Here is a 40926-nt window from a genome sequence, read left to right as displayed (position 1 = left end):
CCGGGCAATAGCGACACGATACGACAAGCTGAAGCGAAATTATGAAAGTATGGTAGCCATAGCGTGTGGATATCTGTGGCTACCTATGTGAAATGTCAACAGACCCTAGAGAAAAAATTGTTATTTTTTTATCCCGGCCAATAGCACCCAGCCTTCTTTTTTGCTAGCAATATTTATTTCAAACCATTGGCGATAAATATCTATGACCTGGTTAGCCTGCTCCTCAAGGATGCCAGAAAGTGCTAGAGAGCCACCTTTGCGCAAAGCATTCATCAATATGGGGGCTAGCATAATTATGGGGTTGGCCAGGATATTTGCGACCACCTTATCAACTTGCCTTTGTTCTTTTTTGTTGGTTTGGGATAAGTCTAATGTTGTGGAAAAGAGTATTCTTTCCGGCTCGCAACGATTGAGTGCAGCATTATCACGACTAGCTGCAATAGCATTGGCGTCAATATCAATGCCTAGCACATTACGTGCGCCGAGCTTTAGCGCAGCAATTGCCAGTATACCTGAACCACATCCGTAATCGAGTACAGTCTCACCAGATTGAATATTACTGTCTAGCCAGGAGAGGCAAAGTTGAGTAGTAGGGTGGCTGCCAGTACCAAATGCACGTCCGGGATCAAGAATCAAATTGATTGCGGTCGGGTCAGGGGGATGATGCCAGCTTGGAACAATCCATAACCGTGATGATATTTTGATTGGCTCGAACTGTGCTTGTGTCAATCTGACCCAATCTTGCTCTTCCAGGCGAGCTAAACGGTATTCAGGCTGGGTTGAAAGCTGCAGTGCCTGGGTAACCTTTTGCATGATGAGCGGAACATTTGCATTTTGTTCGAATAATGCAGTGACGGCCGCCTGTTCCCAGATTTCGCCTGTAACTTCGCCAGGTTCATCAAATAGAGGGTGCTCTTGTTCAGTACCGGCAGAAGCATCTTGAATATCAACGGATAAGGCACCTAGCTCGAATAGTTTATCACTTAAAATTTCAACATGTGCTGCATTGATTTCAACGGTAAGTGATACCCAGGACATTTTAACGACGGGTGACTTCAAGAGGATTGTTTAACCATTTTCCTTACCTGCTTTATTATGCAAAGCAAGTTTGTGCTCGAGATAATGAATTGAAACCCCTCCATTAAGAAAATGGGTATCGGATAACAGGTCAAGATGTAGAGGAATATTGGTTTTGATCCCATCCACCACCATTTCTGACAGCGCAATACGCATTCTGGCAATGGTTTGATCTCGATCATCTCCATATGCGATGATTTTGCCAATCATGGAATCATAATAAGGTGGCACCATATAGTTGTGGTAGACATGAGAATCTACCCGAATACCCGGACCACCGGGAGCATGGTATTGAGTAATCCGACCTGCCGAGGGGGTTAGTTTGTAGGGGTCTTCGGCGTTAATACGACATTCAATGGCGTGTCCTTTGATCACAATGTCTTTCTGCCGTAATGCGAGTTTTTCTCCTGCTGCGACCCAGATTTGCGCTTGAACGAGATCGATGCCGGTAACTGCCTCAGTCACCGGATGTTCTACCTGTAAACGCGTATTCATCTCAATGAAATAGAACTCATTGTTCTCATAAAGAAACTCAAAAGTTCCCACGCCCCGGTAATTGATACGACGACAGGCTTCCGTGCAGCGCTCGCCAATTTTGTCGCGCATTCGGGGGGGGATATTGGTTGCTGGAGCTTCTTCAATAATTTTTTGATGTCGACGCTGCACGGAACAGTCCCGTTCACCTAGATGAACGGCATTGCCATAGTCATCAACTAAAACTTGAAATTCAATATGACGAGGATTTTCCAGATATTTTTCAGCATATACGGTTGGATTGCCGAAGGCTGTTAGAGCTTCATTCCGTGTCGTGATAACTGCATTGGAGAGAGCGGCTTCCGTATGGACTACACGCATACCTCGCCCTCCGCCACCTCCAGCCGCTTTGATAATAATGGGATAGCCAATTGATTTGGCGATCTTCTTGATTTCCTCTATGGATTCCGGTAATGCATCATCTGAGCCAGGAACGCAGGGAACACCTGCTTGCCTCATGGCATTTTTTGCGCTGACTTTATCACCCATTAACCGTATGGTTTCTGGACGTGGGCCGATGAAGACAAAGCCACTTTTTTCTACTCTTTCAGCAAAATCAGCATTTTCTGAGAGGAAACCATAACCTGGATGAATGGCTTCAGCATCCGTTACTTCTGCTGCACTGATGATGGCCGGTACATTCAGATAGCTCTGGCTTGATGCAGCAGGGCCGATACATACGGATTCATCAGCCAGTTTGACATACTTGGCTTCAGCGTCTGCCTCAGAATGAACTGCCACGGTTTTAATGCCCATGGCACGGCATGCACGTTGAATACGCAAAGCAATTTCGCCACGATTGGCAATAAGTATTTTCTCAAACATATTTGAGGTGAAATCTGGAAGGGGCTAATTCAAAAGAATGGATATAAAAATTATCCAATCACAAATAAAGGCTCACCATATTCAACTGGCTGACCATTTTCAAGTAGAATGGCTTTGATCACACCAGCTTTGTCGGCTTCTATTTCATTAAGAAGCTTCATTGCTTCAATAATACATAAGGTATCACCCACTTTAACGGTCTGTCCTGTTTCTACAAAAGGTTTTGCTCCGGGTGCGGAAGCGCGATAAAAAGTACCTACCATCGGTGATTTAACAATATGTCCTTCCGGTAAACTGGGCTTAGCTTCTGTTCCGGTTGGAGCAATCTCAGTTGTACTGGCCGGCACATATGCTGTTGGGGCAGCACCAGCTTGGTAAAATTGAGGTATGGCTGCATAATTTTGTGAGGAGTAGCCGGATTTATTGATACGAACTTTCTCTTCACCTTCAGTAATTTCTAACTCAGCGATATTATATTCTTCAACTAATTCGATAAGTTTCTTTAGCTTTCTTAGATCCATATACAGCCTCCCGGAAACATTCCGTTTACGAGTAATCTAAAATCAAACCTGAGACACAATCCATGATCAAGGTTTGTAAGATTTGGTTTAAATATAAAATAGAACTTATGTGGTTCGCTAACAAAGGATGCATCGATGCATATCTGAATACGTGGCGGCGGCATATTACTACATATTATCAATTCGTTGTATGATTTATTATTCTTTATCGTTAGTCTTCTATATATTTTTAGTTTGATGCTTAAGCAAAGCACATACGAGTCATTAAAAGATTGGGTTGGAGACTATCGATCATTTAAAGCAAACAGTAATGCTAGTTCATAACCCTTTGCCCCTAGGCCGCTGATCACACCAATTGCAAGATCAGAAAAGTATGATTTATGACGAAATACTTCACGTGCATAAATATTAGAAAGATGTATTTCAATAAAAGGCACTCCTGTTGCGGCTAAAGCATCCCGTAAAGCTATACTGGTATGAGTTAATCCTGCTGGATTGATAATGATGAAATCAGTTTCATCATCCATTGCTTGCTGTACCCGGTTTATTAATTCACCCTCATTATTACTTTGAAAAGTATTTAGCTTTACTTCGGCCGCTCGTGATATTGCAGATAATTTTCTGTTAATATCATTCAAAGTGGTTTTGCCATAAATTTCTGGCTCCCGCTTACCCAGAAGATTCAAATTGGGCCCATGAATCACCAAAATATTTTTAGCTGATATATTTCTAAATGTCATTGTGAAATTATGGCTTTTTTTGCTGAAAATGTACAGATTTTTGGAGATAATCAGAGAATTTAGCTGAAATTATTGATAATTTATTTTGTTCAATTGTTTATGTTAATAATTTTTAAATTTTATTGTTAATATATCTGCTTATCAAAAGACTTATAATTGCTCACAGCCTCTTAAACCTCTATAATTTCGCCCTTGTCAGAAATTTAGAACGCTGTTGTAGCTCAGTTGGTAGAGCAACTGATTCGTAATCAGTAGGTCGGAGGTTCGACTCCTCTCAACAGCACCAAAAATCAACAAGTTAGCGCAACTACTGATTACTTCTTACTCCGATTGTGTCAAATTTGTGCTATTCAGCACGTTATCCACGACACGCGCATGCTGAGAAAATTGCTCAGGAGCAAGATGAGCGTAACGCCTTACCATCTCAGCCGATTCCCAAGCTCCCATTTCCTGGATGACATTGAGCGGCACGCCGTTTTGGGTCAACCAGCTCGCCCAGGTATGCCGCAAATCATGCCAGCGGAAATCCTCAATACCTGCACGTTTTAACGCTTTATACCAAGCTTTGGTATTAACCTGGGTGATCGGTCTTCCTTTGTAGCTGAATACTGACTTAGGATGCTTGTCGATCTGTTTGGTTAATACTGCTATAGCCGTCGCATTGAGCGTGACGTGAATCGGTTTTCCTGCTTTGGCTTGATCGCCGTGTATCCATGCCACATTGCGTTGCATGTCCACTTGCGACCATTCCAGTTTTGTCACATTTGACCGCCTCAAACCTGTTGCCAGCGAGAACTTGACGATATCCGCCAAATGTTCCGGCAATTCCTGCAAAAGCAGGTTTGCTTGCATTGGACTCAGGTAACGCACTCGCCGCTTTGCTTCACGGTATAGCTTGATGACAGGCGGTTTGTCGATCCACTCCCAATCAAGGGCAGATCGGCGCAGGATAGAGCGAATGAGCGCCAATAAACGATTAGCGGTAGCTGGACTCGTTTCCTTTAGCTTTAAATCACCTATCCTTGCAATAACATCCCGCGTGAGTTCATCCAGAAGTTTTCCTCTAAAGAACTGTTGGAGCCAGCTAATTTTTGCTACATCATCATGATGGGTCTTTTTATGCTGTGTTTCCATCAGCCATTTATAGGCTGCTTCATCCCAAGTGCGTTTCGGCTTTTCCCCCAGTTTGGTAATCCGCCACGATTCCGCTTTCAGCTTGTCGTGGAGTTCTTGCGCCTGGGTTCGGTCTTCTGTTGCAGCAGAGCGTCTAACACGCTCGCCGCTGGGTCTGGTGAAGCTGATCCACCACGTTTTTCCACGTTTAATGAGTGACATAATGTTTTCTCCCTATGTCCCACTTGCAACGCTTGCCGGGAAGTAGGATATAACGAGCGCATATAAGCAGCAAGATCATCGTCAATAAAAGCCCATCGTTTGCCCAATTTTGCTCCTGGGATGATGCCCGCTTTGGCGCGACGGCGTACTTCTTCAGGATGCAGCTTCAGGAAGAGGGCAGCTTCTTCCAGGTTGAGTGTTTTCATATGCCATCCGAAGCCTTCTGATAATCAGCAGCCGCTTTATTGACCTTCAACTGCTTTTGTTCTTCTTCGGAAACATTCAACAGCGTGTTGAATTCTCTTGCTCGTAAACGCACTTTTTCCAAAATGTACTCTAATGCAGATAAACCCATGAAAAAACCACGTTCATGGAAATACTTGAACAGGTCTAACACGTAATGATCCAAACCTTCATCAAAATCTTTCATGCCATGCTTGGCCATATAAGAAGCAATCGAACTTGCACCCAGGGAAAATATGCGATTATCGTCCGGTAATCGGGTTGCTTTGAATGATCGGGATAATGGCCAGGCATTGCTTTCCCAATCAATGGAGGAGATATAACCCCATAACGGATGAATCGGCCAGCGTGAACGTGTCTGATCGTCTGGATTAGGGATCGTCAAACGCAGCCATTCAGTGGAAGCATAGCTCCACAAGCCGTTTAGATTGGCTAATACGCTATCCAGGCTGATCAAGCCATGTTCATTCAATACATCCCGCATCATCTGAAATTCAACGCGCCAGATGGGTTCTCCTTCCTGCCAGCCAACTTCTCTCCATAATGGAGCAAGATCGGTTCTGCCTCTGGTTTGAATTTCCAGTAATTTGTTATATAGACGGCAGGTAATCTTGCCGCCTAAACCAATTGACCAGCCTGTAAATTCTTCACTGACTGCATGCGCATCTATCTTTTTGCCACGTGTAACCCATGCTTCTCGATGCCAGGATTCCATGTTTTCAGGGCAGACAAAATCAGCGCATAGGTTGATACGACTGACATGAGCTGATCCGTTTAAGCTACCTAATTCACCCAGAATATGACGCAGATGCTTTTCTGCCTCACCTGGCACGATACTGCATAGATAGCGAGAGGATAGTTTCACATAGGCCATCGGTGTTTTCCGGCTGGTTCTGGCTAGACTAATGCGAAAAGCGCCATCTTCCATCACATAAGGAAAAATGGACGAGCCTTTATCCTTGACCTCAAAGATATGACCCGCAATGGCATATTGTGCTTGCGCTTGCTGATCTATTTCTGAATGTTGTGCTAATTGCTTAAGCTGGGCTAAACGCTCTTTGACTTCTGGGAATAATTCACCTTGATAGGACAAATACAGGCTATCAACCCCAAACCTTAAAAGCTTGAAGTATTCCCTATTGCAGTTATAGGGTACTGTGTTACTAGGCGGCGTACCCTCTAATAATACATTTGACGATTGTGGAACTTCTATCGAAGTGTTTTCCATCTCGCCCCCGCAACGCGCCGCCTCGCATCCGCTCGTTGTGCGTTGCGTGTGCTCGGTGGATATATATTCTACTGATTTCATTCTGAGTCTCCTTAAAAGTTAAGAAGTCAGCAGAATGAGATTTGCTAATAAGTAAAAATAGGGGATAAAGAAAATTAATAAAAGATAAAAAGGGGTATGTAGGTATTTCTAATCGGCTTGCTGCAAGGCTTTACATAAAAAATAGCTAAGATTTATCTAGCTATTTTTATCCCTAATTTTACGGGGCCGGCCTCGTCGATTTTTTACTTCGAGTGGAGCGATTTCTCTGATCCATTCGTATACCGTATCAGCTTCATAGGAACCCGCCCCCCGTATTTCTGAATTAACTCATCTTCTACAATAGATGGTATCGTTCTATTTATATCATCCTTCCAAATAACGAAAGCAATTTGTTGACAGGCCACTTTGATACGCTGATTCATCCTAAGAGTTCTTTCTTTTTCTAGGGAGCTAGTAGAATTTTGAAATAAATCACTGTCAGCTTGATTAACTACATTAGTTTCATTCCGCTGGACTTCATCTTCATTTTTTGCTAGACCAATGCGATGATACTCAATACGAACGCTTCCTACTTCTTCTGGCTCTACATGCATCGCCCTTAATGCGAGTGTGCCAAATTCAGGCATTTCAAAATCAAGCTTCCATCCTAGAGGAAACCAGAATTCTGGCAAAGCAATACCACGCCTTTCACACCATTCATGAAAAGCTAATCTATCAAGGATAGCCCATCTGAGTAATTTACGGTTAAATCGTTTGCCAAAAACACAATCGTAAATGTCATCTCTATAGGTACGCACATAAAAACGAGGGTCAGCTTTTGAATCAGGCGGACGCTTGGCAAGCGTCAAATTCTCGCAGATGATTTCACCATGCAAGATGGCATGCATTAACAAGCGAACGTAATCTTTAACCTCTAAGGGAAGCCGAAACCAGAGCCGACTCGGATCATAACCGGCCCAGCGAAAAGAAATATCCCAGATAGTTAATTCATTAGCAATTAATGGCATATTTTTCTATGTAGCAGTGGCTTTCAGGAGGGGTGAAATCATTCAGTTTCATATAATTTATTAAACATTCAATTTCTGCTTTTCTAGTCAGCCTAGTCGAAATCGAACAAGCGGAAATATTTAGGTTTTTTAATAAATATTTTTAGATTTAGACTGCCATTATTTCAGTAGCGAATTATTCAGCAGCAAATTATTGAGATAAGTGAAGTGATGTTCGACTCGCATGGTATTTATTAAGAAACTCTAACAGCTTCAGGATAACGGCGTCAAAGTAGCATAATTTGCTAATGAACAAGCAAAGCGAAAATTGTTATTTAGAATCTTTCGACAGTATTTCGTCGAGCAGGGATTGAACTAGAGTAACTTTATCTTTAGCCCTCAATCCCTGAAACAAAGCCAGTGATTTTCTCCAGCAATCAACTGCCTGATCGGGGTGGCCTTGGTTTCGATACATCTGGCCCAGATTGGTGTAGTCAGTAGCCATGCTTTCCCTGCGGGCTAGCTCTTCGTTGATCGCTAAACTCTTTTGAAAAAAGCCGATAGCCTGATCGAGCTTGCCCTGTTTTTTGTACGCGATCCCCAGATTGCCGTAGGCATTGGCCATACCTTCCTTTCGGCCCAGTTTTTCGTATATCGCTAAACTCTTGTGATAAAAGTCGATAGCCTGATCGAGCTTGCCCTGGTTTTTGTATGCGATCCCCAGATTGCAATAGGCATCGGCCATACCTTTCTTTCGGCCCAGCTTTTTTTCTATATCAAATGACTTCTGATAAAAGTCGATAGCCTGATCGAGCTCGCCCTGGGTTTTGTACACGATGCCCAAATTACAGTATGCTACTGCCTGATTTATAGGGTCACTTGCAGAACAAGAAATTTTTAGGACAGTCATATAGGCATTTTCTGCTTTTTCAAGTTCACCGATTCTTAGATACAAATGGCCTAGTTCATTCCAACCGTTTATATTATTCGGGTCAAGCTCTGTACTACGCTTATAGGAGCTAAATGCTTTTTCCGTATCGTGCAGAAATGCTAGAGAACCCAAATGACGCAAAGCTTCAGCCTCCTTAATATTTGATTGTTTTCCTTTGCGCCTGGCTTCCGCTATAACCTCTTCGAAAATTGCTTCTGCTTTTGCCGTATCACCTTGCGCTAGCAGATCCAAGGCTTTACGAATATCGTACTGATCAGTGTTTTGTTGGGTAAGTGCCTGGATAGTTTCCTGTAATGATTTGATGATCTGGGCATCTTTTTCTCCTTTTTCAGCTGCCAACTTCTCAGCTAGCTTTAGGGCGTCTTCAACGCTTAATCCAATGTAATTATTCGTGCTTAGAGAAGAATAGGGCGGTGGGTGCGTTGTTGAAGGAACAGATTCCGGTTTGCGACTTTTTTCCAGACCCAGATACCACCAATGCCAGTTATGACGGAAAAAATTATTCCTTTAATTACATCTAGTGATTCGAAGGCTTCCTTATATTGAACTAACCAATCGAAGAATTGGGAGATATCCACTGAGTAAAATTTGTGTATATTGAATAAATGAATTTACCTATTGATAATTAACGTTTGTTTATTCAGTAGAACAATATCATTAATTAGCTAATTACGTGTAGAACTGGAGTTTAACGTATATTTAACGCGGATGTAATATATTTATCTTTACAAAATATGCATATTACATAACGAATGATCACAGCTTCTTCCCACCCACCCGTCAAAAATATAGAAACGTAACAAAACTGGTGACATTCAGTGAGTATTAGCGAGCACTGGCGATAATAATATCAATAAAAATAGTCAGTTATAACACCTGTTAATCCGCAGATCCCAGGTTCGAGTTCTGGTTGGAGAGTCAATTCGGTACAAATCTGGATACTTTATCAAGTGTGTCAGACTTTAATTAGGTTACTGTATGCGCAAGCACTGAATAACTTCCTCTAATCTCGGCGTAATTGCCGTTAATGCAAATTTCGCTGATCAACAGTTTCAAATATTCCTTGTCGAACCTGCTTGATCTATCCATCAGTTTGCCAGCCCTATATAGCAAAACCAGCTAGAAATGATTCAAAGAGTATTCTCATTGTCTCATCTAGCACAAATGAGCATACGCCAAAGTACGCGTAAACAACAAAACCAAACCGTTAAGATGCTCTTCAAATTCTATATATTCCGAATCATTCTTAACTGGTTACGCTATACATCGCAGGCTCACCACCAGTCATTAGTCATGACAGATTCATTCTTAATATCTTGCTGGGATAATCAAAAATCACTATATTGGGGAGTTAATTTTAATTGGATATATTCGTTATCTTTCATGTTGCTTGAGCGTGATTAGCTTTCGGATAGGTGAGTTTGGGTAATTACTTTGTAAAAAAATTACTACGTAAAAAATATTTTTTAATTAATGGCAAACTTAATGAAAATTAGCAATTCTTTGAATTTATTAAGAGACCCTATTTGGGCTTCTATAGCAGCTTTTGTTGCAATTATCGGCTCAATTATGAATTATGCTGATTCAAGTCCAGATAGACTATCAATTGTACCAAACCATGCCTTTTCCAAATTATCAGAGTTTTTGCCAAACACAAAAATCAAATTTAGTATTGAAGAAGAAACTATCGAGCTAAAAAATCTTTTTTATACATATCTATGGGTGCAAAATAATTCTTCATCAAACATAAAACCAGGTGATTTTCTAGAAAAAATAGGAATAAAGTCGATTAGTGAAGATTTAGAGATAATTTTAGTAACTTCTTGTAAAGATCTTGGAAATCTTAGTCTGACAAAAATTAATACTCCCTCATTTGTTTGGAGTAAAAATGATTTGATTTGGGAAGTAGAACCTGAATTGATTAATTCTGGGGAAGGAGGATGTAGTTTAATAATTGTGAAATCAAATCAAGTAGCTCCTATTAATATGAATGATTTTAAATGGTCAGGCAGAGTAATAGGAAATAGTATCAAGATTTATGACTCGAGAGACGATTATTATCAAGATAATAAAAAACTATCAGATTACTTGTTTATTTATATTTTTATGACCACAAGTGGATTAATCTGGTTTTTTATAATTCAAAGTGTTCTATCATTAATTTCAATTCTTTTGATAAATAAAGTATGGTTCTCAACTAAATTGACATTAACTGAGCTTAGTAAGATTTATTTTACATTTTTATTAACTATTACCACATCTGAAATTATTGTTTCTATTTTTATTAATTTAGATATTCAACACCCAATAGCTTGGTTGCTCTTACTGTTACATTTTTTAGTTTTATGTATCTTAGCCTATAAAGCATATTTAGCAAGTATTCAAGCAGTTAGAATCAATAATACTTAAATCATTTGATGAAATATTCTTTATTCAAGTCAAAAATAATTTGAATGAAGAATTTAAACAGAAAATTTAATATACCAGCTGCCAGTTTTATCCTATTTGGTGAGCTAAAGAGGTTACTGCAATGATTGTGTCAATTTTGTGTCAAACTACGCTAAGATCCCCAATGTTTGAGACTGTGTGACACTGATTTTATGCTAGGCAAGCATTGTAAGTGATTGATTTGTAAATATATGAAATTTTAGGTTACGTTTCGTAATCAGTAGGTCGGAGGTTCGACTCCTCTCAACAGCACCAATAAAATCAAATGGTTATTAAGTGAAATATTTGCTGTTCATATTTTGCTAACTTTAAATCCACGTCTTTAATTTAGTCCTAGCCATACGCTACGCACAGAAATTTACAGATTTTGTACTTGCCCCAGCGTGAAAAGCGTATTAAAGAAAACTAAATTTCATTTTCCCAGGGGTTGCCGCAACAAACGCCATGGTGCGCCACTACGTAAGATCGACAACTCTGCATTCTCGATAATATTTCTCAACGCTTCCGATATAAACTCGCTCTTGAAGCAGCAAGAGTCGATATGAAAACTCCTTTTGTTCATCGGTAAATTCTGTTCTGCTATTCATTAGCATAGAAAATGAATCAAATAAAATGAATCAAATTCTCATGGATTATTACGAAACGTCAACAGAGCCTAAAGATTTTAAAATTTTTGTAGAAATAACAAAATCAATATCAGGCTTTATTTTGATAACAGTAAGCTAGCGCAAAAACAACTCATTACTGCTGTTTAACCTCTTATTTCATTTATAAAAATAATTCCATTTCCAAACCAGGCATAATGAATGGAAACCGCGAATGCAATCGCAGGCAGTATACAAATACTACGGCAAAAGCTGGCAAAGTCAGGTTTGATTTAGAAATAGATTAAGGTTCGGAAACGACCTATTACCCTCTCGCCAAGCGAGCTGCCGGAGTTGAAATGCTAGCCGTTATTTCCTCAGACCATGTTACAGGAACCATGGGGTATAATCAGCTACTTTGTATTTAACGGAAAAATATCATTCCATCATGACTCATCTTCGCACTGCTTTATTGGAAAACTTGCTTACTCGTCGTATCCTACTTCTAGACGGCGCGATGGGCACAATGATCCAGAGTTACAAATTGAGCGAAACTGATTATCGAGGGAGCCGTTTTGCAGATTTTCCTCATGACCTCAAGGGCAATAATGATTTGCTAACGCTGACACAGCCTCAAATCATCCGTTCTATCCATGCGCAGTACCTGGAGGCTGGCGCTGATATCATTGAAACCAATACCTTCAACTCCAATGCTCCTTCGATGGCTGATTACCATATGCATGAGTTGGTCTATGAATTGAATTTTGCAGGAGCCAAATTAGCACGTGAAGAAGCACTTGCGATGGAGGCTAAAACACCGGATAAACCCCGTTTTGTTGCAGGGGTGATCGGACCCACGACCAAAACAGCTTCTATTTCACCGGATGTGAATGATCCCGGTTTTCGCTCCATCACCTTCAAACAGCTTGTGACGGATTACTCGCAATCCATACAGGGGTTAGTGGAAGGAGGTACCGATATTCTGCTAGTGGAAACCATTTTCGACACACTGAACGCTAAAGCAGCATTATTTGCAATTGAGCAGTACTTTGAGAAAAATAATATTCGCTTGCCTGTCATGATTTCAGTCACGATTACCGATGCTTCCGGTCGCAATCTGTCTGGACAAACACCAGAAGCATTCTGGAATTCGGTCAGACATGCCCAACCCTTGTCAGTGGGTATCAACTGTGCATTGGGTGCTGAATTAATGCGCCCTTACGTTGAAGAACTTTCCAGCGTGGCTGAGGTATATACCAGCACTCACCCCAACGCCGGCTTACCCAACCCATTGTCTGAAACAGGTTATGACGAATCACCCGAATATACTGCGAGCTTGATTAAGGAATTTGCCCAGTCGGGTTTCGTTAATATTGTGGGCGGCTGCTGTGGCACGACACCCGCTCACATAAAAGCTATCGCTGATGCAGTAGCGGATATTGCCCCACGAAGTATTCCGGATATCCCCAAGAAACTGCGCCTCTCCGGCTTGGAACCACTTAATATTGGTGAGGATTCGCTCTTTGTCAATGTGGGCGAACGTACCAACGTGACCGGATCAAAAGCCTTTGCCCGCCTGATACTCAATGACAATTATGCAGAAGCACTGAGCATTGCACGCAGCCAAGTCGAGAATGGGGCACAAATCATTGATATCAATATGGATGAAGCCATGCTCGATTCACAAAAAGCCATGGTTACCTTCCTCAACTTGATTGCATCAGAGCCGGATATCAGTCGCGTGCCTATTATGATTGATTCGAGCAAATGGTCAGTGATTGAAGCAGGCTTACAATGTATTCAGGGTAAAACCATCATCAATTCCATCAGCTTAAAGGAAGGTGAGGAAGAATTCATTTATCATGCCAGGCTTGCACGTCGCTATGGCGCAGCAGTCATCGTGATGGCATTTGATGAGAAAGGACAGGCCGATACATTAGCGCGCAAGGTTGAAATCTGTACGCGTTGTTATCGTGTTTTAGTCGACAAGGTTGGCTTCCCGCCAGAAGACATAATTTTCGATCCCAATATTTTTGCGGTAGCGACCGGTATCGAAGAACATAACAACTACGCGCTGGATTTCATTGAAGCTATCCGTATCATCAAACAGACTTTGCCTTATGTCAAAATCAGCGGCGGCGTCTCCAATGTGTCCTTTTCTTTTCGTGGCAACGAGCCGATCAGAGAAGCCATTCATACTGCATTTCTATACCACGCTATCCAGGCTGGTATGACCATGGGTATCGTCAATGCGGGTCAATTAGGTGTGTATTCGGATATCCCCAAAGATTTACTCGAACGAGTTGAAGATGTTCTGCTTAATCGCCGTCCAGATGCGACTGAGCGTTTGGTTGAATTTGCCGAAAGTTTCAAAGGACAGAAAAAGGAGCAGGTTGAAGATCTCAGCTGGCGTAATCAATCCGTCCGCCAACGATTAACGCATGCACTCGTCAAAGGGATCGGCACCTATATTGAAGAAGATACTGAAATCATCCGTCAGGAAATAGAAAGCAGAGGAGGACGACCCATAGAGGTCATCGAAGGTCCTCTGATGGATGGCATGAATGTAGTAGGCGACCTGTTTGGCGCTGGGAAAATGTTTCTGCCGCAGGTAGTTAAATCTGCGCGCGTCATGAAACTGGCAGTTGCCTATCTTCTCCCTTACATTGAGGCTGAGAAAAAAGTTTCCGGTGACGCTAAAGCGAAGGGAAAAATCGTTGTTGCCACAGTAAAAGGCGATGTCCATGACATCGGCAAGAACATCGTTGCAGTCGTCCTCCAGTGCAACAACTATGAAGTTATCAACATGGGAGTGATGGTGCCCAGCTCGCAAATCCTGGAAACCGCGCGTAACGAACAGGTTGACATTATCGGATTATCTGGCCTGATCACCCCTTCTCTCGAAGAAATGGCGCATGTAGCCAAAGAAATGGAGCGGGAGGGTTTTACTATTCCTCTTCTCATTGGGGGTGCCACGACCTCGCGCGTACATACCGCCGTTAAAATTGCGCCGCACTATAGTGGAGTTACAGTGTGGGTGCCTGATGCAAGCCGGGCTGTTGGCGTATGCAGCCAATTAATGTCTCAGGATCAGCACAGTACGTATATGCAGGAAATCAAGGCAGAACAAGAGAAAATCCGCACACAGCAAAAAAACAAAAAAGGTCCCTCACAATTATTACCTCTCACTGAAGCACGTGCAAATGCATTGAAAATAGATTGGCAGCACTATGCTCCCCCTGAATCTAGCTTTCTCGGTATTAGAACCCTGAATAACTACCCTTTAGAAGCACTGGTTCCTTATATTGATTGGACACCCTTCTTCCAGGCATGGGAACTATCTGGACGCTATCCGGCTATTCTAGAAGATGAAGTAGTAGGCGAAGCTGCCAGCAATCTATTCCGCGATGCACAAACAATGCTGAAGAAAATCATTGAGCAAAAATGGCTTACAGCCAATGCTGTCATCGGACTCTTTCCAGCCAATACAGTCAATCATGACGACATCGAAATTTATTCGGATAAATCCCGTACTAAAGTGCTGATGACCTATCACACCTTACGGCAGCAAACAGTCAAACCTGCCGGACGCCCCAACCTCTGTTTAGCAGATTTTATTGCACCCAAAGAAAGCGGCATCATGGATACGATTGGATTATTCGCAGTCAGTGCGGGTTTTGGCATCGATGAGCGAATAAAAGCTTTCGAAGCTGCCAATGATGACTATAGTGCCATTATATTGAAAGCATTGGCTGACCGCCTGGCTGAAGCATTTGCCGAACACATGCATGCGCGTGTGCGGCGAGAATTCTGGGGTTATGCCAAAGATGAAGCACTCAACAACGAGCAACTTATTAATGAGAAATATCAAGGAATTCGCCCCGCCCCAGGCTATCCAGCCTGTCCCGATCATACTGAAAAAGGACCTTTGTTTGCCTTACTCGAAGCTGAAAAACGAGCAGGTATCATTATCACCGAATCTTATGCTATGGTTCCTACCGCGGCGGTATCCGGCTTTTATTTCTCGCATCCGGAATCTACTTATTTCGCTGTAGGTAAAATTGGCAAAGATCAAGTAGAAGATTATGCCAGAAGAAAAGGCTGGACGATTGATGAAGCGGAAAGATGGCTCGCCCCCACATTGGCATATGAGCGCTGAGCGCTCAATAAATACCAATCGAGCCATGAATCAGGTATTTATAATACCCTGCCGTATTAAGCGAATAGAGACTATCAGAATCTGGTTCGCGCCAGGAGGATAGCAATAGCAATCATAGGGCAACTTCTATCTGTGATAATCCTGTGTTTTTTGCACGGAATAATGCTTCATCAACCCGCTTAATCACCGTATGCTGATGCTCATCAGTTTGGCGTAATGTCACTCCGCCACTAATAGTGATCGATACCGGTTGTTTATCTTTATTGAGTACAGGATTGCTAGCCAGCATGTGCTGTAATCGCTGTATGATACGTACCGCATCATTGATCTCTGTATCAGGCAATAAGATAATGAACTCCTCCCCACCATAACGGGCAACCACATCGGTTGGACGTAACGCATTCTTTATGGTTCTTGCCAAAGAGATCAGAACATTATCGCCGAATGGATAACCATAAATCTCATTAATTTCCTTAAAGTTATCCAGATCAATCAGGATAACGCATAACGGATTTTTGCTTCGGTCTGCACGGGCAGCTTCACGGATAAAATGCTCATCCAGTCCGCGCCGGTTAAACAAGCCAGTCATCTGATCGGTATGCACTAACTCTCTGATGAGTGCTAGCTCATGCTTCAGAGATTCAATTTTTTGCTCAGTATCAGAGATCTTGTGCCGTGAATTGGACATCTCATCACTTTGATGCAAATCCCTGGTTTCAGACAAAACAGCATCCAGAATTCTAATTATTTCATTCACATCATGAGTTTTTCTGATTTCGTGGGCATACTGCTCAGCGTGCTGATAATATTCATCAACGGTTAACAATGCTTTGCTGCTTTCCTCACTTGTTTCATTTTCCTCTCCAACCTCGGATGACTTGACCAGCTTTAACCGCATTTCACTCAAAGTTTGCATAATAATGTAACCTCTCATTGATAACACCAGGAATAAGATGATTATTCCAGTCAAACCCAAGCCAACACTGATTAATTAAAAAGGATAAGCCGCTGCAGGAATAATCTACCATTATCTGTAGACTAACAAACTCAGCATGATTTAATAAATGAAATTAAAATGGAAATCCAGCTTTATTCTAAATTCCCCTTAATCTTATTCCATTTCTCAATCAAAAATGACGCGAAGGCGAGCCGCAGACAGTATCAATCATGCGGCAAGTAAAGCCCACAAAGTCAGTTTTGATTGAGAAATGGAATGAACCATAAGCAGACACTTGTAGATCCTACAAGATAAACTCAGTCAAACACCGGGATAAGATAGAGATCCTAAAAAATATTGAATGTTTACCAAGTAATTGGTGGCGTAACTCAGATTAATCAACCAAGTGGTGTTTAATAGCGTAACGTACTAATTCAGAATTGTTCGTTAGTTTAAGTTTTTCCATAAGACGAGCACGATAAACACTGACTGTTTTTGGACTCAGACACAAGCTGGTAGAAATTTCCGAAAGGGACTTACCTGCCGCAATCAAGCATAATGTCTGATATTCCCGATCAGATAAACTATTATGTAATGGTTGATCAGTATCTAATGTAATTGCGTTAGCCAGCTCCTGTGCAAGGGATGGAGTAATGTACTTGCGCCCCGCTGCCACCTGACGAATCGCTGTCACCAGTTGCATAGGCGCACTTTGTTTACTTAGATAACCGGCTGCTCCTGCTTTAATTGCGCGGATCGCGAATTCACTTTCGTGATGCATGCTAAGCATTAAGATAGTGAAATTAGGCTGGTCTTTTTTAATCTGTTTGAGCACCTCAATACCGTTTCTGTCCGGTAGTGAGATATCCAGTAACATCACATCAAAAATTTGCTGGCGTGCGATGGTTATCGCCTCAAACCCGGTTTCTGCTTCACCAGCTACACTAATATCATCCGTCTCACTTAAAATCTGTTTCAAACCCTGGCGTACGATGGCATGATCATCAGCGATCATTACACGTATCATTCTACCCTCCCTCGCCTATTATTTTTCGATACATGATACAACCTACAAAGGTTACTATTCTTTAGCATTCACTGGAATCTGGATTATCACACAAGTTTCCTTTTCAGGTATTCCGTTAACATAAAGGTTTCCACCCAATTGTTGACAACGTTCACGCATTCCCCGTATTCCAAAAGATCCTGGTTTGTTCATATCTGATTCCCTAATTCCATGCCCATTATCAATCGCTTCCAAAAATACCCAACCGTCATTTTCAAATAGCTTGACTTTAACGTTCGAGGCGCCTGCATGTTTAGAAATATTAGTCAATATTTCCTGAAAAACACGGAAAATAGCGCTAGCTAAATCTGCATCTAACGGAATATCTTCACTGTCACAACAAAACACACAAGGAATTTCTGTACGTTTGCTAAATTCCTTTGCTTGCCACTGAATTGCCGCCACGATACCAAAATCCAGTATACCTGGCCGCAGGTCTAATGCTATTCGGCGCGTGCTGTCAATCACATTATCGACCAGCTCTTCAATCGAGGCTGCTTTCTGCTGGTAAAAATCAGGTTTCCTCGGTTTTGCGTCCATACAGAGCAATAGCTCACATTTAATTGCTGTCAAGGTTCCGCCAATATCATCGTGAATTTCTCGGGCGATCTTTGCGCGCTCATGCTCCTTAACTTTCTGTAGATAAGAAGTAAGTTCAGCCAGTCGCGCATGCGAGCGAGCAATTTCAATTTCTGCCAGCTTATTGCGTGAAATATTCATGACGATACCGTCCCATAGCACCCCATCATTGGGTGAGCGGCGTGGTGTTGCACGTAAACTGACCCACTTAATATCTGGATCACCTTTAACTTGAATGCGCCCCTCCCAGTTCCAAGTAGAAAAATGCTTGGCCGATGCTTGCATGAGTTGATCATAAGAAGCCCTATCTTCAGGCAAAATCAGGTTAGTAAATAAATCCGGCTGCTCTATTAAATGGGTGGGTGAAATTCCTAAGAGCATCACAGAGCCTTCACTTACATAAGAAAAGCTTTTAGAACCATCTTGATTCAATAAAAATTGAAATACCAACCCGGGCAGATTCGAAGCAATTGCACGAAAGTGCGCTTCACTTTTCTGCAACGCAAGCTGTGCTTCTCGAATATGCTGAAGCGTTTCCATTTGCTTCAGACTACGCTGTATTGCTTGCACCAATCTTGCCGTACAGCAAGCTATTGAAATAAAATCCTGAGCGCCTACTTTCATCAAATGAGCTGCAGATTCATCATTTCTACGGCTGGACACGACGATAACAGGGATACCTAAATGATGCGTAGCAAGATGAGATAATACCTGTTCAGCGCCTAGTTCAGGCATTGTATCATCAGATAAAATTATATCCCATGAAGATGCAATGAATGTCTTCGGAAAAGCTTCAATAGTATCGACACATTCTGAATTAAAACACAAATCACTTGCCCTGAGTGCCTGACAGATATGCTCAGCATTTCTGGCCGAATATCCTACCAGCAGTATATTGAGCGTTCTGGTCATCCTTAATATTCATCCAAATAAAAGAATTTTACATATTATAAAGCTATCATACAAAGAAGGCGGCATAGAAGCCACTCAAAAAGTGGCACTAAAAACTAAGCTATTGACTAAGCTCTCCTTAAATCAACTAATAAGCAAGTGATTACGAGTGCGGAAGAAATGGCAAAAATGTCTCAAGCCAAGCACAAAGACTCGACAGATATCACAGAGCATGTTGAAATAATTAAAATAATGTAGAAAGCAAACACTATTTCCAATCCCAACAAAACTATGATAATAGAATGGCTGGACAAGAGGCATTTAGCAGCAGACAAAAAGTATAGTTATAAAAAAAATCGCTGCATCAGCATACTACTTGCAATAGCAGTAATGAGTATCTCTATTCCCATCAGTTATGCGGCCGCAATAACAAACGAAAGAGTTACTACCTCTCAAGATCAGAAGAACATCATTGTTACTATTTATAATGGGAACTTGGCATTAATAAAAGATTCACGCAGCGTTATACTGGATCAAGCTTTCAATAAACTGGCTTGGCAGGAAGTCTCTGCGCAGATACGCCCTGAAACCGCGCTATTACGCAACCTTGCTTATTCTTCAGGATTTCGCTTACTGGAGCAATCTTTTGATTTCGATGTGCTCACTCCGAAAAAACTACTGGAAAAGTACTCAGGTAAAGAAGTAATCGTTATACGGACGAACCCAGCAACCGGTTCTGAAGCTAGCGAAGTGGCTACAATCCTTTCGACTAACGAAGGAATTATTCTAAAATTTATTGACCGAGTTGAAAGCAGTGTACCTGGACGAATCGTGTTTCCTGGTTTACCAGAAAATCTGCGTGACAGGCCTACCCTACTCATTTCACTGATTAGCCCATCCCAAGGCAAACATGATCTTGAGCTTTCCTACCTTACATCCGGCTTATCCTGGCGTGCCGATTATGTAGCTGATCTGAATGCAGATGATAATTGGCTTGATCTCAATGGCCTGATAACATTTACCAATCAAAGTGGCATAGCCTACCATAATGCCAGGTTGCAACTAGTGGCAGGTGATATTCATCAAATTTACCCTGAACAGCCCACCTCCCAAAAAATGATGACATTTGCGCGAGAAGTAGCTGATAGTGCGCCAATGAAAAAAGAAGCACTTTTTGAATATCATCTTTATACATCACCGCACCCTATTACACTTGCTGAAAACCAGACTAAACAGGTTGCCCTCATGTCTGCAACTCATATTCCAGTCAGCAAGGAATTTATTCTGCAAGGTACGGATCATTATTACTCTGGACAATACCCTATCATCAGCCATAAATTAAAAACTAACGTATCCATCAGTTTTGCTAATAAGGGTGAAGGCTTGGGAATACCGCTTCCAAAAGGAATTATCCGAGTCTACAAAAAAGATACCGAGGGAAATCATCTCTTTATCGGTGAAGATCAGATCGATCATATACCTCAAAATGAGTTGGTTCGTCTCAGCCTGGGGAGTACCTTTGATATTACCGCTGATAAGTTACAAACCGATTTTCAACAAATCTCTGGCGCGCTAGGTCATAGCAGTATGGTGGAAACGGCTTATCAAATTACACTAAGAAACGTCAAGAAAGAGGCAGTCATAGTAAAAGTACAGGAACCCATTCCAGGAGATTGGACTATGCTATCTGAATCATTGCCTCATATTAAGTTATCCTCTGGCATGGCGGAATGGAGAATACCTGTTCCAGCTGAGGATGAGGTCACGCTAACCTATCGGGTACGCGTCAAATACTAGAAAGTAGCTGCTTTTATTTAATAAACTAGCGAATCAGATTTGCCCGCATTCTTCCATTGCTGCTTCCAGCTCCAGCCAGCTTTCTTCGAGTTCAGCAATTTTTCTTTCTAATTCAGTACGGATATGATTGAGCTGGCTGATTTCCTCGCGTGTACAGTTCGTATAAGTAGCCGGATCAGCTAACTGGTGATGGATTGCAGCTAACTCAGTTTGCGCAATGGACAGTGTTCCCTCGAGTTTAGTTTGCTTAGAAATAAGTGCTTTTCTATTCGGTTTAGGCGTCTTTGGCTGAGTAACTTTCTCTGGCTTAGGCTTAATCGCTTTATAGGTACGCTGATTCTCAATCCAGTTTTTATAATCTTCCAAATCACCATCAAATAGCTGGGCCTGGCCATCTGCAACCAGCCAAAATTCATCCGCCACGGCACGAATCAAACTACGATCATGTGACACCAGGATTACACTACCGGTATATTCTTCCAGCGCCAGTATGAGCGCATCACGCATGTCCAAATCAAGGTGGTTGGTAGGTTCATCGAGCAACAGTAAATGGGGTCGTTGCCAAGCGAGTAAAGCCAGCACCAAACGGCTTTTCTCACCACCGGAAAAAGTCATCACCGGACGATCTTCACTGTCCGCAGCTAATCCAAACCGCCCCAGGAAAGTGCGTAATGTCAACGTTGTTTCCTTCGGGGCGAGTTGCTGAAGATGCTGTAATGGTGTCATTGATCCATCCAATTTCTCGAGCTGATGCTGAGCAAAATAACCAATACGGATATCTGACGCGATCTCTATTCGCCCAGCGCTCGGTTTGAGCTCATCAATCAACAATTTGATTAACGTGGATTTGCCCGCACCGTTCGGTCCCATAAGCGCAATACGCATCCCTGCTCGCAAGAATAAATTAACATGTTGAAAGAGCATTTCTCTACCATAACCAAAACCCATGCCTTCCACTTTCAGCAAAACATCCGGGCCTCGCTCGGGCGCATCGAGCTGTAACCGATAATGACCATCATCTACATGGAGAGGTACGATCCGCGCCAACCGCTCGAGCGCCTTAATTCGGCTTTGTGCTTGTTTAGCCTTGGTAGCCTTTGCTCGAAAACGCCGCACAAAATCTTCCATATGGGCTATATACCTTTGCTGCTGCTGGAAAGCTTGGCCCTCTTGAGCGATACGTTCAGCACGAGTGCGTTCAAAATCATCGTAATTCCCACCATAACTATCAATGATCTGGTTATGAATGTGTGCAATACGATTCACACATGTATTAAGGAATTCACGGTCATGTGAAACGACAATTAAGCTACCGGGATAACGAGCCAGGTACTGTTCCAGCCAAAGAATAGCTTCCAGATCAAGATGATTGGTTGGTTCATCCAAGAGGAGTAAATCAGCTCGATGCATCAATGCGCGCGCTAAATTCAAGCGCATTCGCCAGCCACCTGAAAATTGGCTAACGGGATGCTCCAATGCATCATTTGCAAAACCTAATCCATTCAGCAATTGGGCTGCGCGCGCACGCGCTCCGTAGCCATCGATTGCTTCATAGCGTTGCTGTGCCTCGAACCAGTGGGCATCATGTGTTTCACGCATCAGGATTTGCTCTAATTGTCTCAATTCAACATCGCCATCAAGCACAAACTCCAATGCAGATTGATGAGAATTGATAATTTCCTGTTCAACAAAAGCAACCGTTTTGCCAGCTTGAAGAATAATTTCACCCTTATCCGGATGGATTTCCCCCCGTATCAAACGAAATAGAGTAGATTTTCCGCAGCCATTTTTACCGACCAAACCCACACGCTGATTGGCAAATACCTGTAAATTAACATCCTGCAGAAGTGGCAGTCCATTTTGTAAATAAGTAAGGTTCTGAATATTCAGCATGAATGATGACTAATAATTTTTATCCACTTCCTTCACATATAAACTGTGATATGAAATGCATCTCTTTATTGAAGAATCCAAAGTAATGATTAGTATTTTAATTATTTATTTTCAATATGTTAAATAAGGAATTCTCCTCATAAATTATCAATACTCTTGACATCTAAAACAATTCACATTTTCTTTTTAAAATAATTTATTTCAATTTAAATTTGCATCAATATTTATTAAAATTACAACTATTTGATTAAAAATGATTGTTTCATGTACAAAAATTAATCAAATAATAAAATACTGTTATAGGCAATTATCTTAATACTATTTACAACTTACTCACAAAGTTATCCACAAAAATTGTGAATAACTCATCCTGAAAAACGATTTCATTGATTTTGATAATGAACATTCCTCAACGAAACGTATGCTTGAATACCTTAAGCTTCAAACGTAACAAAACAGAAACTGGGTTACTTCCTTGCTCTGTTTATCAATGTGTATTTAAAGTGACTACTTGCTCTGATAAGTTTTGATCATCTGTTCTTTTATTTGAATACTCAGGAACCCATTTTGTTAAGGCCCACCTGACCTCCTCATCCTTTAGCACAGGTTGTTTGGTAAACCAATCCATAAATGACGCAAGCCATTGCTCATCAACTTGGTAAGACAGCGTAATACTAAGTTTTTTATGTTGGGTTGGCAAAGTATTTTCATTTTCTGTAGCGAGTTCTTCATATAACTTCTCACCTGGACGCAACCCAGTATAGATAATCTTGATATCTTCTTCGGTCAGGCCAAGCAAACGGATCATATCTTTGGCCAAATCTACGATTCTGACGGGATCGCCCATGTCCATAACAAAAATTTCTCCTCCACCTTTCACACCACCCATCAAGCCCGCTTGTAAAACCAATTGTGCTGCTTCCTGAATAGACATGAAATAACGCGAAATCTCAGGATGTGTCACAGTAATGGGTCCACCTTTTGCGATTTGTTCCCTGAATTTAGGGATCACACTACCTGTACTTCCTAAAACATTACCGAACCGCACGATGACAAAACAAGTTTTGGATGGTGCAGTATACTTATTCTCAGCATGTAACACTGATTGCTGTAGTGCCTGACAAACCATTTCAGCCAATCGCTTGCTGGCCCCCATTACATTGGTAGGGTTCACCGCTTTGTCAGTGGAAATTAGCACAAATTTTTCTACCGCATGTTCAATCGCTACTTCTGCCAGCACATATGTTCCCATGACATTATTCAACATAGCCTGCCAGGCATTTTCATTTTCCATTAAAGGTACATGTTTATAGGCCGCAGCATGGAATACCACCGTAGGTTGATATTTATCAAATACTTGTGAGAGTCTTGCGCGATCTTTGACATCTCCGATCACAAACGCCATAGAGACAGCCGGAAATTTGAGGAGGAATTCTTCTTGAATGGCATAGAGCGCAAATTCATTCAATTCAAACAAGACAAGCTGCCTAGGATTAAATGCCATGATTTGCCGGCACAGTTCAGAACCTATCGAACCACCCGCACCTGTAATAAGTATCGTTTTTCCGGTCAGCAGATCATGCAAACCTTTCGTATCGAGCACCACAGGCGCCCGGCCAAGTAAATCATCCAGCTCAACATTGCGGATTTGTGATACAGTCATTTTCCCGCTGACAAGGTCAGCATAGGATGGAATGGTCAATGCCTTAACACCTAGCTCTGCGCACATTTCGAGCGCTTGACGCCGCTCGTTCTGAGAAGCAGATGGCATAGCAATAATAACATGGCCCACACCTAATTTTGCTACCCATGCAGGTAATTGACTGATCATACCTAAAACCCGAACGCCATGAAGACGAGCTCCTAATTTTTTGGGACTCCCTCCCAGTAATCCCACTACCTGCCAATCAGGGCTACGATCCAGCTCTTTTACCAGATTAATTGCAGTATTTCCTGTCCCCAGCACAATGACTGGTTTACGTTCTGAATTTTTTAAGCTGTAAAACCGCCCTTCTTTCCATGACCGATATAAAATGCGGCTTCCTCCCATGATTAGCAGCAAGAGTAATGGGGTAAGGAATATCACTGCTCGTGGCAGCAAGACAGGCAGTTTCAGCATAAATATTACAAACGGGACAATTACTGCACCGCAAGTAACGGTTAGCAGAATTCTTTTTAAATCTGGCAAGCTGGCATAGCGCCATAATCCGCGATATAAGCCAAAGGAATAAAAGATAGCCGCTTGAGTTGGTGCAATCCAGACTAAATTTTCCTTGAGTGAATCTTGAAAATCAGCAGGAATTTCAAAATTGAAGCGGAATAAATAAGCGAACCACCACGCTATGATCACTGCAATAAAATCATGAATGAAAGCAATGAGAGAGCGTTTATGAATTTTACTTGCAATCATTCTGTATTTTAGTGTAGCGATAGCGTTGATAACAATCAAAAGCCCGCATTATAATTAAATAAATACTTCCCCACATCACCGCCAGCCAGCTCTGGGTGATAAAGTCATAACTGTTTGCCCATACTGCACTCCCGCCGACCATCAGCATCAGTAGATATTCCAATAAGGCTGTATTGCGGTGCCCAACCCCACTCTGCACAACCCTCTGGTAATAATGTTCACGGTGTGCTTGCCAAACCCTTTCACCACGGAAGAATCGCTTAATCAGCGTCATACTCGCATCGACTATAAAAGGTGAAAATATCAGTAAAGGCAGCCAAAAAGACCACAAACCTTTAACCCAACCTAAAATACCGAACGCCGCCGCTAAAAAACCCAATGGCACTGCCCCCACATCTCCCAGAAATATTTTGGCGGGATGAAAATTGAAGCGTAAGAAAGCCCCAGCGGAAGCCATAATACAAAAGTTAATCATGGCAAATTCCATATCGCCTGCAAGCAACGCTGTTACACCATAATAACCAAAACCGATGAACGCCATACCACCCGCTAGCCCATCAGAACCATCCATAAAATTATATAGGTTGGACATCCAGGCAATGGCCAGTCCCATTCCTATCACCATAACCCAATTGTAACCATCTAGTAAAAGCATCGCAGAAAAGCTGATGGCAACAAGAATATGAGCCAGTAAACGCACCAGTACAGATACACCCTTCACATCATCAGCCAAAGAAACAAGCGCAAGTACGCTAAATCCTACCCACAATGAAATAGGCAATGAAGCAGAAAACAGCAGCCATACCAACAATATCGAGAGAATCAGACCGATACCACCAGTCCGAGGAACAGGAGTGCTATGTAACGAACGTTTATTTGGAAAATCCAATATTTTGAGTGCATTGCCTTTCACCAGCCAGAAAATAAGTAAATAGGCCACTAGGAAAGATAGCAAAGGAGCTGCAACAAGTTGAAAAGAAAATTCCGAATTCATGAAGCAGAATTATGCTGGAAAAAACAGGCGATAGGCGAGCAAGGCGTTGAATAAAGATCCAACCAGTTCTCCTAACTCGTCAAATTCAAAAATGAGAATAGTAATTCCATTTCCAAATCAAACGCAGCTGTGCCGGCTTCTCTTTGTCGTATTATTTATATTACCTGCGGCTCGCCTTGGCGTCATGTTTGATTTGGAAATGGAATAATACTTTTCTCTTACTTTACTGCCCCTTTGCAACTACTTCCTATCCAGCAAAAAGAAAGCAGTTGCATAGTCATAGTTTATGAGTTTCGTTTCAATCAAAACTTATACTGTCATAGTATTAGCTGCATAGGTTTGATAAGCGGCCACTTCTGCAGCACCACGCTCTACCTTCATACCCACATTGGATAAAACCGTTTCCAAGGCGTTAAGACAGAAAATAACATTTTCAACTCGACTTGAATTACCCATTAAACCGAAGCGCCAAACTTTCCCAGCAAAATCTCCTAAGCCAGCTCCGATTTCCAAATTGAAATCAGCCAGCAACCTACGGCGTACTTCCTTATCATCTACGCCTACTGGTATATGTACGGCATTCAGCTGGGGCAAGCGATAGGGCTCGGCGACCACATATTCGATACCCATCGTCTGCAAGCCGGCTTTTAGCGCCTTGTGATTACGCTGATGCCGTGCCCAGGAATGTTCCAGCCCTTCTTCGTATAGCATCAATAACGCTTCATGCAATCCAACCAATGAATTGGTAGGTGCCGTATGATGATAGGTTCGTGAAGAGCCCCAGTAACCCAATAGCAAGTTAATATCCATGAACCAGCTTTGTACCTTATGTTTTCGGTTTTTAACCAGATTCACCACGCGCTCAGAGAAACTTACTGGAGAAAGACCAGGAGGGCAGGACAAACATTTCTGGCTGCCGGAATAGACTGCGTCAATTCCCCATCCGTCGATATAAATGGGTGTCCCACCTAGCGACGTGACCGTATCCATGATCGTTAAGCAGTTATAGCGCTTAGCTAGATCACTAAGAGTTTTAGCATCTGACTGTACACCGGTAGAGGTTTCAGCATGAACAAACGCCAGAATTTTCGTGTCTGGATTATTTTTTAAGGCATCTTCCACTTTCTGAGGATCAACAGGCTCTCCCCATTTGTCATCCACTACCACAGCCACTCCCCCATGGCGTTCGACATTCTCAATCATACGCCCACCGAACACGCCATTGCGACAAACAATTACCTTATCTCCCGGCTCAATCATGTTCACAAAGCACATTTCCATACCGACTGAACCAGGGCCTGATACAGGAAAGGTGAGCAAATTATTCGTCTGAAAAGCATAACGCATCAAACTTTTCAGCTCCTCCATCATATCCACAAATACTGGATCCAGATGGCCCAAGGTGGGACGCGCCATTGCGGACAAAACTCGCGAATGGGTATCCGATGGCCCGGGGCCCATCAAAACACGTTGAGGTGGATAAAAGATCGAAATTTTCTTCTCTGGGCGAAAGTCTTGGGTGGCCATTGATATTCCTAAAATATAAAAATAAACAAACAGTATGCTTGAAAATATAAAGATGGCGATTCTATCAAGTGATCAGGCATTTGACTATACTCAATTCCAGAAAACGACTTTAGAATCAAATAAGTGTTATTTCTGGAAAAGCTTTGTTAGCATTTGATTAATAGGACAAAAGATGCCAACTTGAGCTTACGAAAAAGTAAATTGCAGAAAAAAGATTAGATTTGAGCCAAGAAACCCCGCACTTCCTGAACCAGTTTAGCCAACTTTGCTACATCAAGTATGTGCAGATCACGGCCTCGCTGCTCAATCAAATTGATCTTAGCAAGACTGGCCAACTCCCGGCTCACTGCTTCACGGTGGGTACTCACAAAACAGGCTAATTCGGCATGAGTAGGAGCAGGTGAGATAATAGCAGTATTTTGAGATACCATACGTTCCTTCGCCAAGCGCCATAATTCAGTATGGATACGGTTCCGCACAGCCAGTGTGCTAAAGTCAAAAATCCGTTCAGTTAAGCGACGAACCTGGCCAGTTAGCCGCTTCAAAATAGCTTTGCAGAATGGAGGGTAGGTATGAATCAATTCCCAGAAAACCTTGTCAGGTATAGAAGCTAACAAGCTATCCGTTTTGGCTATGGCTGTTGCAGAGCGTGACAAACCATCAATAGCTGTCAACTCTCCAAACATCTCCCCTGCGGGCAAATCACATAGAATAACCTCATCGCCTGATAATGAATAATAGTGAACTCGGATAATACCTTTCAGAATAACAAAAACACTGTTGGTGTGATCCTGATAACGCACAATTTCTTCACCAGCAGCATAATGCTGCTGATGGAAAGATTGTGTAAACATTTCAAGATCGCCCGATGAGAGACCATCAAATCCCTTGATACTCGAAAAAAAAGTGAGGAAAGATTGATCAATTAAATTCATAGTAATCCGTGAAACGAAAGAACTCAGAGCTCTAATGAACAGTTCGATAAGAATCAGTTTCAACTATTACTCAAACTGAAAGAGCAGATTTCTCTCATGAACTATGTTAATAGTATCGCAAATAACAATGGAAAGCGGCTCAAAAATTAATAGGAACGAAGCAAAGCTAAACCTGTTGGAACATAGATGATGCTTCCTCCGCTCGTTTTTTGTGTGGCGTTATAAAGGCAAAACTGGTCATTACTCTCTTTTTTAATATAAAAAATCTGACCTGTGTATGCAGAGTTTTTTCCTGTGTATCTAAACCAGTCATTGCAAAGACAAGGACTTGACCATGTCGGACTGTTGTTTTGAGATTCTACAAGAGTACCGCCAGATGAATTTTTATTAAGTACATAGGTATAGCTCATATTGCAATCTCCTTTAGAAATTTAAAGTTAATCTCACAAAAAAAGTGCGCTCAGGCACATATCGAGTGGGTATTGCTTCAGCTGTATTAAAGCCAATATTTCTATAAAAGAATTTATCGTTTAGTAAGTTCCTCCCTTCCAAAGTGAATATGCCTCTCCGATTAGGAAATCGATATCCAATAATAGAATCAAGCAGGAAGAATGTATCTATCCCGGAGCCAGCAGCGATTGGGTTTTCTGGATTTCTTTTTTGATTATCATTAAAATCATGCTTACGTCGCAAATTCTGCTTAACTGTGTTTATAGAAGCGTTGAAAAAAAAACCATGTGGATTAAAATAATTGATAGTTATTGGCAAGCTTAGTGTTTGGATCCGATCTGGATCATTGCTAAACATTGCAATATCCTGATGATTTCTATTAAATTTTTCAAACTGCATTTCACCCTTAATCGCCCAATTTGAATTGAATATCCAATACAAATATGCTCGATATAGCTGTTCATTTTGTTTTTGCAAATGTTCCACAGTCGGATCTAGGCGAATGGGTACTTCTAACTTACGCTCAGATATTTCGATTCCGCTATATAATCGATTAGTAAAATGAGTATCCAGCCCAACTCCCATTCGCCTGGATCTGGTACCATTAATATCATCAAAAAATTGATTGAAACCAGCCACTTGTGTTGGCTCCAATGATTGTTGCGCTATGAGATGGGACTTGGTTGCCTCAAGCCATGTAGCTCTTAATCTGACAGAATTTGTGATATTCCACTGCAGCCCAAATTTAGGGTTAAATTTATCAACTTTTTCGGTAAAAAGCGTATTTGAGAATGAGTCGTAGCTTAGCGCTAATGTTGCATTTATATTTGGGAGAAAGTTGGTATTTGTGTAGATATAAGCACTTTCACGCTCTAGCTCATTAGACGGTTTTTCTATACCATTTTCTAACGAATTGTTATCAAACCGGTAACCACTTCCACCAATTATAGAATTGAAGTTTTTTGCCCTAAGTATGTGCTGAGCTTCAATTTGAAAACCCTTATTTTCAAGATCAGTATAAAAATTGCCAAAGTTTTGGATTTCAGAACGATCAATATATTTGCCGGAGAAAATTAGGTCCTGATTGGGTGATAGCGCATATCGCGCGCCTATTCTTGCTATCTCCTCACTCAGCTTTCGTCGATGACTTGAGTCATAATTTTTAGGATTGAAGTCCAGCGTCAAATCTCCCTGTTCTGTCGCCCGAGTACGTAATTCAACCTGCACATTGAATTTGGGATTGAATGCATACTGCATGAACGCATTGTAAATATTGTGGGTCTGATCATTGTTGTTAGCTTCTCCAGGCTTGTTTCTTTTAAACCCATTAGTATCGAAATGAAATTGCCCTAAACTTACTGAGGCACGATCATAAACAGCTGACGCCACAACCTCATCCCCAAGCGTACTGTTGCTGCCAAAAATGCCAGATGCAACCAGTTGCGGTCTATTACGCTCCATGAGTGGGGCAAATTCATTGAACCCTGGAATCACTGGTCCTGAAGTCGTGATGATATTGAGATCAGCAACGGCCAGATGGGGCTGCACTGGGTTAATGTTGACTGGTTGCAATAGTTGTGCCTGCAACAATTCACTGACACGGGCAATCTCATAGCGTGGAATGTTGACATATGCATCCGAGAGGAAGCGATGCGCAGAATGGTTTGCTGGATCGAGACTCAGGGATCTAGCGGTTTCCATCAATGCACGCTTTTCAAAACCCAAGTTGTCGTAAATCCTTGCCAAACTCGAACCTCGAGCAGCTTGATCCTGATCTAGTAGCAATTTAGAACGATAGACCGCACGGTTATCATTCAGCTGAATTGATTTCTGAATATCACGTAGCGCCTCCACCGGCTGGTTCTGCGTCTGTTGCTGGATAGCATCATAAAACCAAGGGGTGGGATCATTTGGGTCACGCTCCTTCGCCAGATCAAATTGGGTACTTGCAAGGGGATAACGCTTTTCTTCGAAGTATGCCTTACCAAGATAACTTCGTAATAGTGAGTTGGCTGGATCAAGGCTTGCCGCAATTTCGATTTCTATGCGCCCCGCTTCCAATTTACCTTCGCGGATTAAGGCCAATCCCAATCCCAGTCGAGGTAAGGGATCAGCTTGATCGAGTTGAATTGCTTGGGTAAAGACTACTTTGGCTTTTTCCGTGTCGGTTGTTAATAAATGGACAAATCCAAGCACAGTTTGTGTTTTACCTAGATTTGGATTTAGACTCACCGCTACCTGGGCAGCTTCCAGTGCTCGATCGAGATATCCGGTGGACAGGTGAAGTTCAGAAAGACGTGCCCACACTAGTGCATTCTTTGCATCCAATCGGATTGCTTCTTCCACAGCGCTAAGCGCCTCTTCAATCTTAAAATGTGCCTGCTTTGCATAGGAGAGAGCCAATCTTGCGGTAGGTGAAGTACGATCGAGCTCAATAGCCTGGTTGGCTAGACTCAATGCACTTTCTTTGTCGTTCTGCACTACAGCGATCACCGCTTGCAAGGCATAACCATCATTGTTACCTGGCTGAAGCTGTATTGCTTGCTCAATGTTTGCTTTAGCTTCATCGACTCGTCCAACAGAAAGGAGCAGCTCTGCACGATAAATCAATAGTGGTGTAGTAAGTTGTTGTGGGTCGATCTGATCCAGAACTGACAATGCTTCAATCAGTCTACCCCGACGGTAGTGCTCTACGGAAGTGCGCCAGATTAGCTGCAGGGATTTAGCAACAATTTTTTCATCCGGTCGATAATCGATGATGGTTGGGTAGTACAATGCCCACTGAACCGCGTCGATAGGGCGAATAACACCTTCTTTGCGCGGCGCCTGATCTTTAAGGATACTTGCAGCTTCATGATCTGCTAGAACAAGACTGCCTTGGTCATTACTAACTGCCACTTTGCCTTCATACACTAAGACGTTAGCCTCATCTTCTTCTACCCCAATGTAAAATTCTGTTCCATCTACCCCCGCATTAAAGAAGGGAGTTCTGATCTTAAAAGGCTGAGGGGTGCGGGTGATGATGTGCAGTTTACCTTTGACTAAGTCCAGCCATGTGTTTTTTTTATCTTCTGGCTCGGCAAAGGTAATAGTCGTTTTCTGGTCAAGCCTAAGCATGCTGTCATTACTCAACCTGATAGAAGCTCTGCTGTGAGAGCGCACCCTGAGCATATCTCCTAAACATAACTCTTCATTAGATTCCACGCGCTGCCAGCGCTGTTCCCCTACTCTGCTTAGTTCTACGATGCCTTCGAATGAAACAATACGTGCCGCTTTTACAGGACATAATGCCGTTGAGGCTGTAGCACGCATACTATATACGCTGCAATAGGTGATTAAGGTAATTAGAAAAACTTGCCATACAAACTTCCATGAAGCATAAAATTTTCGTCTCTCTCTGTGGCAAACCTCCAACATTGCACACTGATAAATAAATCACCTCTTCATATTTATGAGACTCATGCATAATTATGTTTTCAGAGTTCTTCTATGTACGTATAACTTGTAATATCAATTACTTATAAAGATAAAACTATCCGGAAAGCCAGTTATGCAGAGATTTCTTTCTTATTATCCTAAATTGTCATTATGTACCAAAATCAAACCGGAAAACCGCCGGATGCCTAGAAACCTTATTAGCGACAAGGATTTTGATGAGTGTGAATCTTAGCACTGTTTTATGTTAAAAATGTTAAATTTTTATGCCATTACGTTATGCAGCGTTAATAAAATACTAAATTAATAAACCATCAGAATCATACAACAAGAGAATTGGAACATTAAATAACTATTTATTTTTAAATAATATTTTAAATTGCAAGCGTATTATATATACGCATAACTAATTATCTTTATCTGGATTTTGGTGAATCCTGGCCAAGAAATTATATTGATTGGGAATCTTTGCGAGGCTTTCGGCGAGTTGCTGAATAATTTACAAAATCAAATACGCGGTAGTGTTTGGGTATGGTACAGCCAACATTTGAAAATTTCTCCAAAACGCTGATATCAGAAGCAGTTATTACTCTAATTACCTGCTCAATACTAGGGAATAGAGATTAAACTAAATTCCTCAAGGTCTTTATTATATTATTTCCCTGGCATGCGAGTAATCCCATCCCAAGATAGGGGGGGATTCAAGCGATAATTCTGACAAAGATTCAGGAAAAAGTGGGATGGTCCATCGTCAGGAAAAATTTGTAGAATTTCGGAGAAATAATTACAGGCACTTGCCCAGTTTTGAGATTCATATGCTCGTAAGCCATTAGCGAAACCTTCACATAACCAAATTTGATCATCATTGATCTCCTTCTTGCAGGCTATCAGTTCTGCTAGATCGATCGGAACTGTTTTACCAGAAAGCAAAATCTTCCCCATAGGACGCACAAGAAAATCATCCAAGTCCTCAAGGACTGCTTTTGACAATAACAAACGAGTTTTAAAATATTTGTTTGCACCCTGAATACGATTGGCGGTATTAACGATATCTCCGACAGCACGATATTCATAATGATGAATAGCGCCGACGTTTCCCAATGTCATCTCATCAGCATGCAGACCAATTCTGGTAGGCAGCTGAAATTCTCGGTTAGTCAAATTAAAATGCTCAACAGCCTTGATAATCTCAAGTGCGGCAAAGCATGCCTGTCTACGCTGAGAGGATAACGCAGCTGATGCTGCCCATAAAGCTAGCATGGCATCACCTTTTATATCAGATACGATACCACCATACTGTTTTACTGGCCTGAACAAGGTTGCGTAATAATCATTCATGAACAACCTGAGCTCTGTTGGGCTCAATCTTCCACCGAGCTCTGTATACTTATCAGCGTCTGTATCCATGCAAATCCCATAAAGCAACTGGTTGCCTGCTGTTTCTTTTCCCGCATTGTTTACAAAATCATTAACTACCTGCTCCGGTACATATTTACCGAATGCTTCTCTGAGAATGTGGCGCTCTTTAACAGATTCAGCATATTTCAACAATATCGCCGTACCGAAAGCCAAAAGCGCCTGAACCAAAGGCATGACTACAGGCAACCATAAATTATCTGTTTTAAAAAAATAATAAGCAGCATAGCCGTATAAAAGCACTAATATGATACCCACCAGCATTGCACTTCGATCCGGTAAAACTAGAAAAACAAAGCACAGCGTGAAACCAGACAGAAAAAGAATTAAGTACGTACTGATCAAAGGTAACGGACGTATGTGACTATCATCCAGTAAGTTAATAAAAGCTGTTGCAGCAATCTCGACACCACTAATCTGCAAACCATCTGATCGGTTAAATACCGTGGCATAATCATCTCTTAACTCATCCTGCTCGCTAAAACTACCAGCAGACACACCGATAAAGACGATTTTTCCTTTTATATTCATCATTTTATTACCAGCACCGTCAGACTGCAAAACCTGATGATATGGTATTGTTTTTATGGTGCGGGGTGGCCCATAAAAATTAAGATACCGTGTTTCGCTTCCGGAATACAGATTGAGCAATGCATGGATGATCTTTTTATTATCATGGGTAATAAACTGACTCCGATCCAGTTCATGCTGCATCACATCAATCAGTTTTTCATTGTTGACAAATGCATTTCGCAATGTAAATATTAGATCCTCGATGTCGAAATCATACGCACTGGTTGGTATTTGGGTGACCAATAAACGCTCCACAGAGTGGAGTAGATGAACAAAATCATCATAAGCTTTGAGCGCGAAAATCTGTAACATAACCGATGGCAACGAAGGGATATCACCTGCACTGGCATTGAATGCCCAATACTGTGTCACAGGACCTCTGGGTAAAATGAATGGAGCAGCGCCTCTCGCAGCTTCGGCAATAATAGGCAAAATTGGCAAGCGCCAAACACCAACTAGCCCTGGATAATCCCGAAAGAAAAGCTCTTCTTTTCTTTTCGTATCATCCAATTCAGAACCAATTACATAGTCAGTTTGACAATCATCGATTTTTTTTTCTGTCCGGTATGGAAAGTAATCTGTATCACGGGAATCGATTAATCTTTCTACCAAAACTACATTGCTAGCCTTTTTTATCGAATGCGCTAGCTTTTCATTACTTTCAGGACTACTACCGCAAGTACTGAATCTCAGATCGAATGCAATGATTTCAGCACCACCATCCCCGAGCTTATCAATTAAATCAGCATGCAGATCACGTGGCCATTCCTTAGGATTAAGCGGTAAATCTAACTCAGAAGCAGATGATTGGTCGAGTGCAATGACGATAACATCAGTCGGCGCAGGTATTGCGCCTCGGAAATGAAATAGCCAGCTTAATCCATATTTTTCCTCTACAATTGCTCCCAGTGGCATCAAATACACTATAACCCCGACCAAACCAATCAATAAGGCCAAAATAGAGCGTATGAACCAATTGATCATATTTATATATGTATATTAATTACTCATCCCCAAGCTCCTTCCCACTTCATCCACTAATTGCGGTCTTAAAAATTAGTATCAATTTCGCATACTTCGTAAAGATACTAAATCTCACCATCTGATTGGGATCGATTGGAAATTCATACCAAATATATTCTTCCCTAGAGAAGTAGTGTTATAAGGATCTCTCCACCCAGCATTACTTTACCGTCTCATCCGTTTCGTTGAAAGCTTGCTTCAGGTAGTGCAGGCCTCCTATCAGACAGCTCGAAATACGAGGATGATCTCCTCTGAATACATTGAGCTTACCTGGGAATTATAAATGATTGTTTTTATTAACTAATGTCATAAAACCCCTATTTAAGTGCAAGATTTTTGAAGAAATCATGTAGAAACCCTTGCATTTGATTTGAATGCAAGCTCACCTATGTTCGATCATTTTTTATTAAACCGCATGTTATCGTGAATAATATATCTTATAGACAAGAGGTTATGAGTCATAAATCTTAAATGGCTATGAAAAATACTTTTTGAGTAGACTCTACATATATTCAAGTCGCTCGTTCTATAGACCAGCCAATCTTCCAGCCAGACCATACAGCTGAAGACTCTTGTCGAAAATCTGTTCCAGTTTAATGCGAAAAATATCATCACAAGAATTACATTCTTACTACTTTGGTTTCATCAAAATCACCAAAACAGCGAGCAAAGAGACTCAATTCAACCCAATCTTATGTTTTTTCAATCTCCCTAGACAGCAATATTTATACAAATAAGAGTAAGGAATTATTAATGACTAGCTAATTCTGCTTTCAGTATTACCAGCCAAAAGGATTAGCTAGCAAGATTAATCGGCAATTAAAGCATACATATTATGTAGTGTGATTTTCCTCACAGACGATTCGATTCATATCAATTATCTTGTAATCGTCATCACTCACTTGGTGTCTATAGCGCACAAGCTGGACTAAATAAAAATAGCAACATATTTCTAATCCACTACAAGCGTTTGGTTTAAAAATTATGACTTTTATATTAATGAAAAACTTACGAATTACGAAAGGAGCAAAAAAATGACTATTCTAACTCACAACAAAGCTGAAGCAGCTGCTACTAGTGCAAGCGCCATGTTAATCCCTTTAACTGGTACAGCAAATAAAAATCATAGTACAAACCCTGAATCGTTGGCAATAACGCCACCTGCACCAGAAATCTGTTCTGCATGCGCTACAGCCGAAATGGTAGAGCTACTGTACTGGATGGCTCTTCTACGTGGCATACCTCTTCCTGATTTTGCTGGTGTCAACGCGAATATATCAACAGTTATCGAAGAAGTCACTTGTGCATGCACCTGGGCACAACAGAATCATTTGCCAGCTGATTATTCAGTAAACTTTAGGTCAGAGGATTAAAGAAGTTAACTTGATATCCTTTAGCAAAACACTCTGTAAATAAGCCAAATTGTAAACAGGAAATAGATTATGATTTTGAAGTGGCTCCCCTAAACTTTACAGCCTGAGAATAGGATTAGGCTCTGACAAATAGAGTTAGTAAGCACTGATTGCTTGGTAAATTATTGTGTATTGATAATAGACCTCGTCCGGTATCTGGCTATCAAGATTTTAGTCAAAGCATTCCTGATTGCACCAGTCAAACCACTGGGCGAGACTCTGCCTTACATCCTTTAAGTCAGTTGGTGTATAGGAGTTCATACTTTACTGTAAGCCATAACCGCTCAACAAAAATTTTGTCATGGTAGCAACCTGTCATCAATGCTCAACTTTGTAATAGAGCGACCATTCGTCTTATCGAAAAAAGGGTAAAAAATGTTGCTCCACATAACATCGACGAGAAAAGTAATCTCAAAAGAGAAGAATTTATACCGATTACACTAGCACTCATGACATGATTGGCAGAATAGGCAAAGCCATGATCAGATAACTCCATCTTTTTTAGCTGATCATTATTAAAGATCAATTTTTAGATGGGATCGCTGCTATAAACAGCTTCCATAAGAGTGGGGGCAAAGCACCACACACAAAGTTAGAATGGTTGGCTGCAATCTTGCTGTTCTTAGCATCAACGATTGGTAATTTGGCAAAATAGTGAGTATCCATATGAGAAAAATAATTACAATCACGGATACATACAAAAATGTTTGCAGCAAAGAATTTCAAAGGCCCACTCCAAGAGTCGCGTCTTTCGTAAAAAAAATTGCTCAATATTTACTTGGTTCTACTTACCTGGCCCTGCGAAATAAAGGCCATATATCGATCAAAAGATCGGAAGGTGGATGATACTGACCGATCAGCAAGTTAATCACAAAAGCCTTTAAACCATCGTCATATTGTAACGAGCCGTGCATGCTTGGTGGGAAGACGCCTTTTACCGTGACACCACAGGCTGGACAGTATTTAATTTCAGCATCCACATGATCAATGGCTTTCTCGACTACCATCTCGATTCCACTTCGCCTTTCATGATCGATACAGGGAACCTCACTCAGATCTTGAGCGCAAACCTCGCAAGTGAGGGCCAGAGAAATTGTAACGGTTTCGTTAACGCGGCTATTGCTGGCTTGGTCTTTGTTCTCACTTTTGCCTTTGCCATTATTTCCAGGATGACTTAACACGGATTCATCTTTCGATGTTTGCGAAGAAGGTTTGCTGGAATTGTTACTGTCTTTTTTGGTGTTGCGCTCAAGAAAAATAGCCAGGATCAGCTCGACAATCATAAATAGGCTGTTCATGATTGCTTGGCTTTCAGAAGAGAGTTTCCCTTCAGCGCCAAGACGATCAAAATCTGCTTTTAAACGGCTGACTTCGTCTCTAACTGAGATTTTATCCAGGCTCGCCACGTTGATGTCAATGAGTTATTATCAATAACTTCATCATAACATGGTTTTTTTGGGGCGCCTGGTAAGCCAATCAGTGAGGATAAAATAGACTCGCCTAAAAAAACAGCAAAACCACGCTAAAATGGCTCATCACTCGATCTAAGGTGACTACCATGGAAAGTTATCAGTGCGGCACAAAATTGAATTTTTCTCGCCCAAAAAGCTGTAAAATTTTTTTGAATATTTTTAGGGAGCGAGTAGTTACAAATTATTTATCTCCATAAGCAATTATAAATTAATACTTTTTAATCATCGATCATCCTTCACTAATACAATTCATTTATTCAAATAATCCAATTAGCATGGAATTCTATGACAAAGTATTTTTATATTTTATGTTTCATATTTTTACATCATATAAAAATATGAAACCTCATATGAGCATATTAAAAATATGTAGTCGACCCTAAAAAACCTCATTAATCGCCATTTTGTATCAGTAGTTTCAAAAGATAGCGTATTAATAAAGTAAAATCGCGGTTTAATCTTCATTTATCAAAGAGTCTGTGAAACTTGTAATCTTCGCCATGGGAAGAAAAACAAAAAAATGGCCGACAGTCATTGTTTCAGATTCCAGGCGGCAGCGGCCATCAGCAAGTTGATGCGATCACCCACAGACCCACAGCACCTTTCAAATAGTTTCGCGCCAATCGGTAATCCGATTTCAGGTGACCGATAATCGGTTCAATGGCTGCGCGCCTTCTGCATTGTTTTCGCTTCTTATCTTTCTGGTAATGCGTATCTCGTTTGAGCGCTTTCCCCGGCAGAATGATTCTCGTGCCGTTGACTTCGCGTTGCCCACGATAGCCGCGATCGCATACGGCTTGCTTGGCGGCTTTCCTGCGCGATTATCTCACATGACGCAATATTTCCGGTAACGTATGACTGTCATGCAAGTTCTGTTCGTGGCTGACAACGCCAACGATCAAATTTCTTTTCGCAGTACCGGCTATCGATGCTTTAGTGCCGTATTCGTATTGTTTGTGATTTTTTCCCTTGGCCACACAGTACACTTGCGATTCATGCAGCGAGTAGATCTTGTTTATATCTTTCGGTTGTTGCGCTAGAATCTGTTCATACAAGAGAAAATCTCGTTGATAGCACTCGAACAAGCAGTGTTGCGGTAATTGCCTCCTCAGCTCCCGCATCAAAATTCCAACAATGGTTCTCAGCCGCTTCAGGGCGCGTTTGGCTTTCGCTCGTTTGGCCACATGACAGAAATGCGGATCGCCAGACGCAATGATTTGACTTCCTTAACGAAGGTCGCCTTGTGTAACACCATGTATTCGCCAATCTTGTTCAGGCGATTGATGATCTTAATTGCAAGCTTGCTATCGGTCGGATATGTGATGCTCTTCTCTTGGACTGTCGTCTCCACATGAATGACATCTTCCAATGCCCAATCTCCATGCAGACCAATGCTCATCTGAAAAATTCGCTCTACGCTTTCAGCGCCAATGCGCTTACGAAAGTGAACCAGTTCCTTGCTATGGCAAGGCAGTTTTCGCTGGAATTCTTTCAGCCCGCAAAAAGCCTGGTAGTATGAATTGCGCTTCCATTGCAATACTACCGATTCGTCACTCAAATTTTCTAACTGTTTCAGTATCAATAGCCCAACATCAGCCGGATCGGCTTATTGGGCGCTCCTATCGATGCCGTGTAATGCGTCGAGAATAATTCTTCAAACACTTCCCATGGTGTTACCGATGCAAGCTTCAGCAATAGATCGGTAGGATCAAGCTGCATCAATAAATCTGTTCCAAACAAATTCGCTTGATGAATCGTACTGCTGCGTCTTAGTATTCTTAATCACCATTTCGACTAGAAAATAACTGCCATTTTAACATTCCCGGTCGTTATGACCATCGCAAACAATACAATCTATCTATAATATCAATCACTTGCTGTTATTTCAGGAGCAACTATGTAGCAATATCAAATAACCTTAAACGATTACAAGGTAACTTACACAGACTGAATTATCTGTGAGAAAAATCACAGTGAGTGATATATGGCCAGCCTGCCAATTAAATAAGATTTTCCATCAGTAAGTCTCCCTGGCTTAGCGTTAATTCCATTTTTTGAGACAATGGAGTTATGAATAAATCATCAAGATGCTTACCTGAAGTTCACAAAATGCGGCCAGGGTAACCGCTTAGATCAGAATATGTACCTCCAATAGAAGATAGTTCAAATCTCTGAAGCGCGAAGAAAAATTCGCTAATAGGAAATATGAATTGAAAACTAAAGCCTAATCAAAAAAGGATGATTCCGGACTTTCCTAGTTTAGCATCAAAAAAGATGACGCATCCCTACCGTCCAGGTACTACGATCGCGATCAACTGGGCTATTTTTATCTATTACATTAACTTGTTGATAACCGCCAAATAGATTGGTACGCCTGCTCAAGTGATAAAGTGCGCCAATAGTAAAACTTTTTGCTTTACGGCTTTCTAAAATATCAGTGTT

The 40926-nt window shown here is 41.5% G+C and carries 29 protein-coding genes, 1 tRNA gene and 1 pseudogene; 6 read left to right on the top strand and 25 right to left on the bottom strand.

Annotated elements, in window-relative coordinates; translation table 11 throughout:
• Positions 1–91, top strand: a pseudogene (locus tag BM283_RS18100) (IS5/IS1182 family transposase); the annotation flags it as partial.
• A 29-nt stretch (positions 92–120) separates the two neighbouring features.
• On the opposite strand, the gene prmA reads toward BM283_RS18100, so the two are convergent.
• The 4 genes from prmA to aroQ form a co-directional block, all read right to left on the bottom strand.
• Complete coding sequence (gene prmA / locus BM283_RS10960) at positions 121–1038, bottom strand: 50S ribosomal protein L11 methyltransferase (RefSeq protein ID WP_090693005.1); 918 nt, start codon at positions 1036–1038, stop codon at positions 121–123.
• 30 nt (positions 1039–1068) lie between these two features.
• The gene (accC, locus tag BM283_RS10955; protein WP_090693002.1) at positions 1069–2436 is read right to left on the bottom strand and encodes an acetyl-CoA carboxylase biotin carboxylase subunit; all 1368 of its coding nucleotides are present in this window, start codon (positions 2434–2436) and stop codon (positions 1069–1071) included.
• A gap of 50 nt (positions 2437–2486) precedes the next feature.
• The gene (accB, locus tag BM283_RS10950; protein WP_090693000.1) at positions 2487–2957 is read right to left on the bottom strand and encodes an acetyl-CoA carboxylase biotin carboxyl carrier protein; all 471 of its coding nucleotides are present in this window, start codon (positions 2955–2957) and stop codon (positions 2487–2489) included.
• A gap of 284 nt (positions 2958–3241) precedes the next feature.
• Positions 3242–3697, bottom strand: a complete 456-nt coding sequence (gene aroQ, locus BM283_RS10945; RefSeq protein WP_090692998.1) for a type II 3-dehydroquinate dehydratase — start codon at positions 3695–3697, stop codon at positions 3242–3244.
• Between the two features lie 210 nt (positions 3698–3907).
• Here aroQ and BM283_RS10940 point away from each other — a divergent pair.
• Positions 3908–3983, top strand: a tRNA-Thr gene (locus BM283_RS10940).
• Between the two features lie 35 nt (positions 3984–4018).
• Here the strand turns inward: BM283_RS10940 and BM283_RS10935 are convergent.
• From BM283_RS10935 to BM283_RS10915, 5 genes are all read right to left on the bottom strand, one after another.
• Positions 4019–5023 carry a tyrosine-type recombinase/integrase gene (locus BM283_RS10935; RefSeq protein WP_254776337.1) on the bottom strand — a complete coding sequence of 335 codons (1005 nt, stop codon included), beginning with the start codon at positions 5021–5023 and terminating at the stop codon, positions 4019–4021.
• Entirely contained in the window at positions 4909–5238 is a 330-nt protein-coding gene (locus BM283_RS20020; protein ID WP_139225255.1) for a helix-turn-helix domain-containing protein, read from the bottom strand. The genes BM283_RS10935 and BM283_RS20020 overlap by 115 nt, the downstream gene beginning before the upstream one ends.
• Positions 5235–6584 carry a replication initiation factor gene (locus BM283_RS10925; protein ID WP_090692992.1) on the bottom strand — a complete coding sequence of 450 codons (1350 nt, stop codon included), beginning with the start codon at positions 6582–6584 and terminating at the stop codon, positions 5235–5237. Before BM283_RS10925 ends, BM283_RS20020 begins: the two co-directional genes overlap by 4 nt.
• Before the next feature lie 203 nt (positions 6585–6787).
• Positions 6788–7552: a hypothetical protein gene (locus BM283_RS10920; protein WP_254776336.1), complete on the bottom strand. Its 765-nt coding sequence runs from the start codon at positions 7550–7552 to the stop codon at positions 6788–6790.
• A gap of 310 nt (positions 7553–7862) precedes the next feature.
• Entirely contained in the window at positions 7863–8822 is a 960-nt protein-coding gene (locus tag BM283_RS10915; protein ID WP_090692990.1) for a tetratricopeptide repeat protein, read from the bottom strand.
• Positions 8823–9968: 1146 nt separating this feature from the next.
• Here BM283_RS10915 and BM283_RS10910 point away from each other — a divergent pair.
• Together BM283_RS10910 and metH are read left to right on the top strand one after the other, a co-directional pair.
• Positions 9969–10892 (top strand): hypothetical protein, encoded by a 924-nt coding sequence (locus tag BM283_RS10910; RefSeq protein ID WP_090692988.1) that lies wholly within the window; start codon positions 9969–9971, stop codon positions 10890–10892.
• Positions 10893–11963: 1071 nt separating this feature from the next.
• On the top strand, positions 11964–15674 hold the full coding sequence (gene metH, locus BM283_RS10905) for a methionine synthase (RefSeq protein WP_090692985.1): 3711 nt from the start codon (positions 11964–11966) through the stop codon (positions 15672–15674).
• Between the two features lie 112 nt (positions 15675–15786).
• On the opposite strand, the gene BM283_RS10900 is transcribed toward metH, so the two are convergent.
• From BM283_RS10900 to BM283_RS10890, 3 genes are all read right to left on the bottom strand, one after another.
• Entirely contained in the window at positions 15787–16608 is an 822-nt protein-coding gene (locus tag BM283_RS10900) for a GGDEF domain-containing protein (RefSeq protein WP_254776335.1), read from the bottom strand.
• Between the two features lie 397 nt (positions 16609–17005).
• On the bottom strand, positions 17006–17638 hold the full coding sequence (locus BM283_RS10895) for a response regulator (protein ID WP_090692980.1): 633 nt from the start codon (positions 17636–17638) through the stop codon (positions 17006–17008).
• 54 nt (positions 17639–17692) lie between these two features.
• The gene (locus BM283_RS10890) at positions 17693–19168 is read right to left on the bottom strand and encodes a hybrid sensor histidine kinase/response regulator (protein ID WP_090692979.1); all 1476 of its coding nucleotides are present in this window, start codon (positions 19166–19168) and stop codon (positions 17693–17695) included.
• Between the two features lie 369 nt (positions 19169–19537).
• Between BM283_RS10890 and BM283_RS10885 the strand changes: the two genes are divergently transcribed.
• On the top strand, positions 19538–20944 hold the full coding sequence (locus BM283_RS10885; protein ID WP_090693009.1) for a DUF4139 domain-containing protein: 1407 nt from the start codon (positions 19538–19540) through the stop codon (positions 20942–20944).
• A gap of 33 nt (positions 20945–20977) precedes the next feature.
• On the opposite strand, the gene BM283_RS10880 is transcribed toward BM283_RS10885, so the two are convergent.
• The 8 genes from BM283_RS10880 to BM283_RS10850 form a co-directional block, all read right to left on the bottom strand.
• On the bottom strand, positions 20978–22837 hold the full coding sequence (locus BM283_RS10880; protein ID WP_090692976.1) for an ABC-F family ATP-binding cassette domain-containing protein: 1860 nt from the start codon (positions 22835–22837) through the stop codon (positions 20978–20980).
• A 487-nt stretch (positions 22838–23324) separates the two neighbouring features.
• Entirely contained in the window at positions 23325–25247 is a 1923-nt protein-coding gene (locus tag BM283_RS10875) for a polysaccharide biosynthesis protein (RefSeq protein WP_090692975.1), read from the bottom strand.
• Entirely contained in the window at positions 25234–26241 is a 1008-nt protein-coding gene (locus BM283_RS10870; RefSeq protein WP_090692972.1) for an MraY family glycosyltransferase, read from the bottom strand. Before BM283_RS10870 ends, BM283_RS10875 begins: the two co-directional genes overlap by 14 nt.
• Before the next feature lie 309 nt (positions 26242–26550).
• A complete protein-coding gene (locus BM283_RS10865) occupies positions 26551–27768 on the bottom strand; it encodes a pyridoxal-phosphate-dependent aminotransferase family protein (RefSeq protein WP_090692971.1) in 1218 nt (405 codons plus the stop codon).
• Between the two features lie 215 nt (positions 27769–27983).
• Complete coding sequence (locus tag BM283_RS10860) at positions 27984–28622, bottom strand: Crp/Fnr family transcriptional regulator (protein WP_254776334.1); 639 nt, start codon at positions 28620–28622, stop codon at positions 27984–27986.
• Between the two features lie 227 nt (positions 28623–28849).
• On the bottom strand, positions 28850–29113 hold the full coding sequence (locus BM283_RS18090) for a hypothetical protein (RefSeq protein WP_139225253.1): 264 nt from the start codon (positions 29111–29113) through the stop codon (positions 28850–28852).
• Between the two features lie 13 nt (positions 29114–29126).
• Positions 29127–32465 (bottom strand): TonB-dependent receptor domain-containing protein, encoded by a 3339-nt coding sequence (locus BM283_RS10855; protein ID WP_254776333.1) that lies wholly within the window; start codon positions 32463–32465, stop codon positions 29127–29129.
• 777 nt (positions 32466–33242) lie between these two features.
• The gene (locus BM283_RS10850; protein WP_090692967.1) at positions 33243–35561 is read right to left on the bottom strand and encodes a CHASE2 domain-containing protein; all 2319 of its coding nucleotides are present in this window, start codon (positions 35559–35561) and stop codon (positions 33243–33245) included.
• Between the two features lie 1073 nt (positions 35562–36634).
• On the opposite strand from BM283_RS10850, the gene BM283_RS10845 reads away from it, so the two are divergent.
• Positions 36635–36973: a hypothetical protein gene (locus BM283_RS10845; RefSeq protein WP_090692964.1), complete on the top strand. Its 339-nt coding sequence runs from the start codon at positions 36635–36637 to the stop codon at positions 36971–36973.
• Positions 36974–37534: 561 nt separating this feature from the next.
• Here the strand turns inward: BM283_RS10845 and BM283_RS10840 are convergent.
• The 5 genes from BM283_RS10840 to BM283_RS20005 form a co-directional block, all read right to left on the bottom strand.
• Positions 37535–37738 (bottom strand): hypothetical protein, encoded by a 204-nt coding sequence (locus tag BM283_RS10840; protein ID WP_090692962.1) that lies wholly within the window; start codon positions 37736–37738, stop codon positions 37535–37537.
• A 62-nt stretch (positions 37739–37800) separates the two neighbouring features.
• The gene (locus BM283_RS10835) at positions 37801–38418 is read right to left on the bottom strand and encodes a hypothetical protein (protein ID WP_090692960.1); all 618 of its coding nucleotides are present in this window, start codon (positions 38416–38418) and stop codon (positions 37801–37803) included.
• A gap of 887 nt (positions 38419–39305) precedes the next feature.
• Positions 39306–39605, bottom strand: coding sequence for a hypothetical protein (locus BM283_RS20015; protein ID WP_254776332.1), 300 nt, complete (start codon positions 39603–39605; stop codon positions 39306–39308).
• Positions 39606–39634: 29 nt separating this feature from the next.
• The gene (locus tag BM283_RS20010) at positions 39635–40042 is read right to left on the bottom strand and encodes a transposase (protein WP_254776331.1); all 408 of its coding nucleotides are present in this window, start codon (positions 40040–40042) and stop codon (positions 39635–39637) included.
• A 20-nt stretch (positions 40043–40062) separates the two neighbouring features.
• The gene (locus BM283_RS20005) at positions 40063–40224 is read right to left on the bottom strand and encodes a hypothetical protein (RefSeq protein ID WP_254776330.1); all 162 of its coding nucleotides are present in this window, start codon (positions 40222–40224) and stop codon (positions 40063–40065) included.
• Positions 40225–40926: the final 702 nt, after the last annotated feature.

The organism is Nitrosomonas sp. Nm34 (assembly GCF_900113925.1).
Classification (GTDB): Bacteria; Pseudomonadota; Gammaproteobacteria; order Burkholderiales; family Nitrosomonadaceae; genus Nitrosomonas.
This window is presented reverse-complemented; position numbering and strand designations above follow the sequence as displayed.

Coding starts and splice junctions, on each gene's coding strand:
- prmA (WP_090693005.1), bottom strand. CDS start 1,038: ATGTCCTGGGTATCACTTACCGTTGAAATCAATGCAGCACATGTTGAA.
- accC (WP_090693002.1), bottom strand. CDS start 2,436: ATGTTTGAGAAAATACTTATTGCCAATCGTGGCGAAATTGCTTTGCGT.
- accB (WP_090693000.1), bottom strand. CDS start 2,957: ATGGATCTAAGAAAGCTAAAGAAACTTATCGAATTAGTTGAAGAATAT.
- aroQ (WP_090692998.1), bottom strand. CDS start 3,697: ATGACATTTAGAAATATATCAGCTAAAAATATTTTGGTGATTCATGGG.
- BM283_RS20020 (WP_139225255.1), bottom strand. CDS start 5,238: ATGAAAACACTCAACCTGGAAGAAGCTGCCCTCTTCCTGAAGCTGCAT.
- BM283_RS10925 (WP_090692992.1), bottom strand. CDS start 6,584: ATGAAATCAGTAGAATATATATCCACCGAGCACACGCAACGCACAACG.
- BM283_RS10920 (WP_254776336.1), bottom strand. CDS start 7,552: ATGCCATTAATTGCTAATGAATTAACTATCTGGGATATTTCTTTTCGC.
- BM283_RS10910 (WP_090692988.1), top strand. CDS start 9,969: ATGAAAATTAGCAATTCTTTGAATTTATTAAGAGACCCTATTTGGGCT.
- metH (WP_090692985.1), top strand. CDS start 11,964: ATGACTCATCTTCGCACTGCTTTATTGGAAAACTTGCTTACTCGTCGT.
- BM283_RS10900 (WP_254776335.1), bottom strand. CDS start 16,608: ATGAGAGGTTACATTATTATGCAAACTTTGAGTGAAATGCGGTTAAAG.
- BM283_RS10895 (WP_090692980.1), bottom strand. CDS start 17,638: ATGATACGTGTAATGATCGCTGATGATCATGCCATCGTACGCCAGGGT.
- BM283_RS10890 (WP_090692979.1), bottom strand. CDS start 19,168: ATGACCAGAACGCTCAATATACTGCTGGTAGGATATTCGGCCAGAAAT.
- BM283_RS10885 (WP_090693009.1), top strand. CDS start 19,538: ATGAGTATCTCTATTCCCATCAGTTATGCGGCCGCAATAACAAACGAA.
- BM283_RS10880 (WP_090692976.1), bottom strand. CDS start 22,837: ATGCTGAATATTCAGAACCTTACTTATTTACAAAATGGACTGCCACTT.
- BM283_RS10875 (WP_090692975.1), bottom strand. CDS start 25,247: ATGATTGCAAGTAAAATTCATAAACGCTCTCTCATTGCTTTCATTCAT.
- BM283_RS10870 (WP_090692972.1), bottom strand. CDS start 26,241: ATGAATTCGGAATTTTCTTTTCAACTTGTTGCAGCTCCTTTGCTATCT.
- BM283_RS10865 (WP_090692971.1), bottom strand. CDS start 27,768: ATGGCCACCCAAGACTTTCGCCCAGAGAAGAAAATTTCGATCTTTTAT.
- BM283_RS10860 (WP_254776334.1), bottom strand. CDS start 28,622: ATGTTTACACAATCTTTCCATCAGCAGCATTATGCTGCTGGTGAAGAA.
- BM283_RS18090 (WP_139225253.1), bottom strand. CDS start 29,113: ATGAGCTATACCTATGTACTTAATAAAAATTCATCTGGCGGTACTCTT.
- BM283_RS10855 (WP_254776333.1), bottom strand. CDS start 32,465: ATGCGTGCTACAGCCTCAACGGCATTATGTCCTGTAAAAGCGGCACGT.
- BM283_RS10850 (WP_090692967.1), bottom strand. CDS start 35,561: ATGATCAATTGGTTCATACGCTCTATTTTGGCCTTATTGATTGGTTTG.
- BM283_RS10845 (WP_090692964.1), top strand. CDS start 36,635: ATGACTATTCTAACTCACAACAAAGCTGAAGCAGCTGCTACTAGTGCA.
- BM283_RS20015 (WP_254776332.1), bottom strand. CDS start 39,605: ATGCGGGAGCTGAGGAGGCAATTACCGCAACACTGCTTGTTCGAGTGC.